Raw genomic sequence first — 46270 nt, 5'->3', positions numbered from 1 at the left:
CGACTTGCCCCCGCCGCGCCGCGCGCCCCACACGCCGCCGCCCTCATCGCGCCGCGCGCCCCACACGCCGCCGCCCGCACCACGCCGCGCGCCCCACACGAGACCGCCCCCATCGCGCCGCGCGCCCCACACGCCGCCGCCCCCGCCGCGCTGCGCACCCCTGCCGCGCGGCTGTCGGCGCCGCCCCGTGCGGTCCCTCGTTTCGCCCGTCATCGCCATGGTGGGCATCGTTGCGCGGGGCGCTGCAACAGATCAGTACGTGTTCGTCACAATTCTGCGGAGTGTCTGCAACAAATCTGCTGGGAACCGCGGTGCCGGTGGATTCCGGGTGGACATTTGCCCCCATCGTGTTGCTCGCACTGGCGATCTACCTGGGGGCCTACATCTGGCGGTGGCGGATCTCGCGGGCCGAGGGCGGGGCGCGGGCGGCGCCGGTGGGCAAGCTCGTGCTGTGGTGCACGGGGATCTTCTGCCTGTTCCTCGCGCTGGTGTCGCCGATCGACGCGTGGGGTGAGCAGCTGGCGTCGATGCACATGGTGCAGCACCTGTTGATCGCCGATCTCGCGCCGATCTGCCTGACGCTGGCGCTGACGAAGCACATCCTGCGCCCGGCCACGCGGCGGATCCAGAGGCTCGAACGGGCGGCCGGGCCGTTCGGCCATCCGGCGTTCGGCGTCATCGCCTACGTCGCGGCGATGTGGATCTGGCACATCCCGGTGATGTACCAGGCCGCGCTCCGGCACTCGTTCATCCATGTGCTCGAGCACTTGTCGTTCGCGGCGGCGGGGCTCCTGTACTGGTGGCATCTGCTGAGCCCGATCCGCTCCCGACTCAGACTCGGCGGCCTCGGCCCGGTGCTCTACATGGCGTCGACGAAGATCCTCGTGGGGTTCCTTGGCGTCCTGCTCGCCTTCTCGCCTGACGTCCTGTACCACTTCTACGAGGTCGGCACGAACAGCACCCGCTGGGGCCTGAGCCCGCTCGACGACCAGCGGGTCGCCGGGCTGATCATGGCCTTGGAGCAGTCGATCGTGATGGGGATCGCGCTCGCGTATCTGTTCGTGCGCATGCTCGTCGAGTCCGAGGAGGAGGATCAGCGCGCGGAGCGCTACGGCACGGTGTAGGGCTCGCGCTCGGCCAGCACGCGCAGATTGCCGAACGCCCGCGCCGCTAGAGCGAGCACCATGACCGCCGCCCCGCCGAGCGCGACGACGTCCAGCAGCGTCAGACCGAACACCGAGACCGACGCGCCACACGCCACCGTCACCAGGAGCGCGATCAGGCCAAGCCGCGCCTCGGTCGGGCCGAGCCGGCCGTAACCAAGCGAGAAGCGCCCCAGTGCCTGGGTCTCCAGGTACGAGTTGATCGAGAGCGCCAGATACGCGACGACGAGCGCCAGCCCCGCGAACAGGTACATCTGCGAGGACAGCCCGAGGCCGAGACCGACCAGCGCGGTCGCGAACGCGTCGGCGAGATGGTCCAGGTAGTAGCCGTAGCGCGGCCGCTCGGCCCGGCGGACGCGGGCCAGGGTCCCGTCGAGCGAGTCGCCGAACCAGTGCACCACGAGCAGCCCCGCGGCGACGAAGAACGCGCCCGACGCCGCGGCCACGGCGAACCCGACGGCGGCGAGCAGCGCCAGCGCGGTCAGATGATCGGGCCGCACGAACGTGGGCAGCCGCCGGGCGATCGCCTCGAGCAACCGCTGTTCAGGCCGCGCGAGGAGAAAGGTCTTCTCGCGCGGAGCTTCGACACCGGACATCGCAACCTCCTTGTTGACCATCGTTCAACAGAACCATACACGCTTGTTGACCGACGGTTACCAAGACGTGCGGGCAGCCGTATCGAAGCGCCCCACCGCCACTGTCACCATCGCCGCCATGACCTCCCCAGCGATCCTGCGCTACACGGCGTTCACCGACTCGCCCGAGGGCGGGAACCCCGCCGGCGTCGTGCTCGATGCGACAGCGCTCAGTGACGCCGAGATGCAGCAGATCACGAAGGACCTCGCGTACAGCGAGTCCGCGTTCGTGACCACCCGCGCCGACGGCAGCTACGACGTGCGCTACTTCAGCCCCGCGATGGAGGTCCCGTTCTGCGGCCACGCGACGATCGCCACCGCGGTCGCGCTCGCCGACCGAGACGGCGCCGGCCCGCTCACGTTCCACACGCAGGCGGGCGAGATCCCGATCTCGACCCAGGGCGAGAATGGCAACATCACCGCCACCCTCACGAGCGTCGCGCCCCACGTCGAACCCGTGCCCGAGACCCTGCTCCAAGAAGCACTCGAGGCGCTCGGCTGGACCCGCGAAGAGCTCGACCCGCTCCTCCCGCCCCGCGTGTCATACGCCGGCGCCCGCCACCTGATCCTGGCGGCCAAGACCCGCGCCCGCCTCGCCGACCTCGACTACGACTTCGAGAAGCTCAAGGCGACGATGCACGCCCACGAACTCGTCACGACCGATCTCGTCTACCGCGAAGACGAAACGACCTTCCACGCCCGCAATCCCTTCCCGGTCGGCGGCGTCGTCGAGGACCCGGCCACCGGCGCGGCGGCGGCCGCGTTCGGGGCTTACCTCCGAGACCAACAACTCATCACCCCGCCCGCCACGATCACCGTCCACCAGGGCGTCGACATGGGCCGCCCGAGCCTGCTGACCATCGACATCGAGGCAAATCGCCCCGAGATCCGCGTCAGCGGCCGCGCGGTGGCGATGTGAGCGAGAGGTAGTCCGCCTGGGCGTCGGTCAGCACGTCGATGTCGACGTCCAGCGCGGCCAGCTTCAACGCCGCGACCTCACGCTCGATCGCGTCGGGCACGGCATGCACCCCCGGCGCCCAAGCACCGACGACCAGCGCCTCGCACGCCAAAGCCTGCAACGCGAAGGACACGTCCATCACCGCGGCCGGATGCCCTTCCGCGGCCGCCAGATTCACGACGCGGCCGCCGGCGAGCAGATACAACGCCCGGTCGCCGAACTCGAAGCGCTCGACCAGCGGCAGGACCTCGCGCACCGACGAAGCCGATGACCGCAGATCCGCCAATGAGATCTCGACGTCGAACTGCCCCGCGTTGGCCAGCACCGCACCGTCCTTCATGCGGTAGAAGTGCTCGCCGCGCAGCACGTCCGGCACGCCGGTGACGGTGATGAACACGTCACCGCGCGCGGCCGCCTCCAAAGCGGGCATCACCGCGAAGCCCTCCATCCGCGCCTCCAAAGCACGCAACGGATCGACCTCGCAGACGATCACGGAGGCCCCGAACCCGGCCGCCCGCAGGGCGACCCCGCGCCCCGTCCACCCGTAACCGAGCACGACCACGGTCTGCCCGGCCAGCAGCAGGTTCGTCGCCCGCACGATCCCGTCGAGCACCGACTGCCCGGCCCCGAAGCGGTCATTGAACGCCCGCTCCGCCCGCGCCTCGTTGACCGCGATCACCGGAACCGCCAGCGCGCCCTCGGCCTCCAACGCGCGCAACCGCAGCAGGCCGGTGGTCGTCTCCTCGGTCCCGCCGTGCATCCCGGCCAGCAGATCCGGCCGAGCCGAGTGCAACGCGCCCAGCAGGTCGGCGCCGTCGTCCAACGTCACCCGCGGCGCCAAAGTCAGCACGGACGCGACGTCATCCGCCCACGCGTCCGGACCGCCCGCGAACACGGTCGACTCAGCCGAAAGCGCCACCGCCACGTCCTCCTGGATCGCGAACGGGTTCGACGCGCACAGCGACACCGACGCGCCCCCCGCCTGCAACGTGCGCACCAGCACCGCCGTCTCCGACGTCACATGCAGGCACGCGCCAACGCCAACGCCCGCGAGCGGCTGCTCGCGGGCGAAGCGCTCCCGGATCGAGCGCAGGACGGGCATCTGCCCGTCCGCCCACTCGATACGGGCAAGTCCCCGATCGGAACTAGTAGCGATAGTGATCTGGCTTGTAGGGGCCCTCGACCGGCACGTCGATGTACGACGCCTGCTCCGGCGTGAGCTCCGTCAGGCGGACGCCCAGCGCGTCGAGGTGCAGGCGCGCGACCTTCTCGTCGAGGTGCTTCGGGAGGACGTAGACCTTCTTGTCGTAGTCCGACGTCTTCGTGAAGAGCTCGATCTGGGCGATCGTCTGGTTCGTGAAGGAGTTCGACATCACGAAGGACGGGTGCCCGGTCGCGTTGCCGAGGTTCAGCAGGCGGCCCTCGGAGAGCACGATGATCGTGTGGCCGTCCTTGAAGCGCCACTCGTGGACCTGCGGCTTGACCTCGACGCGCTCGACGCCGTCGAGCTTGGCCAGGCCGGCCATGTCGATCTCGTTGTCGAAGTGGCCGATGTTGCCGACGATCGCCTGGTGCTTCATCCGCTCCATCTGGGCGGCGGAGATGACGTCCTTGTTGCCGGTGCAGGTGATGAAGATGTCGGCGGTCTCGACGACGTCCTCGAGCGTGGCGACCTGGTAGCCCTCCATCGCGGCCTGCAGCGCGCAGATCGGGTCGACCTCGGTGACGATCACGCGGCCGCCCTGGCCACGCAGGGAGTCGGCGCAGCCCTTGCCGACGTCGCCGTAGCCGAGGACGACGCACACCTTGCCGCCGATCATGACGTCGGTGCCGCGGTTGATGCCGTCGATCAGCGAGTGACGGCAGCCATAGAGGTTGTCGAACTTCGACTTGGTGACCGAGTCGTTGACGTTGATCGCCGGGAAGAGCAGCTTGCCCTGGGAGGCGAACTGGTAGAGGCGATGAACGCCGGTCGTGGTCTCCTCGGTCACGCCCTTGATCGCGGCCGCCGTGCGGGTCCACTTCTGCGGATCCTCGGCGAGCGTGCGGGTGAGCGTCTCGAGGATGATCCGGTGCTCGTCGCTGTCGGCGTTCGCGGGGTCCGGCACCGCGCCGGCCGCTTCGTACTCGACGCCGAGGTGGACGAGCAGCGTGGCGTCGCCACCGTCGTCGAGGATCATGTTCGGGCCCTCGCCGTCCGGCCACGTGAGCGCCTGCTCGGTGCACCACCAGTACTCCTCGAGCGTCTCGCCCTTCCAGGCGAAGACCGGGATGCCGGCCTCGGCGATGGCCGCCGCGGCGTGATCCTGCGTCGAGAAGATGTTGCAGGAGACCCAGCGGACCTCGGCACCGAGCGCGACGAGCGTCTCGATCAGCACGGCCGTCTGGATCGTCATGTGCAGCGAGCCCGTGATGCGCGCGCCCTTGAGCGGCTGCGCGTCGGCGAACTCGGCGCGCGTGGACATCAGGCCGGGCATCTCGTGCTCGGCGAGCTGAATCTCCTTGCGGCCATAAGCGGCGAGGCCGATGTCAGCGACCTTGTAGTCGGGCGTCGTGCTAACTGCAGTCATGCGGTCTCCAGGGTGGGGGTGGGTGTGCGTTGCGCCAGCGCGGCGAGCAGCCGCTGGTGCTTCTCGCGCTCGAAGCGCAGCCAGTCGGACGCCGGAACGTCGGCGGGCGGCTGTGCCTCGGCCTCGAGCCAGGCATCGGTGGCCTCGCGCAGATCGGTCTCGCGGCGCAGCCGGAGAGCGAAGGCGAGGTCGGACAGTCCGATGTCGTACTCGTCCAGCAGTTCGCGCAAGGTGCGCAGGCGCTGCAGCTCGGCTGGTCCATACAGGCGGTAGCCGGCGGCCGAGCGGGCGGGCTCGACGAGCCCGACGCGCTCCACGTACCGCAACATACGAGGGCTCCAGCCCGTCGTGGCAGCGGCCTCGTGGATCGTCAACGCGTCCATCTGACGCCAGTGTAGCGCGACCCTGACACAGTTGTGTCAAGGTTGGCCTTTGTGAGTTATTGATGCGGCTTGGGCATGCTGTGCGCCATGTCCCCGCTGATGAACACCTTGATGAAGTTCGCCCGCTCACGCCGGGGGCGCAAGCTTGCCGCCTCCGCTATTGCGTACGCGCAGACCCCGCAAGGGAAGAAGCAGATCGCCCAGGCGCGCGAGCAGCTCGCGAAGCGCAAACGGCCTCGCTGAGCAGCGGGTCGTCGGCGCCCGCGCAGGCGCCGATGATGCGCGCGGCGAGCGGGATCTGCTCGCCCTTGAGGCCGTCGGGGAAGCCCGTGCCGTCGTAGCGCTCGTGCGCCGCGCGCACGATCCGCGCGACCGGACGCATGCTCTCCGCCGCGGCCAGGATGCGCTCCCCGATCACCGGGTGGAGCTTGGCCAGCGCGTCGGCGCCGTACGGAACGGCGATCATGCCGACGTCGCGCAACTCGGCGGCGCGCACGAGCACGTCGATCTCCTCGCCGGTCAGCCCGAGCCGGCGGGCGACATCGGCCGCGAGTTGCGGCACCTCGTCGTCGCGGGAGCCGCGCTCGGCCAGCACCTGGATCAGCACGTCGCGCGCCTGCCCCGCCTGGCCGCCGCGGCGGCGGCGCTTGCGCGCGTACATGCGCTCGTCGGCGCGCTTGAGGGCGTCGGCGGCGTCGGCGGCCTCGTCGGGGAGCACCACGAGCCCGAAGGAGGCGGTGATGCTGAACCCGTCGCCGCGCTCGCTGAGGGCCTCAACCGCGCGCCGGATCGCGGGCGCGTCCTCCGCGAGCGAGCCGGGGAGCAGCAGGCAGAACTCGTCCCCGCCCAGCCGGTAGCCGCCGAGCGCGGGCGCGAGCCGCTGCAGGAGCGCGTCCCCCGCCCCGTGGCCGAAGGCGTCGTTGTACTCCTTGAAGCCGTCGAGGTCGAAGAACGCGAGCGTGTGGGCCGCGCGGGTCGCGAACGCGCGGTCGAGGTCGCGTTCGAGCGCCCGGCGATTGGGCAGGCCGGTGAGCTTGTCGGTCGTCGCGTCGAGCTGGTTCTGACGCAGCAGCTTGTGGTTGTCGGCGATCAGCAGCGTCCCGCGGATCAGACCCGCGACGAGCGCGCCGCCGGCGAGCCAGACGGTGAGCGGTCGACCGCCGGTCAGGGCCGCGTGCATCAGGAGGACCACGGCGATCGCTCCGCCCACGACCGGCACCCCGGCGGAAGCGATGCCGTGGCCCGGCCGCACCCGCGCGGTCGACGGGTGAAAGACGGCGTAGCTGGTGACGAGGAAGGCGACGACCCACGCGACGAGCATCGCTCGGGTCGGAACGACGACGCTGACCGTCGTGAGGTCGAGCGTGACGAGGATGACCTCGCCCGCCGCGATCACCCACCACGCGCGTGCGGGCCGCCACCCGCTGAGCACGAACGCGAAGACGATCGTGGTGACGAGCGTCGCGTCACCCGCGAGCGCGGTGGCGGGGACGCGGACGCCGTTGCCCTCGAGCGCGGTGCTGACGAAGCTGGTGAGCACGGTCGCGGCCGCGAGCCCGGCGATGACGCCGTCGAGCGCGAGCGCGGTGCGCCAGCGCACGCGGGCCTGCGCGGCGACGAGCATGACCAGACCGGCGTGCGCGAACACGTAGGACGCGAGGTAGAACGCGTTGAGCTTGAACGGGTCGAAGTCGCCGATCGCCCACGTCACGTTGGAGATCGCGAGCAGGCCCCAGCCGACGCGGGTGCCCTTGCGGCAGCGGCCGGCCTGCACCGCCATCGCGAGCACCGCGGTGACCTGGATCGCGTTGCGGACGGCGGGCTCGCCGGTAGCCGCGAACACCGCGGTCGCGCACAGCAGCCCGGCGAACAGGGCGTGCGGAAGCAGAGCGGTGCGACGGATCACGTCCCCCGCAGTCGGCCTGTCCGCGCCGTTCTTGAGCGAGATCGTCAGATAGCGTGCGTTGCCTATGTCCACGGGAGCGCAGGTCATCGTCGAGGAGCTCGAGCACGCCGGAGTGGAGGTGTGCTTCGGGCTGCCCGGGGTCCACAACCTCGCGTTGTGGGAGGCGCTGCGCTCGTCTTCCATCCGCCTCGTGGGCGTGCGGCACGAGCAGGCCGCGGCGTACGCGGCGGATGGCTACGCGCGGGCGACCGGGCGTCTCGGCGTCGCGCTCACGACGACCGGGCCGGGCGCGGCGAACACGTTGGGCGCCGTGGGTGAGGCGTGGGCGTCGCGCTCGCCGATCCTGGTGATCGCGACCGACATCCCGTCGAGCTTGCGGCGACCCGGTGAGTACCGGGGCATCCTGCACGAGACCTCCGGCCAGTCGGACATGTTCGCGCCGGTGGTGAAGTCGGTGCACCTGGGCCTGACGGCTGACGCGGTCGCGAACGCCGCGGCTCTGGCGGTCGCCGACGCCGTCGCGGCGCCCACCCGTCCGGTCTACCTCGAGATCGCGACCGACCTGCTGGCGGCCGAGCTCCCACCGTCGCCTCCCGACCGCGCGGCGACCGTCACCACGGTGAGCTTCTCGCCTCGGTCGTCCGATCTCGCGGCGGCGGTCGCGGCTTTGGACGGCGCCGAGCGCCCGCTGCTGTGGGTGGGTGGAGGCGCGCGGGACGCGCCGGCGGAGGTCGCCGCGCTGGCCGAGCGCCTCGCCGCGCCGGTCCTCACCACCTACGGCGCCGCGGGCGTGCTCCCGCCCGGCCATCCTTCGGCGGTCGGACTGCCGCCGCACGCGCCGGCCGCGGGAGCCTTGTGGGACGAGGCGGACGTCGTGCTGGCGATCGGGTCCGACCTCGACGGCGTTCAGACCCAGAACTTCGCCCAGCCGCAGCCGCCGACGCTGATCGCGGTCTCGCTCGAGCCGATCGTCAACTACCGCAGCGACATCCACCTGGCGGGTGAGGCGGGTGAGGTCACGGCGGCCCTCGCGGCCGGCGTCCGCGCGCCGCGCGACGGGAGCCTCGACGCGCTGGCCGAGCGCCTCTCGAACGCCCGAGCCGACGCGTGCGGCTCGCTCGACGCGACCGCGTTGCGTTTCCTCGACGCCATCCGGTTCGCGGTCCCCGCCGACGGCGTCCTCGTCGTCGACATGTGCATCCCGGGCTACTGGCTCGCCGGCTTCCACACCCCCGCCGCCCCGCGCCGCATCCAGGTCCCGCTCGGCTGGGGCACACTCGGCTACGCCTTCCCCGCCGCGCTCGGCGCCGCCCTCGCCGGCACCGACGGCCCGGTCGTCTCGATCTCCGGCGACGGCGGCTTCCTCTTCGCCGCCGGCGAACTCGCCACCATGGCGCAGGAGCAGATCCCCCTGACCGCGGTCATCGTCGATGACGGCGGCTACGGCATGCTCCGCTACGACCAGCAGAAAGCGGGCGCCGAGACCTACGGCGTGGACCTCCACACCCCCGACTTCGCCGCCCTCGCCGCCGCCTTCGGCCTGGAGTCCGAAACCGTCGACGGCCTCGACGACGCCTTCGGCGAAGCCCTCGCCCGCCACACCGCCGACCCCACCCCCTCGGTCCTCGTCGCCCGCACCCCGGTCCCGCTCGTCCCGCCGCCCAACACCTCGCCGAACTGGTACCGCCGCCGCCACTGAACTTAAAGGGACAGTCCCTTTAGGTTCGCGTACGCCTCTGTGAAGTCGGCGTAGCGCTTCAGCGGATCGCCGCCGGTGTCCGCGAAATACTCGAGGAGCCGGTTCCGGTCGAGCCACGGTGGCCCGGTCTCGTCGAGGATCGCGGCATGGCTGCTCCACGGCCAGGCGGCTGCGACGCGCACGAGGCCGGCCTCGACGGGATTGCTCGCGATGTAGGCCGCGGTGACCCAGAGCTGCGCGTCACTCTCGATACGCGTCGCCCAGTACCGACCTTGGAACAGGTGTCCGACCTGATCGTGATGGCTGTTGAAGGACTGGGCGTACGTCCCTTGCAGCCGCTGCATGCCGAACCCGAGATTCGGCGTTCGCGTCTCGATCAAGAGGTGGACGTGATTGCTCATCAGGCAATAGGTCAGGCACCGCCACCGGTTCCAGATCGTCACGCGGCCAACGAGCGCGAGATACCGCCGCCAATCGGTGTCGTGAACAAAGATCGCCTCGCGGCGGTTGCCGCGAGCCGTGACGTGGTAAAGGCCGCTTTCGTATTCGGCGCGTGGTTTACGAGGCACACGTTCTCTAGCCCGTCGCGGCCCGGTCTCGCCCCCCGTCGGAACATAAAGGGACAGTCCCTTTAAGTCGTAGGTTGGAGACGCCGCCGGCGGGCGGGTATTCACGGGCCGGAAGGGTTGGCGGTCGGCCGCCAGGGCGGGTGGTGGGTAGCGCGGTGTCGGGGCTCGTGGGGCGGCCGTAGGTTCGGACGCGACCTTCGAACCTTCAGGAGTGACCGTGATCAAGAAGCATTTCCGGCGGCGGACGGTGGCGTTGATGGTGCCGGTGGTGGTGGCCGTGGGGGCGGGCTCGGCGATTGCCGCGACGGCGAACGACGGTGCCGTGATCCGGGCGTGCGCGGCCAAGAGCGGGAAGTCGCTGCACCTCGCGAACGCGGATGGGAAGTGCGGGAAGGGCGAGACGGTGCTGGCGTGGAACCAGACGGGTCCCGCTGGGGCAGCCGGCGCTCCGGGACCCGTGGGTCCTGCCGGTGCGGCGGGTCCCGCCGGGCCGGCGGGTGCGGCCGGCGACGGGACGAACGTCGTGGGTGGCGAGACGCTGGTCGGCGGGCAGGCGGATGGGTTCCTGAAGATCGACGGCATCGCCGGGGAGAGCGCCGACCCGGCGCACGCCGGCGAGATCGACGTCAAGGCGTTCGGCTTCGGGGGCAAGAACTCGGCCGGCGGCGGCGCGAGCGGCGGCGGCGGCGCGGGCAAGGTCGCGTTCTCCGACGTGACGTTCTCCAAGCTCTACGACGCGTCCTCGCCGAAGCTGTTCCAGCGCCTGGCCACGGGTCAGCACATCCCGTCGGTGACGTTCAGCTTCCGCCGCCCGGGCGGCGCAAACGGCGCGCAGTTCCTCACGTACAAGCTCAGCGACGTCATCGTCAGCAGCTACGACCAGGGCGGTTCGAAGGAGCGCCCGCTGCTCGAGCGCGTCGAGCTGAACTTCGCCAAGGTCGAGATCAGCTACACGCCCGCGGGTGGGGCGCCGATCACGGCCGGCTTCGACGTGAAGGCGAACAAGAGCCTCTAGCCGAACAAACCGCCGCAAGTGGTCGCTCGTCCCCCCACAGCGGGGACGAGCGACCACGAGGCGCAAGGTCTAGAGGCGGAAGTCCGGGTCGGCCGGAAGCTCGACGTTGTCCATCTGGGCCTTTTGGAGCTTGCCCGCGTAGTCCCAGTTCATCGACTGCCAGCGGGTGAACTGGTCGAGCACCCAGATGCCGGACTGGCGGGAGCCGTTGCCGGACTTGCCGTTGCCGCCGAACGGCAGGTGGGCCTCGGCGCCGCTGGTCGAGTTGTTGACGGAGACCATGCCCGCGGTGATGCGCTCGCGGAACCTGAAGGCGTTCTCGCCCGAGCGGGTGTAGATCGCCGACGAGAGCCCGTAGCCGTGGCCGTTGGCCAGCTCCATCGCCTCGTCGAACGTCGAGAAGCGCGCCACACCGACGATCGGCCCGAACGTCTCGGTCGAATAGATCTCATCGGAAGCCGTCACACCCACGACCAGGGTCGGGTGGTAGAAGATGCCGGCGTCCGCGTCACCCACGAAGCCGGCACGCGGGTTCGACGACGTGATCCGCCCACGCGAGGACGAGCCGTACACGACGTGGTGATCCTGGACGAGCCCGAGCCAGTCCTCGAACCGCTCGGCGAAGCGCTCGTGGATCATCGGCCCGTACAGCACGTCGCCGAACGGATCGCCGATCGGCGAGGACTCCAGACGCGCGGACAGCTTCGTCACGAACTCGTCGAACACGGACTCGTGCACGATCGCCGTTCCCAGAGACGTGCACCGCTGACCCGCCGTGCCGAACCCGCCGAACAGCGCGCCCTCCACGGCCAGATCGACGTCGGCATCGTCCATCACGACCATCGGGTTCTTGCCGCCGAGCTCCAGGCACGGCGACTGCAGGTTGCGCCCGCACAGCTCGCCGATCCGAGAACCGACCGCGCTCGACCCCGTGAAACCGACCTTGTCGATCAGCCCCTCCGACATCGCCGCCGAAAGCCCTTCGAACGTCGACTCCCCCGACGCCTGCACGACGTTCAAAACGCCCCCGGGCACCCCACCCGCCAGGAACAGCCGCGCCAGCGCGTCGCCCAACGCGGCCGAGTACTCCGCCGGCTTCCACACGACCGAGTTGCCGCACAGGATCGCCGGCACCAGGTACCAGGCCGGAACCGCGACCGGGAAGTTGCCCGCGGTGATGATCGCCGCCACACCCACCGGCATCCGGAACGTGAAGAGCTGCTTGTCCGGCATCTCCGACGGCACGGTCTGCCCGTAGAGCCGCCGCCCCTCGCCGAGGAAGAAGTCGCAGGTGTCGATGATCTCCTGCACCTCGCCCAGCGCCTCGGGATAGGGCTTGCCGATCTCGCGCGTGACCAGAGAAGCGAGCGCTTCCTTGTTGGCCTCGACCAGCCGCCCCACCTGCGCGATCACCCGCCCGCGCGCCGGAGCGGGAACCGCGGCCCACGCCTTCTGCGCGGCCCGCGCGGCACGCGCGGCGTCGACGAATGTGGCCGCGTCTCCCAGCGCAACTGAGGCGACGACTTCCGAAGTCACGGCGGGATTCGTGGAAGTCAGGGTGCCGCCGGGAGCGTCGGTGCGCGCTTCGCCGTCCACGATGGAGGCGACCTGAAGCACGCCCGCGGCCCCGGAAGTGGGCTCGGAGGCGATGGAGGACATGGCCAGGCACGGTAGCTGGCCAGCACCCGTCCTCCGGTACGGAGAACTCCCCTAGGACACAGGAGCGGCCGACAACGCGGCCTTGACCGCGTCGATGCCCGGGATGTCGACCGGGTCGGCCCCGCGCAGCACCGCGGCGTAGATCGTCACGAGATCCCCGAGCAGGACGAGCGAGACGAGGCGCTCCACGGGGGTCGAGCCGCGCGCCGTCACCCGCACCACGGGGTCCGCGCCGGCCGACGCGACCTCCGCCGTCAGCTCCGCCCGCAGCACGTTGCGCGGGTGCGCCTCCGGGTCCTCCAAGGACACGTACGAGAAGCGGCCCAACTCCGCCGCCGCCTCCCACCCGACGACCTCGTTGTGGTCGGCCTCAGGCAAGGACGCGGCGAACGCCGGCAGCTCGGCGTTCTCGTTGAACTGGCACTTCCAGCGGTACGCGGCGGCGGACGCGAGCTCGGCGCCGACGATCACCGGGACGGTCCCGTGCAACGAGCGGGCGATCGACTTCGCCTCGCTGTCCTCAGGCGCGTCGGGCCCCCACTCCAGCACGAGCGAGTCGACCAGCGCCGCGGCCGCCTCGATCTCCGAGCGCACGGAGGGCGCCGCTCCCGCCAGGAACGCCGCCTCCAAAGCACTGACCAGCGCGTAGCCGATCGCCGCTCGCGGCTGGAAGCCGCCGGGGATCGGCACGACCGGCGCGCCGTCCGCCCGCGCGCGCGCCACCAAAGCCCCGCCCGTCGAGGCGACGAGCCGCGGCGCCCCGCGATCCACGGCGTCGTCGTAGGCGGACAACGTCTCTTCCGTGTTGCCGGAGTAGCTGGAGGCGAAGACGAGCGTCGACGGCCCCGCCCACCCGGGCAGCAGATAGTCGTCGGAGATGTACATCGGCCGCGTCAGCCGCGAGCCGAGCACGCCCCGCGCCAGCCGCGCACCCGACGCCGACCCGCCCATCCCGGCCACGATCAGCCCGCCGGGCGTGTCGAACGGCCGCGCGCCGGAGGAGTCCACCCGCCACAGGGCGTCCGTCAGGTGCTCGGAGAGCTCGAGCACCTCGTCGATCTGCCCGGTCGAGTCGACCGCGGCGATGGCTTCGCGTGTAAGTGATCCCATCAGAACTTGAGCGCCCCGTCGGGCAGCGTCACGCCCGGGAAGATCCGCGCGCCGTTGGAGACGACGTTGTCCGCCCCGAGCACCACGCCCGCGCCGATGACGCTCATCCCGTCGATGACGCAATGATCGCCGATCGACGCGCCGGCGGCGACGATGCACCCGCGCAGGGTGCAGTGGGCGCCGATCGTCGCGCCCGCCATCACGACGGAGCTCTCGATCGTCGTCCCCTCACCCACCACGACGCCGTGTTCGAGCACCGCGCGCCCGCCGATCCGCGCGCCCGCGCCGATCCGGCAATCGCCCTCGACCAGCGCCGACGGGACGATTCGACCCTGCGAAGACACCCCGTCCTCGACGCACACGAACGACGAACCCATGCGCGCCCCCACGGACGTCGAGACGGAGCCCTCGAGGATGTCGAACGTCGCTTCCAAATAGCGCTCGGGCGTCCCGATGTCCTTCCAATATCCGGGGCAGACGTGCCCGAACAGCCCCTCACCCACAAGCGAAGGGAAGACGTCGCGCTCGATCGAGGCCGGCGCACCCGCCTGCAACAAGTCCAGCACCGACTTCTCCAGCACATACACGCCCGCGGAGATGTTGTTGGTGTCGATCTGGTCGGGCGCCGGCTTCTCGACGAACTCCGTCACGGACCCGTCGGCGGCCAGCCGGACGAGCCCGTAGGCCGACGGATCCTCGACCGGGTACAGGGCCAGGGTCGCCCGCGCCCCGGAAGCCAGGTGCGCAGCGACCTGCGACGACACGTCGATGTCGGTCAGCACGTCCCCGTTGAGCATCAGAAAGCGGTCATCCAGGAGATCTTCGGCGAACTTCAGCGCTCCACCGGTCCCCAACGGGCGGGGCTCCTCCAAGTAGCGAAGACGGACGCCCAGCGACGAGCCGTCTCCGAGCACGGAGCGCACCCCGTCGGCCAGATGCCCGCAGGACATCACGACGTCATCGACGCCGTGACCGCGCAGCCAGTCGAGCATGAACACGATGAACGGCCGGTCGACGAGCGGGACGACGGGCTTGGGCACCGTGGATGTGAGCGGCCGCAGCCGTGTTCCCTCGCCCCCCGCGAGGATCAACGCCTGCATCAGCTGTTTCCGCCCCGCCCGATCCCCTCGTACACGAGTCCGGCGGCCCGTACCGCGGCGGGGTCGTACAGGTTGCGGCCGTCGACCAGCAGGTCGCCGCGCATCGCGCCGGCCAGCGCCGCCAGGTCGAGCTCGGCGAACTCAGGCCATTCCGTGACGAGCACGACGGCGTCGGCGCCGTCGACGGCGTCGGCGGCGCTCTCGGCGAAGCGCACGCCGCGGATGAGCTTGCGGGCCTCGCCCTCGGCGACCGGGTCGTACGCGCGCACGTGCGCGCCCGCGGCCTGCAGCCGCGACGACAGCACGAGCGAGGACGCTTCGCGCATGTCGTCGGTGTTGGGCTTGAACGCCAGACCGAGCAGAGCGATCTGCTTGTCGACGAGGCGCCCGAGATGCTTCTCGAGCTTGGCGATCACACGCCGCTTCTGCAGCTCATTGACTTCGATGACCGAATTCAACAGCTGGAAGTGGTAGCCCGAGTTACCGGCGAGTTGCTTGAGCGCGGTGACGTCCTTGGGGAAGCACGACCCGCCGAAGCCGATCCCGGCCTGGAGGAACTTCGGGCCGATGCGGTTGTCCAACCCCATCCCGCGGGCGACCTCGACCACGTCGGCGCCGGTCTCCTCGCACACGTTGGCGATCTCGTTGATGAAGGAGATCTTGGTCGCCAGGAACGCGTTGGAGGCGAGCTTGACCATCTCGGCGCTCTTGATGTCGGTGCGCACGAGCGGCGCGTCCAGCGGCGCGTAGAGCTCGACGACCGCGTCGCCGGCCCAGTCGCCCTCGTCGCCCACGACGACGCGGTCGGGCTCGAGGAAGTCCTTGATCGCCGAGCCCTCCTTGAGGAACTCGGGGCACGACACGTACCGGAAGCCCTTGGCCTGCTCGGCGAAGGCGCGCTGGATCGTCTCCCCCGTGCCGACCGGCACGGTCGACTTCATCACGAGCGCGTGATGATCGGAAGCCGGCATCGACTCGACGACGGCATGGACCGCGGAGAGATCCGCGTCGCCGGAGTAGGTGGGCGGCGTGCCGACGGCGACGAAGAGCAGGCGCGCGTGCTCGAGCGCGTCCGCGAGATCGGTGGAGAAGTGCAGCCGCGAGCGATGGCGCTCGACGAGCTCGGACAGCCCCGGCTCCCAGATCGGCATCTTGCCCTGCTTGAGGCCTTCGATCTTGGCCTCGTCGATGTCGATGCAGTAGACGTCGTTGCCCAGCTCGGCGAACCCGGCCGCGGTTACGAGGCCGACGTATCCCGTGCCGATCACGCCGATCGGCTCTCGATTCGTGGTCATGAGGGCGATCAGGGTAGCTCTTGGGCCAGTTACGGATTCGAGGCGCCCGGCCGATCATCAGGCCATGACCCCCCGCCTGCCCGCCATCTTGGTCGCGACGTTCGTGGCTGCTCTCGCCCCGGCCGTGACGGCAATGGCGAAGTCCGTCAGCGGCTCCAACGCCGCTGAGGCCCTTACCGGTACAGAGGGCCCGGACAAGATCACGGGCAACGGCGGCGCGGACCGGATCCGCGGCCTCGGCGGCGACGATCGCATCACCGGCGACACCGGTCCCGACGACATCGCCGGCGGCGCGGGCAACGACTGGATCGACGGCGGATCGGGCGACGAGCTGCTCAGCGGCGACGACGGCAACGACACGCTGATCGGCGGCTTCGGCCACGACACGCTGGTCGGCGGGACCGGCGACGACAACCTGGACGGCGGCGCCGCTCCTGACCGCCTCGAGGGCGGCGACGGCAACGACACGGTGCACGGCGGCTCCGGCGCGGACGACATCTACGGCGGGCCCGGCAACGACACGCTCTACCAGGACACCGGCCCGGATCACCTGTTCGGCGACGACGGCGACGACGCGATCTACGTCAACAGCGGCAGCGCGGCCGAGACGGTCGACTGCGGCGCGGGCAACGACACGCTCTACATCAATCCGCGCGACTCCGACGGCGGGCGCTCGAACGAGAAGTCCCTGCTCGAGGGCATGTTCGTCAACTGCGAGAACGTCATCCCGCAGGCGGCGGCGGTCGACCCTACCAAGGGCATCAGCGCCTCCATCAGCATGGCGGGCGGCACCCTGCAGGGCTCAGACCTCAACGACAACCTGCGCGGACAGGGCGGCTCGGACTCGATCTCCGGCGGCGCCGGCGACGACATCCTCTGGGGCGACCAGAACCACGACGCCCACGTGGGCGCCAAGCAGCAGAACGACAACCTCGACGGCGGCGCCGGCAACGACACGATCTACGGCGGGCGCGGCTACAACACGATCCTCGGCGGCGAGGGCAACGACTACCTGCAGGGCGGCGGTGTGCGCAGCACGATCGACGGCGGCGTCGGCGACGACACGATCAAGGCCACCTCGGGCTCCGTCTCCACCGTCAACGGCGGCGACGGCAACGACACGATCACCGCCATCATCGCTCGCGGCAAGGCGGCCGTGACCTGCGGCCCCGGCATCGACACCGTGGTCGAATCGGCGTACGCGGGCAACCGCAAGCTCGTGAAGATCGCGGGCGACTGCGAGAACCGCAAGCGCGGTTGAGGAACTAAGACTTCAAGCGCCGCAACGAGCCCGCGATCGCGATCAGGCGCGAGTTCGGGATCGACATCGTCAGCGTGTTCGTGACCCAGTAGACGGCCTTGGGCGTGCGCCACGCGACGAGCCGCAGGTGGCTGCCGTCGTAGTAGAGCATCAGCTTGCGGCCGTTCTCGTCGCGCGTGCGGTCGGGGTCATCGAGGATCGGCGGGAAGCGCCAGCTCATCCCCTGGACCCCGTAGTACTCGCCGTACGCGCCCGCGTAGAGCGTGAGCCGGTAGGCGCGATGGAGCTTGTTCTGGCCGTCGCGGATGCTGTACACGCGCGGCTTGGTGTCGGCGTAGCGCGAGCCGGTCTTGCGCAGCGACGGGAAGTAGAACGGGAAGCCGAGCGTGTTCTGGCTCTCGACGATCACCGCCATGTTCTCGCCCTCGGTCTGGGCCTGCTCGAGGCCCTCGATCGAGGACGGCTTGTTGCGCTTGGCCTTGGGCTTGGCGGTGGTCGGGGCCTTGCCGGCCTGCGCGGCGTCGACCCGGCGCGGGTTCGAGGAACCCTTGCCGGTCATGAACTCGTCGACCGCCTGGCGCAGCGAGGAGTCCTTGACGTAGAGCGAGCTGTCGATCGCCGGGTCCTTGGCCTCGTAGGCCGGGAAGCGCACCTCGTTGACCGGCGCCTTCTGGCCGGTCAGGAACAGCCCGGTCTTCGCCAGGCCGATCAGGTTCGAGGCCGAGACGAAGGACTTGTCGACCTCGAAGTAGCGGCCGAAGATGTGCGCGAGGTCCTTGCGCTTGCTGACGTCGAGCAGCTCGCGGACCGCGTCCTGATGGGAGATCTGGCGAAGGAAGTCCTGCTGGCGGGTGGCGCGGAAGAAGTCGTTGTCGCCGTGGCGGTAGCGGACGTAGTCCAGCGCGTCCTGGCCCATCAGCTTCTGGTAGCCGGGCTGCACGTCGATCGCGGCGTACTGCTCGCCGGGGGCCGCCGTGGAATTGTCGTTGTAGTAGCGGCGGTCCACGTCCACGTAGACGCCGCCGACGTAGTTGACCGCGCGCCGGAAGCCGCCGAAGTTGACGCTGATGACGTTGTTGATCGGGAAGTCCTGGCCGGTGGCGTCCTCGAACAGGCGCTTGATCGTGGAGACGGTCTTGCGCGGGCCGCCGATCTCGTAGGCCGAGTTGATCTTGCCCGTGCCGGCGCCGGGGATCGCGACCTTCAGGTCGCGCGGGATCGACATCACCGCGATCCGCTTGGCGTCGGGGTCGATGCGGGCGAGCATGATCGTGTCCGAGCGCGGCTTGATCTTCAGCGAGCGGTCGCTGTAGCGCGCGTCGGAGCCGAGGATCAGGAACGTCCGCGGATCGCCCGCGTCGGCGCGCGTGACCTCCGGGATGTCGATCGCCGTGCGGCCCTGCTCGGGGCCGACGAACTCGTGGACGACGTCATTGATCTCGAGCAGGACGGTCGACGCCACCGCGGTCGCCGACAGCGCGATCGTCAGCACGCCGGCGATCAGCGCGCGCAGCAGGACGGACCGCCCGGGGTGCGGTACACCGTCCTTGCTCACGCGAGCCCGCCCTCCACCGGCAGTTCGACGAACTGCCGCGGGACGCTGCGCGCGAAGTCGACCAGCGCGCGCCGGTAGACCGCGAGCGAGTCGATCGAGACCCACTCGTCCGGCCCGTGGTGGCCGCCGCCGGAGGGGCCGAACTCGACCGCCGGCACACCCGCCTTCTGGAAGGCCACGGCGTCGGACGCGCCGTCGCGGCCGACGCTCATCGACTCCCCGTCGGTCAGCCGCGAGGCCGCCGAGCAGAGCGCGAGCACGTACGGGTTGGTGGGCGAGACGCGTGCGGGCGGCCAGATGAACGATCGCGCGACGTGCACGTCGGGCAACGCGCGGATCTGGGCCAGCAGCTCGCCCGGGTCCTGCTCAGGGAGATAGCGGATGTCGACGTCCATGGCGCATTCCTCGGGCACCTTGTTCGGCGCGTCACCCCCGATGATCCGGCCCAGGTTGACCGACGGGCGGTCGAAGAGCTCGGAGGACTCGAGGGTAAAGGGCATCGACTCGATTCGGCGAAACACGTCGATCGCCTTCAGGACCGCGTTGTCGCCCAGCCACGGCGTCGAGCCGTGGGCGGAGGTGCCGTAGACCATGATCCGCAGCGCGAGCACGCCCTTGGCCTGCACGCCGACGTGCAGGTTGGTGGGCTCGCCGGTGATCGCGAAGTCGCCGATGTAGCCGGCCTTCACGAGCAGGTCCGACGTGCGCTGGTCGATCTCCTCGGACTCCTCGTCGGGCACGCAGACGAACCGCACGCGCACGTCGCTCTGGTCGCGGAGGTCGTGCAGGGCGCACATCATCGCCGCCAGGCCGCCCTTCATGTCGTAGGCGCCGCGGCCCTCGAGCCGGTCGCCGTGAATGCGTGGCGTGAACTGCTCCGGGCGGGCGGGAACGACGTCGTAGTGCCCGTGGAAGACGAGCGTCGGGCCCTCCGACGGGCCGACCTCGGCGGTCAGTCCGAACACCTCGCCGTACTTGTGATCTGAGACCGCGATCTCACGCGCCTCGAGCCAGCCCTTGATGAATCCGGCGGCCGCGCGCAAGCCTTCGACATTGGAGGTGTCGTAGGTGATCAGACGCTCGGCGAGCACGCGTTCGTCCATCCGGCGCAGGGTAGCGGCGGGTGTTGAGTCATCTCACCCACATCCAAGTTGCAATTACCGCCCGTAGTTGCTCATCTCCCGCTCGCAGAGGGTCCCAATGAGAGGGGGAATGGCTGTGAAGCCATGGCTGGGAGTGGCCGCGATTGCGGCTGCCATTTTGCTGGTCCCGAGCTCGGCATTCGCCGGGAACGACGATCCGGCGCTACTGAAGTTCCACGTCCCGAGTGCGGACCAGTACGACGACTTCGAGAACCTCGGTCTCGACATGAATCACGAGGTCGACAAGAACGCCGACGGGTCCATCACCGTCCAGGCGTGGGTCACCGACCAGCAGCTCGCCTGGGTTCGCGCCCACGGCTACGAGAACGTCGGCGTCGTCCACGACAAGTACAACATCGACCACATCCGCGCCGAGCGCGACGCGGACATCGCGTCCGAGGTCGCCGCGAAGGCGGCGCTGAAGACCAACGCCGCCGGCAAGGCCGGCCCGAGCGCGGCGCCCGGCACGGTGCGCGCGCAGCGTGGCGACTTCTACGAGAACAACGTCGGCCGCTTCATCTCGATCGAGGCCAACACGACGCAGGCGTCGGTGACCTGCACGAACCCCGACACGGGCTCGGGCTGCCAGTACACCGGCCCGGTGCTGCAGGCGGCCGCGTACGACGCGAACAACAAGCTGATCGTCCAGGGCGCGCTGACGACCTACATCGATCCGGACCCGTCAGCTTCGCCTGACTACTACCAGTACCACTACCAGATCTTCCGGATCGGCAACAAGGGCGACGGCGGCCCGGATCCGGCCTACGTGAAGGTCTCCGCGCCCAACGGCGACGTCGACACCATCCCCGCGAAGGAGTGGCTGCCGAAGAGCCCGCCCAGCTACGCGGCGAACTTCCAGCACGACTTCAACACGCGCTACTACACGGCCCAGGAGGGCTACCAGCGCGTCCACGACCTGGCCGCCCAGTACCCGAACATCGCCAAGGAGCTCAAGGCTCCGGAGCAGACCTGGGGCTACGAGCGCCGCTCGGCGACCATGGTCGGCTACCAGCAGGCGTCCTACGTCACGTTCGCCCCGCTCGTCGATCCCCAGACCGGCCTGACGTACCAGGCGCCGAACGGCAGCACCTCGACCCTCAGCACGGCCAACGCCGCCAAGACGGTCGTCCTGCGCACGAAGGCGTGGGGTCAGGACGGCGGCAACGACTACAGCGCCCAGCTCGTCGACCCGAAGACCAACAACGCGCCGCTCACCGTCGCGCTGGCCGACAAGAAGCTCACGGTCGCCCTGGCCACCAACGCCACCGGCGCGATCACCAGCACCGCGGCCCAGGTCATCGCGGCCGTCAACGCCTCGCCCGCCGCCTCCGCGGTCATCGAGGCGAGCAAGTACCGCACCAGCGCCGCCGACGGCGTCCTCGTGCCGAGTGACGTCTCGCCGCTCAGCGACCTGCTGAAGGCGCCGCCGACGATCAAGCGCGGCCCGCAGGACCAGTGGATCCTCCGGATCGGCAATGACAAGGGCAAGCCGCAGGACCAGAAGGTCGGCGTCTACCTGTACTGCCAGGAGCATGGCGGCGAGATCGCCACCTCCGGCGTCTGCCTGGAGACGATGTCGCGCCTCGTGAAGAACTACGGGACGGACCCGGTTACGACGTCCTACGTCGACAACCTGGACATCTTCATCCTCCCGTTCATCAACGCCGACGGCGCGACGCACTCGATCTACGACTCGCCGCGGCGCACCAACATGGCGCGCTGGTGCGAGGACACCACGAAGTACCCCGAGAACCTGACGGACCCGACCTACCGCAACAGCTACGGCGTCAACATCAACCGGAACTTCTCGGTCGGCTCGGGCTTCGACGGCTTCCAGGGCGCTTCGATCACGGGCTGTGCCGGCTCGAACTTCGCCGGTCCGGCGGAGCTCTCCGAGCCCGAGACCCGCAACGAGATCTGGATCCAGAACACGTTCAAGAACATCAAGTTCTCGAACAACATCCACTCGTCCGGCGGCCTCTTCATGTGGGTCCCGGGCGCCTACACGCCGAAGCGCGAGACGCTGCCGTACCCCGACTACGGCACGCTGAACTTCTTCGACCAGACCGCCTCCCACGTCGTCGCGGGCATCAAGTCCCATCGCGGCACGGCGATCCTGCCGCAGAAGACCGGCCCGGTGATCGACGTCCTCTACTCCGCCGCCGGCAACAGCGCCGACCAGGCGTGGTACGTCAACGGCATCGTCGGTTACGACTTCGAGATCGGCGACACGCACTACAACGACACGGGCTCCGGCCCAGCGACCTGCAGCCCGGGTCAGCAGCCGCCGTTCGGCGCCAACCCCACCAACACCTGCCTCTCCGGTGAGGGCAACGCCGAGGGCCAGGAGTTCTCGTCGGGCAACTACGGCCTCCTGCAGTCGGCGCTCGACTACGGGAACGACACCGTCGCTCCGGTCGTCGGCACGGACGTGACGTCCGACGGCAAGGGCACCTACACGGTCAAGTTCACCTCCAACGAGGCGGCCTCGATCTACTACACGACCGACGGCTCGACCCCGACCACCGCGTCGACCGAGTGGAAGCCGCCGCGCGCCCGCGCGCTGCCGCTCCCGCTCGACCTCGCGCCCGGGACGAAGCTCGCGTGGATCGCGAAGGACTTCAAGGGCAACGTCTCAGGCGTGAAGTCCCAGGTGCTCGGCCGGACCGACACCCCCGGCACGGTCGGCGGCAGCGTGCCGGCCACGCTCGCGCTGACGCTGGGCGCACCGGCGACGTTCGGCGCGTTCACGCCGGGCCTCGCCAAGAGCTACACGGCCTCCACCACGGCGACCGTGATCTCCTCCGCCGGTGACGCGACGCTCAGCGTCGCCGACCCGAGCCCGACGGCCACCGGCCGCCTGGTCAACGGCACGTTCGCACTGGCGAGCCCGCTGGGCGGCCTCGGCACCATCAAGACGTGGGCCGCACCGACCTCCAACGAGTCGGTCCCGGTCACGTTCACGCAGTCGATCGCGGCCAACGAGCCGCTGCGCACGGGCGCGTACAGCAAGACGCTGACGTTCACCCTGAGCACGACGACGCCGTAAATCCGTCCTTACGGGGCGCCGGTTCGCCGGCGCCCCGTTGAGGAACCTCTCTCATCAAACGCTTGCATTGCTGCTCAGGTTGGCCTCAGAATCGCGCCCGAGGGGGTCTCAACCTAAGAGGAGAGGTGGCCTATGCGGCCATGGACGGGAGCAGTCGCGATCGCGGCTGCACTGCTGATAGCGCCGTCAGCGGCGTTCGCGGGTGACGACGACCCCGCGCTGATCCAGTTCCAGCTCCCGAGCTCCGCGGCCTACGCGGACTTCGAGTCGCTCGGTCTGAACATGGACCACGCGGTCGAGAACGCCGGCGACGGCGAAGGGATCATCGTCAGCGCCTGGGTCAACGACCAGGAGAAGGCGCTCGCCGAGGCGCGCGGCTATCGGGCCGTCGCCGTCGTGCACGACAAGAACAACATCGACCGCATCCGCGCGGAGCGCGACCAGTCGATCGCCGACGAGGCCGCCGCCAAGCTTGCGCTGAAGGTCAACGCCGCCGGCGTGAAGGGCAAGAGCGCCGCCCCGGGCACCGTCCGGGCGCAACGCGGCGACTTCTACGAGAACAACGTCGGCCGCTTCATCTCGATCGAGGCGAACACGACGCAGGCACAGATCACCTGCACGAACCCGACGGCCGGCACCGGCTGCTCGTACACCGGCCCGGTCCTGACCGCGGAGTGGTACGACGCCGCGGGCAACCGCATGGGCGGCGGCAACCTGACGGTCTACATCGACCCCGACGTCAACCCCGACTACTACCAGTACCACTACCAGGTGTTCCGGATCGGGAACAAGGGCGACGGCGGCGTCGACCCGGCGACGGTCAAGATCGCGGCGCCCAACGGCGACGTCGACACGATCCCCGCGAAGGAATGGCTGGCCAAGAACCCGCCGAGCTACGCCGCGACCTTCAAGCACGACTTCAACACCCGCTACTACGACGGGCCCGAGGTCTACAAGAAGATGCGCGACCTCGCCGCCGAGTTCCCGAACATCTCCCAGGTCTACGACCTGCCGGAGAAGACCACGGGCTACCAGCGCAAGGCGCAGACGATGCTCGGCTACCAGACCGCGTCGTACGTCACGTTCGACGCCACCAACCTGCCTGTGGGCAGCACGGCCGCCCTCTCGACCGCCAACGCGGACCGGGCGATCGTCCTGACCTCGAAGGCCTGGGGCCACGAGGGCGGCAACGCGATCACCGCCCAGCTCAAGGACCCGGCGGCGAACAACGCGCCGCTCAGCGTCAGCGTCACCGGCAACGCGATCACCGTCAACCTCGCCACCGGCGCCACCGGCGGCCTGACGAGCACCGCGACGCAGGTCATCGACGCGATCAACGCCAACCCGGCGGCGTCGGCGCTCGTGACCGCGAGCAAGTACCGCACCAACGCGGCGGCCGGCATCCCGATCGCCGGCGCGGTCTCCCCGCTCAGCGACCTGCTGCGCGCTCCCGCCACGGTCCCGCGCGGACCGCAGACGCAGAACATGCTCCGGATCGGCAAGGTCCGCGACAAGTCCAAGGTCGGCGTCTTCTTCTACTGCCAGGAGCACGGCAACGAGATCGCGACGTCGGGCGTGTGCACCGAGACCGCCGAGCGGCTCGTGCGCAACTACGGCACCGATCCCGAGACCACGCAGCTCGTCGACAACCTCGACATCTTCATCGTCCCGCAGATCAACGGCGACGGCTCGATCCACTCGCTGTATGACTCCAACCGGCGCAAGAACATGTCGAACTACTGCACGACGATGCCGGGCAGCGCCACCGATCCTGCGGCGCGCAACAGCTGGGGCGTCGACATGAACCGCAACTTCTCGATCGGCTCGATCCACGACGGCTTCCAGGGCGCGACGTTCACGGACTGCCTGAGCGGCAACTACTCCGGTCCGTTCGAGCTCTCCGAGCCCGAGGTCCGCAACGAGGTGTGGGTCCAGAGCACGTTCACGAACATCAAGTTCATCAACAACATCCACTCCTCCGGCGGCCTGTTCATGTGGCCGCCCGGCGCCTACACCCCGGCGCGCGTCCCGCTGCCGTACCCGCCCTACGGCACGCTGAACTTCTTCGACCAGAACGCCAAGCAGGTGCTCGACGGGATCAAGTCCCACCGTGGCACGGCGATCCTGCCGCAACAGACCGGCCCCGTCATCGACGTGCTCTACTCGGCCGCCGGCAACTCCGCGGACGAGGCGTACTACGCGCACGGGATCATCGGCTACGACTTCGAGATCGGCGCCACCCACTACAACGACACCGGCACCGGCGCGGCGACCTGCGGCCCCGGCCAGCAGCCGCCGTTCGGCACCAACACGACGAACCCGTGCCTGCTCAACGAGGGCAAGCACGAGGGCGAGGAGTTCGCGAGCGGCAACTACGGGCTCCTGCGCTCGGCGCTGCAGTACTCCAACGACACCACCGCGCCGGTCGTCAACACGCTCGTGACGGCGGACGGGATCACGCCGGTGTACTCGGTCAAGTTCACGAGCAACGAGGCGAGCTCGATCTACTACACGACCGACGGCTCGACCCCGACCACGGCCTCGACGGAATGGAAGCCGCCGCGCGCCCGCGCGCTGCCGCTCCCGCTCCAGCTGGCGCCCAAGACCACGCTGAAGTGGATCGCCCACGACTTCAAGGGCAACACCTCCGCGGTCAAGAGCCAGGTGCTCGGCCAGACCGACGCCACCGGCACGGCCGGCGGCACCGTGCCGGCGACGCTGGCACTGACGCTGGGCGCTCCGGTGACGTTCGGAGCGTTCACCCCGGGCATCGCCAAGACGTACACCGCGGGCACCACCGCCAACGTGATCTCCACCGCGGGTGACGCGACGCTCAGCGTCGCCGACCCGAGCACGACGGCCAATGGCCGGCTCGTCAACGGGACGTTCTCGCTCGCCCAGCCGCTGAAGGCCGGCGGCGCGGTCCTCCCGGCGGTCGTCAAGACCTATGCCGGGCCGGTCTCGAACGACTCCGCGGCGATCTCGTTCAGCCAGGACATCGGTGCCAACGAGGCGCTCCGCACCGGCGCGTACTCCAAGACGCTGACGTTCACGCTCAGCACGACCTCACCGTAAACCGCTCTGGGGCGCCGGTTTTCCGCCGGCGCCCCCATCGGTTTCTCATCGTCCTCTAATTGGACTAGAACGTCCGTTTAGATCCTTGCGCTGACCTTGTCTCTTCCCGTACAAGAGCGTCCGCAGCACTAGGGTCTATTGAAGGAGGGAGGCCTATGAGGCCTTGGATGGGAGCGATCGCAACCGCGGTCGCGATCGCCGTGATGCCGGCGTCCGCGCTGGCAGATGACGGGGAGTCCGTCATCGAGTTCAAGCTGCCGAACAAGGCAGCGGGTGACCAACTGGCCAATCTGGGCTACGACATCGGCGACGGTTACGACCAGTCGGTGCCGGGACAGATCAAGGCGACGATCGTCGTGACGCCCGAGCAGAAGGCGCAGCTCGAGGCGATGGGGTATCCGGCGGTCGACACGATCCAGACGCAGGCCGACGTCGACGCGTTGCGCGCCGCACGTCAGGCGACGATCGACGCCGAGGCCGCCGCCAAGGCCGCGCTGACCAGCGCCGCCGCCAACAAGAGCAAGAGCGCTGCGGCCGGCACCGTCCGCGCGCAGCACGCCGACTATTGGGAGGACGCCGGCGGACGCTGGCTCTCGATCGAAGGCACCACCACGCAGGCATCGGTGACCGGAACCAGCTACAGCGGCCCACAGCTCGTCGCCTCCTGGACCGACGCCCAGGGGCAGCAGATCGGCTCGGGCAACCTGTCCGCGCTGCTTGACCCCGACGTCACGCCGCGGGCGTACCTGTACCACGTCACCAAGTTCCGTCTGGGCGACGCCTCGACGATCGGCACGCCGATGCCGGCGTTCGTCCGCATCGCGGCGCCGAACGGCGACGTCGCGACGCTCGCGGTCAAGAAGTGGGTCGGGAACGGCGCGCCGCAGTACGCCGCCGGGTTCCAGAAGGACTTCATCACGCACTACGTCGATCCGCAGGAGGGCTACGCGAAGATCACGGCGCTGGCCGGCGAGTTCTCCAACATCGCGAAGGTCTCCGACCTGCCGAACAAGACGACCGGCTACCAGCGCAAGTCCCAGACCGTGCTCGGCATCGCCACGCCGTACACGGGCTCCACGTCCACCCCGGCCACGGCCGACCAGGCCCGCGCGGTCGTCCTGACGGCCCTCGCGTGGGGCCAGGAGGGCGGCAACGACATCACCGCCCAGATCGTCAACCCGGGCGCCAACAACGCGCCGCTGAGCGTGTCCGTCACGGGCAAGGCGATCACGGTCAACGCCGCCACCGGCGCCACCGGCGCCGTCACCAGCACGGCCGCACAGGTCGTCGCGGCGATCAACGCCAACACGGACGCGGCCAAGCTCGTGACCGCCGCGCTGTATCGCACCAACGCGGGCGCCGGCGTGGTCACGGCCCAGCCCGCCCCGTCGAAGCTGAGCGACTGGCTCAACGCTCCGGCGACGTACCCGCGCGGTCCGCAGACGGTGAAGATGCTCCGCATCGGCAACGACGTCGGCAAGCCGCAGGGCCAGAAGACCGGCGTGTTCATCTACTGCCAGGAGCACGCCCGCGAGTGGGGCACCCCGCTCGTCTGCCTCGAGACCGCCGAGCGGCTCGTGCGCAACTACGCGACCGATCCGGAGACGAAGTCCCTCGTCGACGGCCTGGACATCTTCATCGTCCCGACGATCAACGCCGACGGCGCCGCGTACTCGATGTACGACTACAACTCGCAGCGCAAGAACATGGTCAACTACTGCGCGTCGAACCCGACGGGCAACAACGACCCGTACGCCCGCAACACCTGGGGCGTCGACCTCAACCGCAACTTCTCGGTCGGCTCCGGCTTCGACGGCTACGTCGGCGGCGGGACCAACTGCACCGGCGAGACGTTCCAGGGCCCGTCTGAGATGTCCGAGCCCGAGGTCCGCAACGAGCAGTACATCCAGTCCACCTACTCGAACATCAAGTTCGCGATGAACGTGCACTCCTCCGGCGGCTACTTCATGTGGCCCCCGGGCGCCTACACGCCGTCGCGCACCACGCTGCCCTACCCGCCGTACGGGACGCTGAATTACTTCGACCAGACCGCCTCCGCGGTCCTGGATCGGATCTACAACTACCGCAAGACGGCGATCCTGCCGCAGCAGACCGGCCCCGTGGCCGACGTCCTCTACTCGGCCGCCGGCAACTCGGCGGATGAGGCGTATTACAACCACGGCATCATCGGCTACGACTTCGAGATCGGTGCGAGCAAGGTGCTCGCGACGGGCCAGTCCCAGGGCACCGGCTTCCAGCCGTGCTACAGCACGTCGACCCCGAACACGGGCGGCGGCACGGGCACCTGCAACGCCAACCTCGTCAACGAGGGCCACGACGAGGGCATGGAGTTCGCCAACGGCAACTACGCGCTCCTCGCCTCCGCCCTGCAGTACGCCAACGACACCACGGCGCCGAACATCGGCACCACCGTGACCGCCGACGGCAAGACGCCCACCTACTCGGTCAAGTTCACGAGCAACGAGGCGTCCTCGATCTACTACACCACCGACGGCTCCACGCCGACGACGGCCTCCACCGAGTGGAAGCCGAACCGGCCGCGCGAGCTGCCGGATGCGCTCGACCTCGCGCCGAAGACGACGCTGAAGTGGATCGGCGTCGACTTCAAGGGCAACACGTCCGCGGTCAAGTCGCAGATCCTCGGCCAGACCGACGTGACCGGCACGGCCGGCGGAGACGTCCCGGCGACGCTGGCGCTGACGCTGGGCGCCCCGGCCACGTTCGGCGCGTTCACGCCCGGCGTCGCCAAGAGCTACACGGCCACCACCACGGCGACCGTGATCTCCACGGCGGGTGACGCGACGCTCAGCGTCGCCGACCCGAGCACCACGGCGCCCGGGCGCCTCGTCAACGGCACCTTCGCCCTGACGAGCCCGCTCGGCGGCCTCGGCACCATCAAGACGTGGGCCGCACCGACCTCCAACGAGTCGGTCCCGGTCACGTTCACGCAGGCCATCGCGGCCAATGAGGCGCTGCGCACGGGGACGTACAGCAAGACGCTGACGTTCACGCTCAGCACCACCACGCCGTAAACCCAAGCATCACCGCTCCACACGCCGGCCGGGTTGATCCCGGCCGGCTGTGCGTGGAGCCATCTAAGCGTCAAATGGACTCGAACGTCCGTCTACGGGGTTGCTTATCGCCTCACGGATCCCTAAGAATTGGTGCCCCGTTCGGAGGGGTTCCGAGGGTCTTAAGACGGAGGGAGTGGCTTTGAAGCCATGGATGGGTGCAGCCGCGGTCGCGGCTGTTATGGCCGTACTGCCAAGTACGGCACTCGCGGACAATGGTGAGTCGGTCGTGCAGTTCAAGTTGCCGAGCAAGGCGACGATGGAACAGCTCGAGTCCCAAGGGACCGACTTCGACCATGGCTTTATCGACGCTCCCGGCGGTGGGATCCTGGCCAGCGCAGTGGTCACCGACGAGGAGAAGGCGCTCCTCGAGGCGCAGGGCTACGCCGCCGTCAAGGTTCTCCAGACGCAGGCCGACGTCGATGCGCTGCGCGCTTCGCGCGACGCGACGATCGCCGAGGAAGCGGCCGCCAAGTCCGCACTGACCTCCTCCGCCGCCGAGAAGAGCAAGCAGGCGATCGCGGGCACCGTCCGTGCACAGCGCGCCGACTACTGGGAGGACGTCTCCGGGCGCTACCTCTCGATCGAGGGCACCACGACGGAGGCCGCGATCACCGGGGGTAGCTACACCGGTCCGGCGCTCCAGGCGGCCTGGTTCGCCGCCGACGGCACGCAGCTCGGCTCCGGCCAGCTGTCGGCGATCCTCGACCCCGACGTCTCGCCCGCCGCGTACCTGTACCACGGGTCGCGCTTCCGGATCGGCAACGTGGGCGACGGCGGCATGCCGGCCTACGTGCGGATCGCGGCGCCCAACGGCGACGTCGCCACGCTCGACGCCAAGAAGTGGCTCGGCAACGGCGGCACGACCAGCCCGGGCGGCTTCATCCAGGACTTCAACACCCACTACGTGACGCCGCGCGAGAGCTACGCCAAGATGCGCGAGCTCACCGGCGAGTTCACGAACATCACGACGCTGATGAACCTGCCGTACAAGACCAACGGCTACCAGCGCAAGGCTCAGACGATCATCGGCCAGGCCGCGGCCTACGCCGGTGCCACGTCGGTGCCCGCCGCCGACCAGCCGCGATCCGTCGTCCTGACCTCCCTGGCCTGGGGCCAGGAGGGCGGCAACAACCTGTCCGCCGCGATCGTCAACGACGGCGCCTCCAAGGACCTCCTGGTCACCGTCTCCGGCAACGCGATCACGGTCCACGCCGCGACCGACGCCGCCGGCGTCATCACGAGCACGGCCGCCCAGGTCGTCGCCGCGATCAACGCCAACACGGACGCCGCGAAGCTCGTCACCGCCGCGCTCTACCGCACCAACACGGGCGCCGCCCCGGTGCTCGCGACGCCGTCGGCGAACCTCAGCGACTGGCTGAAGGCCCCGACGAGCCAGCCGCGCGGCCCGATCCAGGTCCAGGGCATGCGGATCGGCAACAACGTCGGCAAGCCGCAGGACCAGAAGGTCGGCGTCTTCATCTACTGCCAGGAGCACGCCCGCGAGTGGGGCACCCCGCTCGTCTGCCTCGAGACCGCCGAGCGGCTCGTGCGCAACTACGGCGTCGATCCTGAGACGACGAAGCTGATCGACGGCCTCGACATCTACGTGATCCCGTCGATCAACGCCGACGGCGCCACGTACTCGATGTTCGACAACTCGGGCCAGCGCCGCAACATGGTCAACTACTGCGCGTCGAACCCGACGGGCAACAACGACCCGGCGGCCCGCAACAGCTGGGGCGTCGACCTCAACCGCAACTTCTCGGTCGGCTCATTCTTCGACGGCTACGTCGGAGCGTCCGCGAGCTGCACCAGCGACACGTTCGCCGGCCCGTTCGAGCTCTCCGAGCCCGAGGTGCGCAACGAGACGTTCATCCAGACGACGCATCCGAACATCAAGTTCGCGATGAACGTGCACTCCTCCGGCGGCTACTTCATGTGGCCCCCGGGCGCCTACAAGGCCGACCGCACGACGCTGCCGTACCCGCCGTACGGGACGCTGAACTACTTCGACCAGACCGCTTCGTCGGTCCTGGAGCGGATTTACAGCTACCGCAAGACGGCGATCCTCCCGGCCCAGACCGGCCCGGTCACGGACGTCCTCTACTCGGCCGCCGGCAACTCCGCCGACGAGGCGTACTACAACCACGGCATCATCGGCTACGACTTCGAGATCGGCGCGACGAAGCGCCTGGCGGACGGCACGACCGCGTCCCCCGGCTTCCAGCCCCCGTTCGGCGCGGTGCCGATCGGCGGCAACGCCAACCTCGCGAACGAGGGCCACGACGAGGGCATGGAGTTCTCCAACGGCAACTACGCCCTCCTGCAGTCCGCGCTCGACTACTCCAACGACACGACGGCTCCGTCGTCGGCCGCGACCGGCGCGACGCTGTCCAACGCACCGGTGGGCGTGAAGTTCACGACCTCCGAGGCCGCGTCGATCTACTACACGACGGACGGCTCGACGCCGACCGCCGCGTCGACGGAGTGGAAGCCCCGCCGGCCGCGTGAGCTGCCGGACCCGGTGGCGCTGAATAGCAACACCACGCTGAAGTGGATCGCGGTGGACTTCAAGGGCAACACGTCCGCGGTCCAGTCGAAGGCCTACGTCGTCGACCTGGTCAAGCCGACGGTGACGTTCACCAACCCCGCCCTCGACGGCGCGGTGTTCACGCAGGGCCGCCCGGTCCCGCTGACGTTCACCTGTGCCGACGAGAACTCCGGCGTCGCCAGCTGCACCGGCAACCCGGCGCTCGGCACGAACCTCAACACCTCGACGCCCGGGACGTTCACCTACTCGGTGACCGCGAAGGACAACGCCGGCAACGAGAACGTCGTGACGCGCAGCTACACCGTCATCGACGCGACCAACGCCGACGGCACCATCAACGGCAGCGTGCCGGCCACGCTGAGCCTCGTGCTCGGCAGCCCGGCGACGTTCGGCGCCTTCACGCCCGGTCTGGGCAAGGACTACACGGCCTCCACGACGGCGACCGTGACCTCCTCCGCCGGTAACGCGACGCTCAGCATCGCGGACCCGAGCGCGGACCACACGGGCCACCTGGTGAACGGGACGTTCTTCCTGCAGCAGGCGATGCAGGCCAAGGCGACCAACTCCGCCACGACGAACACCACGTTCGCCGACGTCGGGTCCAGCGCCGCGCCGCTGAACCTGCTCAGCTACAGCGCCCCGGTCAGTGCTGACCCGGTTACGCTGAACTTCAAGCAGACGATCGCGGCGAGCGAGGGTCTCCGTACTGGGTCGTACGGTAAGACGCTGACGTTCACGCTCAGCACCACCACACCGTAAGACTGCAGTTTCCCCGGGGACCGGCATCTGCCGGTCTCCGGGGCGTAGCACTTCCGTCCGTTGTCCAGGCCGGAAGGTTGACTTAAGTGGCCCTGGCTAAGAAAGTTCTGGTCGGGTCCGGGGAGTTCTTCGATTTTCAGAGGGTGTTCATGTTCAGGCCATGGAAGGGTGTTTTGACGGTTGGGTTGGTACTGGCTGCGCTGCCGGCGGGTCCCGCCATGGCTCAAGGCCCGGACGTGACCCCGCCGACCATCACGATCGTGACGCCCGTGGAAGGAGCGTCGTACGAGCAAGGGACACCGGTCACCGCGTCCTACTCGTGCGCTGACGAGAGCAGCGGCGTCCCGTCCTGCGACGGCCCGGTCGCCAGCGGCAGTGCGATCAGCACGAGCACGATCGGCAACTTCACGTTCACGGTCTTGGCCAAGGACGCCGCGGGCAACACGCAGACGGCGACCCGCCACTACTCGGTGGTGGGGGCGAGCGGCGAAGTCGGTGGCGGGACCGCGGCGACTTTGAACCTCACGCTCGGCACGCCCGCCGCGTTCTCGCCCTTCATCCCGGGCATCGGCAAGGACTACACGACGTCGATGACGGCGACGCTGACGTCGACCGCCGCGGACGCGACACTGTGGGTCGCCGACCCGAGCGCGACCGCCACGGGCCGCCTGATGAACGGCACCTTCGCGCTCGCCGCTCCGCTGCAGGTCGGCGCCACGAGCCCGAACGGCGTCTCCTCGCCGATGGCGGACGTCGGCGGCTCAGCCGCGCCGACCAAGCTCCTCACCTACGCGGGCCCGCTCGGCGCCGAGGCGGCCACGCTGAACTTCAAGCAGTCCATCGCCGCCACCGAGGCCCTGCGCACCGGCGGCTACGCCAAGACGCTCACCTTCACGCTCTCGACCACCACGCCGTAGTCGAAGCGCACTCCCTCTGAAACGACGAAGGGCCGCCCACTGGGCGGCCCTTCGTCGTTAAGGGGTGAAGACCCGCCGCAGCCCGGAGTTCGCGGCGCTGTGCCGTCGTCCGCCGCTCGGCTCGGCTGTGTTGCCCGAAATCTCGTGCCGGGATATCCCAGCACGGCGATTCGAGCCGACAGAGCCGCGCGCCGAGCGAGCACACGGCAGCCCGGGACGGGTGGCACTGCCACTCCCCTCCCCCTCACCGGCGCACTTGACTTTCGTCCCTATTTGGGCGAAGTCCGGCTGCGCGGCCCGGTCGTCGCGGCCGCGCAGCTCGAGCGACGCGGACTAGTGGGAGTCGCCGCCGCCCTGGGCGAGCTTGAGGAAGGCCTCGTAGCGGCGCTTGTCGCGCTTGGCGGCCGCTTGCTCCTCTGAGCCGTCCTCGGCGGCGGAGAGCTCGTCCTCGGCGCGCCGCAAACGATCCTGGAGGTCGGCGGCGTTGAGGTCGTCGACGCCGAAGACCTCGTCCACGAGGACGAGGGCGCGGTCGCCGGTCATCTGCAGGAAGCCCTCGCCCTGCGCGTAGCGGACGACCTCGGACTCCGACTTGTAGAGCCGCAGCTCCGTCGGGTCCAGCATCGCCAGCAGCGGCTGGTGGTTGGCCAGGATGCCGATCGAGCCCACGCTGGTGCGCGTGGACACCATCTCCACCTCGGCGTTGAAGACCTCACCTTCGGGGGTGAGGACTTCAACGGTGAAGGGGGTGCGGGGCACTAGCGGTCCTTCTTGGCGGCCTCGACGACGTCCTCGATCTTGCCCTTGAGCAGGAACGCGGACTCCGGCAGGTCGTCGTGATCGCCGTTGAGGATCTCGCGGAACGAGCGGACGGTGTCACCGATCGAGACGTAGGCGCCGGGGGTGCCCGTGAACTGCTCGGCGACGTGGAACGGCTGCGACAGGAAGCGCTCGATCTTGCGGGCGCGCTGCACGAGCACGCGGTCCTCGTCGGAGAGCTCGTCGATGCCGAGGATCGCGATGATGTCCTGCAGCTCGCGGTAGCGCTGGAGGACGTTCTTGACCTCGTTGGCGACGTTGTAGTGCTCCTCGCCGACGATCTCGGGCTTGAGGATCGTCGACGTCGAGTCGAGCGGATCGACGGCCGGGTAGATGCCCTTCTCGGAGATCGAGCGCGAGAGCACCGTCGTGGCGTTGAGGTGGGCGAACACCGAGGCCGGCGCCGGGTCGGTGAGGTCGTCGGCGGGCACGTAGATGGCCTGCACGGACGTCACCGAGCCGTTGCGGGTGGAGGTGATGCGCTCCTGCAACTGCCCCATCTCGGACTCCAGCGTCGGCTGGTAGCCCACCTGCGACGGCATGCGGCCCAGAAGCGCGGAGACCTCGGAGCCCGCCTGCACGAAGCGGAAGATGTTGTCGATGAACAGCAGCACGTCCTGGCCGCGCTCGTCGCGGAAGTACTCGGCCATCGTGAGGCCGGTCAGCGCGACGCGCATGCGCGCCCCGGGGGGCTCGTTCATCTGGCCGAAGACGAGCATGGTCTTGTCGATCACGCCCGACTCGGTCATCTCGAGCCAGAGGTCGTTGCCCTCGCGGGAGCGCTCACCCACGCCGCAGAAGGCCGACAGGCCGCCGTGCTCCTGGGCGAGGTTGTTGATGAGCTCCTGGATGAGCACCGTCTTGCCCACGCCGGCGCCGCCGAACAGGCCGACCTTGCCGCCCTGGGCGTAGGGCGCGAGCAGGTCGACGACCTTGATGCCGGTCTCGAACATCTCCGTCGTCGGGGTCAGGTCCTCGACGGTCGGAGCGGACCGGTGGATCGGCCAGCGCTCCTTGACCTCGAGCTTCTCGCCCTGATCGATCGTCTCGCCGAGCAGGTTGAAGATCCGCCCGAGCGTGATGTCGCCGACCGGCACGGTGATCGGGCCCCCGGTGTCGAGGACCTCCATGCCGCGCGAGAGACCATCGGTCGAGTCCATGGCGACGGCGCGGACGCGGTCGTCGCCGAGGTGCTGCTGCACCTCGCAGACCAGGTCGGAGCTGGTGTCGCCGGCGAGCTTCTCGTCCTCGTTGGGGTTCGACTCCCGCTTGATGACGATCGCCGAGTTGATCTCGGGGAGCTTGTCGGGGAAGACGGCCTCGATGACGACGCCCTGGATCTCCTCGATCCGGCCGACGTTGCGCGTCTCGGTGTCAGCGGTCGCAGCCACAATTTCTCCTTAGACGAGCGACTCCGCGCCCGCGACGACTTCCATGATCTCCTGGGTGATCGCGGCTTGCCGCTCGCGATTGAACTCCAGCGTGAGGTCCTTGATGATGTCCCCGGCGTTCTCCGAGGCGTTGCGCATGGCGGTCATGCGCGCGCCGTGCTCGGACGCGGTGGACTCGAGCAATGCCCGGTAGATCGAGATCTCGACGTAGGCCGGGATCAGCCGCTCGAGGATCTCCTCGGGATCGGGCTCGTACTCGACGAGCGCGTGCTTGCCCGAGTCCTGATCGTCGGTCTCTTCCCCGCCGGCGCGGCCGCCGAGGCCTTCGCCGCCTTCGAGGATGGTCGCGTGCTGCAGCGGCAGCAACGTCTCGCGCGTGACCTCCTGGGTCAGCGGCGACACGTAGCGGTTGTAGACGATCTCGACGCGGTCGACCTCGCCGTCCACGTAGGCGGCGATCAGGTCGGACGCGATCTCGCGCGCGTTGGCGTAGGCCGGGCGGTCGGTGAAGCCCGTGTAGGCGCCCTTGGCCTCGCGGCCGCGGAACGTCAGCGACGACACGCCGCGACGCCCGGACGCGTACCAGACGGTGGACTTGCCGCCGTTCTCGTACTCGACGCCCGCGCGGATGCCCGCGCGGACGATCTGGGAGTTGAACGCCCCCGCCAACCCGCGGTCACCCGTGACGAGCAGGAGCCCGATCTTGTCCTCGGACGCGTGCTCGTTGAGGATCGGCAGGTTGGGGACGTTGCCGGCGGCCTCGGCGGCCTGCCGGGTCATCCGCCGGATCGCGCCCGCGTACGGCCGCAGCGCCTCGATGCGCTGCTCGGCCCGCCGCAGGCGCGCGGCGGCGACCATCTCCATCGCGCGCGTGATCTTCTGGATGTTCTTGACCGACGCGATGCGCTGCTTGACGTCCTTGAGGGCCATGGCGGGTGGCTAGGCCTCCGCCCCGACCGGCTGCTTGCGACCCTCGTCGGCGCGCAGCTCGTCCTCGGCGGAGAGCGGGTGACCGTCCTCGTCGAGGTCGTAGCCGAAGTCGTCGACGAACTGCTCGATCGACGAGCGCAGCGCGCCCTGGGTGTCGTCGGACCAGTCGCCGCCCTTGACCTTCGCCAGCGTCTCAGCCGCGTCGGCGTGCAGGCGCTCGACGAGCGCGACGTTGAACTCGGCGACGCGGTCGGAGTTGATCCGGTCCAGGAAGCCGTTGGTCGCGGCGTACACGACCGCCACCTGATCCTCGACGGCCAGCGGGTCGCGCTCGTTCTGGTTGAGCATCTTCACGAGCCGCTCGCCGCGGGCCAGCGTGCGCTGGGTGTCCGGGTCGAGGTCGGAGCCGAACTGGGCGAAGGCCTCGAGGTCGCGGAACTGCGAGAGCTCGATCTTCAGGCGGCCGGCGACCTTCTTCATCGGGCTGATCTGCGCGTTGCCGCCCACGCGCGACACCGAGATGCCGACGTTGATGGCCGGGCGCACGCCCGAGTTGAAGAGGTTCGGCTCGAGGAAGATCTGGCCGTCGGTGATCGAGATCACGTTCGTCGGGATGTAGGCCGACACGTCGCCGGCCTGCGTCTCGATGATCGGCAGGGCGGTCATCGAGCCGCCGCCCAGCTCGTCGTTGAGCTTGACCGCGCGCTCGAGCAGGCGGCTGTGCAGGTAGAAGACGTCGCCCGGGTAGGCCTCGCGCCCCGGCGGGCGGCGCAGCAGCAGCGACATCTGGCGGTAGGCGTACGCGTGCTTGGTGAGATCGTCGTAGACGACCAGCGTATGGCCACCGTTGTAGAGGAAGTGCTCGGCCATGGCGCAACCGGCGTACGGCGCCATGAACTTGATCGGCGCGGCCTCGTCGGCCGGCGCGGCGACGATGATCGTGGAGTCCAGCGCGCCCGCGTCCTCGAGCGTCTTGGCCAGGCCGACGACCGTGGACATGCGCTGCCCGATCGCGACGTAGACCGAGATGACGCCGGAGTCCTTGTTGTTGATGATCGTGTCGATCGCGATCGCCGTCTTGCCCGTCTGGCGGTCGCCGATGATCAGCTCGCGCTGGCCGCGGCCGATCGGGATCATCGCGTCGACGGCCTTCAGGCCGGTCTGCATCGGCTCCTTGACCGGCTGGCGCTGGACGACGCCCGGGGCCTTGAACTCGGCCGGACGGGTCTGCTCCGTGTTGATCTCGCCCTTGCCGTCCAGCGGCTGGCCGAGGGGGGAGACGATGCGCCCCAGCAGCGCGTCGCCGACCGGGATCTCGAGCAGGCGGTTCGTGCGCTTGACGGTGTCGCCCTCGGAGATGTGCTCCCAGGGGCCGAACAGCACGGCGCCGACGTTGTCGGACTCGAGGTTCAGCGCGAGGCCGACCACGTCATGCGGCAGTTCCAGCATCTCGAAGGCCATGCAGTTCTCGAGGCCGTGGATGCGGGCGATGCCGTCGCCGACCGAGAGGACGGTGCCGACCTCGGTCAGGTCGGCCTGGCCGGCATCCAGGTTCTCGATGCGGGACTTCAGGATGCTGGTGATCTCGTCGGGCTTGATCTGCACGAAGGTTCTCCTTAGAGGCCGGCGCGACTACGCGCGGGCCACCTGCTTGCGAAGTTGTTCGAGGCGGTTGCGGATCGAGGCGTCCAGGATGGAGTTGCCCACCCGGACGACCAGCCCGCCGAGGATGTCGGGCTCCACGATCGCCGACAGCTCGACCTTGCGGCCGGTCTGCTCGGCGATGCGATCGCCGATCTGGCTGACGGTGGCCTGGTCCAGCGCCACGGCCGAGGTGACCGTGACCGGCAGGAGCTTGTTCTCCTGCTGCCAGAGCTCGTCGACCACGCGGCGGACGCGGAAGATCACCGGCGTACGGTGATTCTCGATCAGCAACTTGAGGAAGTTGACGAGGATCGGTTCAGCGTCGGAGACCGCGCGATCGAGTCCGTCCTCCTTCTCGGTGGTCGAGAAGTAGGGCGAGAAGAAGAACACCTGCAGCTCGCGGTTGTCGCTGAGCGCGTCGGCAAACTGGCCGAGTTGCTCGCGGATCGTGTCGAGCTTGTTCTGCTCTTGTGCGACTTCGAAGAGCGAACGGGCGTAGACCGCGGCGATCTCCTCCATGACTAGCGGCGCTCCTCGTGGGCGAGGGCGGCGAAGTCCAGTTCGGCGAGCGCCTCATCGACGAGCCGCTTCTGATCGGCGGTGTCGAGCGACTTACGCGTGACCTTCTCGGTCGCGAGCACCGTCAGGTCGGCGACCTCGGCGCGGATCTGCTGGATCGCGCGACGCGTCTCGGCCTCGATGTCGCGGCGGGTCTGATCCATCATCTCCTCGCGCTTGGCGCGCGCCTCGGCGATGGTCTCGTTCTCGGCCGCTTCCGCCGTGCGGCGGGCGCGGGCGACGATCTCGTCCGCCTGGCCACGCGCGTCGGACAGCCGCTCGCGGTACTCCCGCAGCAGCTCGTCGGCGTCGCGCTTGACCTTCTCGGCCGAGTCGATCGAGTCCTCGATCATTTTCTGGCGCTTGTCCAGCGCCTCGGCGATCCGCGGGAAGGCGACCTTCCAGAGGATGACCAGGGTGATGCCGAAGATGATCAGCGTCCAGATCATCACGCCCACGACGGGGCTGACGAGCTGGTTGCCGCTCTCCTCCTCGGCTGCGAGCAGGAAGTTCATCGCGTTCCTAGAGGAAGAAGGCGATCAGGCCCGCCACGAGGCCGTAGAAGAAGCAGGCTTCGGTGAGGGCGAAGCCGAGCCACTGGATAGAGGTGATCTCGTCACGCATCTCGGGCTGGCGAGTAACGGACTCGATGACCTTGCCGAAGATGATGCCGATGCCCACACCGGCACCAACCGCGCCGAGGCCGCCGCCGACGCCCAGGGCGATGGCACGGCCTGCAGCCTGACCATCGTCCACAGCGGCGAAGATGAAGCTCAGGATCATGCTGAACACTGGGATGCTCTCCTTCTAGTGGGATTCGGCGACCGCGCCGCCGAGATAAATCGCGGACAGGGTCGCGAAGATGAACGCCTGAAGCGTCGCCACGAGACCGACTTCGAACAGGTAGAGGATCAAGCCGAGCGGGAGCAGGAAGACCCCGATGCCGGCGAGTCCGAGCAGGACTGCGAGACCGCCGGACATGAACAAGATGATCAGGTGCCCGGCGAGCATGTTGGCGAACAGACGTACGGAGAGCGAGATGATCCGCATGAAGTTCGACAGCAGTTCGAGGACGAAGATGAAGCCCGCCATGGCGCCGGTGACGCCCGCCGGGATGAGGCTCTTGAGGTAGCCGCCGAGGCCCTTGGCGCGAATGCCCTCACCCGTGTACGCGATGAACACGATCAGGGCGAGCACCAGCGGCACCGACACGTTGGCCGTCGCCGCATAGAGGGCGAACGTCGGGATTTCCAGGCCGAAGAGCGAGAACTTCTCGTGCGAGGTCGGCAGCGGGATGAAGCCGATCAGGTTCGAGAACCAGATGAAGAGGAAGAGCGTCCCGATGAACGGGAACCACTTCGCCGCCATCTTGTCGTCCATGTTCCCGCGCGTGATGTTGTCGCGCATCACGCCGAAGAGGAACTCCACGGCCGTCTGGATCCGGTTCGGCCGCGTCTGCATCCGGCGCGCGACGTAGACCATCGTGAAGCACGTCAGGATCGCCGCGAGGAACAGGTAGAGGATCGCCTTGTTGATGTCCAACGACCCCGGAAGGTTGATCCAGGTGTCGAGGTTGAACTCGTTCTGCGGCTTGAACTCCTCGTTCTTGCCGGCCGAGCCGAAGACGATGAACGCGAGTACGGTCAGCAGCAGGTAGCCGCCGAACGCCCACAAGAGGATCTTCCGGGATTGGCTCATGAGCTGGGCGTGTTCCTCTCCGGGCGGGGCAGGATCAAGGTGGTGGCCAGGTAGACCGTGAACGCGACGAGCGCGAGCAGCGCCGCCATAAGACCGTCTTCCCGTTCGCCGGCCAAGCCGACCACGAGGATGGCGATTCCGAGGACCCAGGCGCGCCCCATCAGCGCACCGAAGTTCCAGCCGACCTGCGCCTTGGCACTGTGACCGCGGGCCTGACGCTCGATGACGGCGCCCAGGATGCGGGTCACGATCCACGCGCCCCCGCCAACCAGATACCCCAGCACCGGCCCGCCCATGAGGATCACGAACGGCGCCGCGAGGACGACGAGAATCACATCCATGTAGCGGACGAAGATCAGGGGATCGGAAGTGGGCATCGTGGTAGAGCTCATGGCAGGCTGACGCGCCGTACCAGACCATCCCCGCGCGGAATCGCGCGGCGGGAGGGACAGAAAACTCCCCGGCCGGTGCGGCGGGCGCCAGTGTAGCGGCTTTCGCGACTTTGTAACAACTTTGTGACACCCGCGACTAGCGGACGCCGCTGAACGGCAGATGAGTGCCGCCGTCGTGTCCTCGGCACGACGTCGCGCGAACCCTAGCCATACAGTGCGCAGGACGTAGTCCGACCCCTGGGAGGAACCGATGCCGACACGCACCGCGAAGGCCGACTGGCAAGGCGATTTCAAGCGAGGCGGCGGGACCGTCTCGACCGAGACGGGCGTGCTGGACTCGCCCTACAACTTCTCCGGCCGCTTCGAGAGCGGGACCGGAACGAACCCCGAGGAACTGCTCGGCGCCGCACACGCGTCCTGCTTCACGATGGCGCTGTCGGTGGGCCTGACGCAGGCGGGCACGCCGCCGGAGTCGCTCGCCACCGAGGCGCACGTGACCGTCGCGCAGGTCGAGGGTGGCTTCGGGATCACGAAGATCGCGCTCTCGGTGACCGGCAAGGTCCCGGGCCTGGACGCGGACGGCTTCGCCGCCGCCGCCCAGGGCGCGAAGGAGGGTTGCCCGCTCTCGAAGGCCCTCGCCGCCGTCCCCGAGATCACCCTCGAGACGACCTTCGAATCCTAAAGCGAACCTAAGGGGCCAGACCCCTTAGGTGGTCTTTATGTGCCGAAGCACGGCGTAGAGCCGGTTACTGCGCCGATCCGTACCTAAGCGGAAGATAAGGGGCCAGACCCCTTAGGTGGGGTTTAGGTTGCGAAGTAGGCGTCGATGACGCGGTTGCGGTCGTTGCCGGCCGCACCCGCGTCGCCGATCGCCTTCAGCACGCGCTGCATCGCCGTGTAGCCGGCCTCGGCCGAGGGCGCCGGGTCGCGGCCGAACTCGGCGCGGAAACGCGCCTTGAACGTGGGCGAGTCGGCGGTTGGCGCCAGCGCGTCGCCGGTGCGCTTGCCGGACGGGAGCGCCTGCGGGTCGCGCATCAGCGCCGCCTCGCCGGCCGGGGCGACCTGGAGGATGCCCGCGGCGTTGAAGAGCGGGACGGTCACGGTCGTGGCGTCGACGATCGCGGCGATGATCTGCGGGTCGCTGATCGCGCGGCGGGCGGCCTGGGCCTGCAGTTTGTCGTCCGCGCCGCCGAGATCGAGCGAGGTGAAGTTCACCGCGAGCGACCCGGCGCGCCCGCCCGCCTCCTGGAGCGCCAGCTTCTCGGCGTCGACGTAGGAGCGGCCCGCTCCACCCGGGTCGTTGGTCAGCGAGTAGACCGTGACGGTCCGGCCGATGACCTTGCCGCCGCCCGAGATGCCCTCGTCCTTGCTCGCGCCGCAACCCGCGAGTGCGAGCGCCAGCGCGCCGAGAACGGCGACTAGCGCGCGATGCCGTGCTTGACCAGCCATGTGTAGAGCACCTCGTAGGCGGGACGGGGACGGTCGTGCTTGTCCACGAGCGCGGAATCCCAGGTGGGGTTGGGCGTCGGCGCCGGGGACCAGTGGTAGAAGTACACCCGCTTGATGCGCGGCGAGAGCGCGGCGAGCTTGAAGACGTAGCTCGTGGCCTGCGCCGCGTGGCGGGTCGACTCCGGGAGCTTGACCTTGTTCTCGTTGACGCGCTTGACGATCCCGCCGGTCTCGGTGAACCAGATGTCCCCCTTGACCGTCCGCAGCAGCGCTTTCGTGCCGCGCGTGCGGAACCGGTTCGCGTCGATGTAGTTGTGCAGGCCCCAGAGGACGCGGCGATGCCCGACGGCCTTCTGGAACGCCTTGGCCCACTGCGTGAGCTTGGACCCGTCGAGCAGGTCGGCGGCGACGATCCGGCAGCCGCTGCAGTGCTTGCGCAGCGCGAGGTAGTACTGCGCCGCGCGCTTGGGGTTGTTGCAGATCGGCTGGCTGCAGTGGTTGGCCTCGTTCCACGTCACGTAGTCGCGGATCCACGGATAGCGCGCGCGGAACTTGATCACCTCGCGTTCGAAGCGCTTGACCGAGGGGGCGGTGTGGGCCTTCAGCGGGTCGCGCGAGTGACCGAAGCTGAGCAGCACGCGGACGTTCGCGGCGCGCGCGTCGAGCAGGTAGGTGTCGAGCTCGGCCCGGTCGGCGTCGGATTCGAGCGCGTCATAGGAGGCGACAAAGCGGGTGTCCTTGATGCCGAGCGGCTCGAAGGCCTCGTCACCGAAGATCTGCGGGTGCTGCTCGCCGATGCCGATCAGCGGACCGGTGTCCTTGGCCTGCGCCGTCGCCGTGAAACACAGCGACAGCAGCAGCGCCGCGATGACCGCCCTCACAGGAGGACGGTGTCCTCGTCGGAATACGGAGGCGAGCAGCAGCAGAGCAGGACGAGCGGCTCCGCACCGGGGTTGAAGAGCTTGTGCGCCAGGCCCGGGGCGATCACGACCGTGTCGCCCGCGCGCACGTCGTCCTCCTGCGCGCCGAGCCGCATGCGCCCGGCACCGGCGACGAAGTAGTAGATCTCCTCCGAGGTGCGGTGGAAGTGCTCGACCGTCTCACCGCCCGGGGGGACCGTCGCCTCGGCCAGCGACTGGTTGATCGCGTTGCCGCTCGGGATGCCCGCCAGCTCGCGGATCGACGATCCGTCGGCGGTGATGAACGACTCACGGTCCTCGAGACGCACTTTTTGCACGCGCACGAGGGTATCGGCGGGGTCGGCGATCCGACCCCGCCGAAGCTCAGGTTCCTCAGATGACGGCGCGGCGGGCCATCTCGTGGTCCAGGCGCCGCGCCAGGCGGCCGGTCGCGAAGGCGATCCGGCCCCGGAACGGGGTATTGGGCGGGCGCTCGGGGCGCCCCGGCTTTATCGCACGGGTCATCGGGCGGCCGGCGCGCTCAGTCGCGACGGTGTGGCCCAGAATGGCGTGGTTCAACGAATGCATTGTGGCTCCTGTGGTGATGGTGTTGAGGAGCCGCCCACGAATCATCGCGAGGGGAAAAGACGGACTCTTTGTGCTCGAAAGGGTCGCGGGCGGCAGTTAGGACTGCCCGCGACCAGCCTTAGTTACTAGGGCGCGAGCAGGTAGGCGTGACGGGCACGCCGAGCGTGGGCAGGAAACCCACCGAGTGCATCGCGTTCGTCTTCACTTTCCTGCTCACCTCCTCGGCAAAATGGCCGTCGTAATTTCAGTGCGCGAGAAAGGTACCAGTCACACCGGCGCCCGCGCTAGTGCGGCTAGCACCACTACGCGGTTTGAATCCTCTTACTTCGCGACCGACCGGAACTCGCCGGTCTCGAGCTCGCGCTGGACTTGCGCGTCGATCTCGTGCTCGGACGTGTCCGGGTCCTCGCGGCGCAACTGCCAGGCGCGCAGCCGCCGGAGCTTGAGGATCTCGAGCACGTATACGAGGTAGAAGCTGGCCGCCACGCCCAGCAGCAGCAGCAGGCCCATCAGCGTCGCCCAGCCCGCGTTGAGATGGCCGGAGCGCTCGGAGTACGGGATGAAGCGCAGCGCGACGGCGTCGCCGGCCATGATCAGCGTCCACGCGTAGAGGTAGAGCACGGCGCGACGCTGCGAGAAGCCGATCCGGTGGAAGCGGTGGTGGAAGTGGTTCGAGTCACCCTGCCACGGGACGCGGCGGTACTTCAGGCGTTTGGCCACGACGAAGCCCGTGTCCAGGAACGGCACGGCCAGCACGACCAGCGGCCCGACGAGCGCGATCAACGCGTTGGTCTTCAGGGAGCCCTCGATGATCACCGCGCCGAGTAACAGCCCGAGCAGATTGGACCCGCAGTCGCCCATGAAGATCGAGGCCGGGTTGAAGTTGAAGAGCAGGAACCCGAGCGAGGCGCCGCAGACGATCGCGGCGAGGATCCCGGCCGTGTTACGGCCCAGATCGAAGGCGATGATCGAGAAGGCCACCGCCGAGATCGCGCACACGCCCGCGGCCAAGCCGTCGATGCCGTCGGAGAAGTTGACGACGTTCATCAGCAGCACGAGCGCGAACACGGTCAGCGGGCCGCCGAGGTCGCCGAGGTCGACGCGATGCACGAACGGGAACGTGAACGCGTCCACCTGGACGCCGCTAGTGACGAGGACCACCGCCGCCGCGATCTGGCCCGCCAGCTTGTACGCCGGGTTGAGCTCGTAGATATCGTCGAGCGCGCCCACGATCGTGATCAGCGCCGCCGCGGCCAGGATGCCCTCGGTGCGCTGGTTGTCGGGCAGGAAGATCAGGCCCGCGACGAGCGCGCCCGCGAAGATCGCCAGGCCACCGAGCAACGGGATGCCCCCTTTGCCCAGCCCGCGCTCCTTGTTCCCGTCGACCGCGCCGATGTGCTCCGCGAACTTGGCCACGAGCGGCGTGAGCGCTGCTGCCACGGCGAACGCGACCAGCGCGGCGAGGACGGCCTTGGTCACCATGACTGGCCGGACAGGATCGCAGGACGAGCCGACAACTCGACGTCAAGAGGTGTTGGCGGCGCTACGAGCCGTCGCGGTCGAGGACCTCGCGCACCTTGTGCGCGAGCGCGCGCTCGGTGAACGGCTTCTCGAGGAACGCGGCGGCTTCGCTCAGCTCGCCGTGGCGGACCACGGCCTCGTCCGAGTAGCCGGACATGAAGAGGATGCGCATATCGGGCGCGAGCGCGGCGAGGCGCTTGGCGAGGGCGCTGCCGCTCACCTCCGGCATCACGACGTCGGTCAGCAGCAGATCGATCGCGCGTGAGTTGCACAGGTGCTCGGCCTCGGCGGCACTGCCGACGGTCAGCACCTCGTAGCCGTTGGCCTCGAGCATCAGGCGAACCAGCTCGCGCACGCCGTCGTCGTCCTCGACGACCATGATCGTCTCCGAGCCCCGGCCCGCGTCGCGGTCGGCGCTGGGCGCGACCGGCTCGGGCACCGCGGTCGCCGCCGGGAGGTAGATCTTGAAGGTGCTGCCGCGGCCGGGCTCGCTGTAGACGTAGATGCCGCCGCCGCTTTGCTTGACCACGCCGAAGACGGTCGCCAGCCCCAGGCCCGTGCCGGCGCCGGGCTCCTTGGTGGTGAAGAACGGCTCGAACAGGTGCTTGGCGACGTCCTCGTCCATCCCCTCGCCGGTGTCGGAGACCGCGAGCAGGACGTGTGGGCCCTGCGAGCCGTCGCCGTGGGTGATGACCTGCGCCTCGTCGATGTCGACGTTGGCGGTCTCGATCGTCAGGACGCCGCCGTCGGGCATCGCGTCGCGGGCGTTGGCGGCGAGGTTGAGGATCACGCGCTCGATCTGCGCGCGATCGGCCTCGACCGGCTTGAGGTCGGGGGCCAGCCGGATGCCGACGCTGACGTCGTCGCCGATGATCCGGTGCAGCATCGACTCCATCCCGGCGACGATCCCGTTGA

General features: G+C 69.1%; 38 protein-coding genes and 1 pseudogene (1 of these 39 only partly in view). 11 read left to right on the top strand and 28 right to left on the bottom strand.

Translation table 11 applies throughout. The annotated features are described in order from the left end of the window. Positions 1-213: pseudogene (locus tag OM076_RS30240) on the bottom strand (hypothetical protein); the annotation flags it as partial. 134 nt (positions 214-347) lie between these two features. Here OM076_RS30240 and OM076_RS30235 point away from each other — a divergent pair. Further along, positions 348-1124, top strand: coding sequence for a cytochrome c oxidase assembly protein (locus tag OM076_RS30235; RefSeq protein ID WP_270043860.1), 777 nt, complete (start codon positions 348-350; stop codon positions 1122-1124). Here OM076_RS30235 and OM076_RS30230 read toward each other — a convergent pair. Beyond that, positions 1109-1759 (bottom strand): CDP-alcohol phosphatidyltransferase family protein, encoded by a 651-nt coding sequence (locus OM076_RS30230; RefSeq protein WP_270043859.1) that lies wholly within the window; start codon positions 1757-1759, stop codon positions 1109-1111. The two genes, OM076_RS30235 and OM076_RS30230, sit on opposite strands and share 16 nt — an antisense overlap. Before the next feature lie 118 nt (positions 1760-1877). Here OM076_RS30230 and OM076_RS30225 point away from each other — a divergent pair, with 118 nt between their 5' ends. Beyond that, complete coding sequence (locus tag OM076_RS30225; RefSeq protein ID WP_270043858.1) at positions 1878-2717, top strand: PhzF family phenazine biosynthesis protein; 840 nt, start codon at positions 1878-1880, stop codon at positions 2715-2717. On the opposite strand, the gene OM076_RS30220 is transcribed toward OM076_RS30225, so the two are convergent. The 4 genes from OM076_RS30220 to OM076_RS46385 form a co-directional block, all read right to left on the bottom strand. Further along, positions 2692-3912 (bottom strand): adenosylhomocysteinase, encoded by a 1221-nt coding sequence (locus OM076_RS30220; RefSeq protein WP_270043862.1) that lies wholly within the window; start codon positions 3910-3912, stop codon positions 2692-2694. The two genes, OM076_RS30225 and OM076_RS30220, sit on opposite strands and share 26 nt — an antisense overlap. After that, positions 3902-5326 (bottom strand): adenosylhomocysteinase, encoded by a 1425-nt coding sequence (ahcY, locus tag OM076_RS30215; protein WP_270043857.1) that lies wholly within the window; start codon positions 5324-5326, stop codon positions 3902-3904. Before ahcY ends, OM076_RS30220 begins: the two co-directional genes overlap by 11 nt. Then, complete coding sequence (locus tag OM076_RS30210) at positions 5323-5709, bottom strand: MerR family transcriptional regulator (RefSeq protein WP_270043856.1); 387 nt, start codon at positions 5707-5709, stop codon at positions 5323-5325. The genes ahcY and OM076_RS30210 overlap by 4 nt, the downstream gene beginning before the upstream one ends. Positions 5710-5866: 157 nt before the next feature. Continuing rightward, the gene (locus tag OM076_RS46385) at positions 5867-7687 is read right to left on the bottom strand and encodes a bifunctional diguanylate cyclase/phosphohydrolase (protein ID WP_270043855.1); all 1821 of its coding nucleotides are present in this window, start codon (positions 7685-7687) and stop codon (positions 5867-5869) included. On the opposite strand from OM076_RS46385, the gene OM076_RS30200 reads away from it, so the two are divergent. Further along, positions 7680-9314 (top strand): thiamine pyrophosphate-binding protein, encoded by a 1635-nt coding sequence (locus OM076_RS30200; protein ID WP_270043854.1) that lies wholly within the window; start codon positions 7680-7682, stop codon positions 9312-9314. The genes OM076_RS46385 and OM076_RS30200 overlap by 8 nt on opposite strands. 2 nt (positions 9315-9316) lie before the next feature. Here OM076_RS30200 and OM076_RS30195 read toward each other — a convergent pair whose 3' ends face one another. Next, the gene (locus OM076_RS30195; protein WP_270043853.1) at positions 9317-9883 is read right to left on the bottom strand and encodes a transposase; all 567 of its coding nucleotides are present in this window, start codon (positions 9881-9883) and stop codon (positions 9317-9319) included. A gap of 211 nt (positions 9884-10094) precedes the next feature. Between OM076_RS30195 and OM076_RS30190 the strand changes: the two genes are divergently transcribed. Then, positions 10095-10898 carry an Hcp family type VI secretion system effector gene (locus OM076_RS30190; RefSeq protein WP_270043852.1) on the top strand — a complete coding sequence of 268 codons (804 nt, stop codon included), beginning with the start codon at positions 10095-10097 and terminating at the stop codon, positions 10896-10898. Between the two features lie 69 nt (positions 10899-10967). On the opposite strand, the gene OM076_RS30185 is transcribed toward OM076_RS30190, so the two are convergent. From OM076_RS30185 to OM076_RS30170, 4 genes are read right to left on the bottom strand one after another with little or no spacing between them, the layout of a single operon-like run. Continuing rightward, positions 10968-12557, bottom strand: a complete 1590-nt coding sequence (locus OM076_RS30185; protein WP_270043851.1) for an aldehyde dehydrogenase family protein — start codon at positions 12555-12557, stop codon at positions 10968-10970. A gap of 51 nt (positions 12558-12608) precedes the next feature. Continuing rightward, positions 12609-13667, bottom strand: a complete 1059-nt coding sequence (locus tag OM076_RS30180) for a bifunctional phosphoglucose/phosphomannose isomerase (RefSeq protein WP_270043850.1) — start codon at positions 13665-13667, stop codon at positions 12609-12611. After that, the gene (locus OM076_RS30175; protein WP_270043849.1) at positions 13667-14767 is read right to left on the bottom strand and encodes a sugar phosphate nucleotidyltransferase; all 1101 of its coding nucleotides are present in this window, start codon (positions 14765-14767) and stop codon (positions 13667-13669) included. Before OM076_RS30175 ends, OM076_RS30180 begins: the two co-directional genes overlap by 1 nt. Then, positions 14767-16062 (bottom strand): UDP-glucose dehydrogenase family protein, encoded by a 1296-nt coding sequence (locus OM076_RS30170; protein WP_270043848.1) that lies wholly within the window; start codon positions 16060-16062, stop codon positions 14767-14769. The genes OM076_RS30175 and OM076_RS30170 overlap by 1 nt, the downstream gene beginning before the upstream one ends. A gap of 64 nt (positions 16063-16126) precedes the next feature. On the opposite strand from OM076_RS30170, the gene OM076_RS30165 reads away from it, so the two are divergent. Beyond that, positions 16127-17323 (top strand): calcium-binding protein, encoded by a 1197-nt coding sequence (locus OM076_RS30165; RefSeq protein ID WP_270043847.1) that lies wholly within the window; start codon positions 16127-16129, stop codon positions 17321-17323. A gap of 4 nt (positions 17324-17327) precedes the next feature. Here OM076_RS30165 and OM076_RS30160 read toward each other — a convergent pair whose 3' ends face one another. Beyond that, on the bottom strand, positions 17328-18878 hold the full coding sequence (locus OM076_RS30160; RefSeq protein ID WP_270043846.1) for an LCP family protein: 1551 nt from the start codon (positions 18876-18878) through the stop codon (positions 17328-17330). Beyond that, positions 18875-19981: a M20 family metallopeptidase gene (locus OM076_RS30155; protein ID WP_270043845.1), complete on the bottom strand. Its 1107-nt coding sequence runs from the start codon at positions 19979-19981 to the stop codon at positions 18875-18877. The genes OM076_RS30160 and OM076_RS30155 overlap by 4 nt, the downstream gene beginning before the upstream one ends. A 109-nt stretch (positions 19982-20090) precedes the next feature. On the opposite strand from OM076_RS30155, the gene OM076_RS30150 reads away from it, so the two are divergent. From OM076_RS30150 to OM076_RS30130, 5 genes are all read left to right on the top strand, one after another. Then, entirely contained in the window at positions 20091-23069 is a 2979-nt protein-coding gene (locus OM076_RS30150; RefSeq protein WP_270043844.1) for a M14 family zinc carboxypeptidase, read from the top strand. 132 nt (positions 23070-23201) lie between these two features. Then, on the top strand, positions 23202-26144 hold the full coding sequence (locus OM076_RS30145; protein WP_270043843.1) for a M14 family zinc carboxypeptidase: 2943 nt from the start codon (positions 23202-23204) through the stop codon (positions 26142-26144). Positions 26145-26311: 167 nt separating this feature from the next. Continuing rightward, complete coding sequence (locus OM076_RS30140) at positions 26312-29197, top strand: M14 family metallopeptidase (RefSeq protein ID WP_270043842.1); 2886 nt, start codon at positions 26312-26314, stop codon at positions 29195-29197. A gap of 268 nt (positions 29198-29465) precedes the next feature. Beyond that, the gene (locus OM076_RS46380; RefSeq protein ID WP_270043841.1) at positions 29466-32549 is read left to right on the top strand and encodes a M14 family zinc carboxypeptidase; all 3084 of its coding nucleotides are present in this window, start codon (positions 29466-29468) and stop codon (positions 32547-32549) included. 218 nt (positions 32550-32767) lie between these two features. Next, complete coding sequence (locus OM076_RS30130) at positions 32768-33466, top strand: hypothetical protein (protein WP_270043840.1); 699 nt, start codon at positions 32768-32770, stop codon at positions 33464-33466. A gap of 333 nt (positions 33467-33799) precedes the next feature. Here OM076_RS30130 and atpC read toward each other — a convergent pair whose 3' ends face one another. From atpC to OM076_RS30085, 9 genes are read right to left on the bottom strand one after another with little or no spacing between them, the layout of a single operon-like run. Further along, a complete protein-coding gene (gene atpC, locus OM076_RS30125) occupies positions 33800-34225 on the bottom strand; it encodes an ATP synthase F1 subunit epsilon (RefSeq protein WP_270043839.1) in 426 nt (141 codons plus the stop codon). After that, positions 34225-35676 carry a F0F1 ATP synthase subunit beta gene (atpD, locus tag OM076_RS30120; protein ID WP_270043838.1) on the bottom strand — a complete coding sequence of 484 codons (1452 nt, stop codon included), beginning with the start codon at positions 35674-35676 and terminating at the stop codon, positions 34225-34227. The genes atpC and atpD overlap by 1 nt, the downstream gene beginning before the upstream one ends. A 9-nt stretch (positions 35677-35685) precedes the next feature. Then, the gene (gene atpG / locus OM076_RS30115) at positions 35686-36606 is read right to left on the bottom strand and encodes an ATP synthase F1 subunit gamma (RefSeq protein WP_270043837.1); all 921 of its coding nucleotides are present in this window, start codon (positions 36604-36606) and stop codon (positions 35686-35688) included. Between the two features lie 9 nt (positions 36607-36615). Then, on the bottom strand, positions 36616-38211 hold the full coding sequence (gene atpA / locus OM076_RS30110; RefSeq protein WP_270043836.1) for a F0F1 ATP synthase subunit alpha: 1596 nt from the start codon (positions 38209-38211) through the stop codon (positions 36616-36618). Positions 38212-38238: 27 nt separating this feature from the next. Next, positions 38239-38769, bottom strand: coding sequence for an ATP synthase F1 subunit delta (gene atpH, locus OM076_RS30105; protein WP_270043835.1), 531 nt, complete (start codon positions 38767-38769; stop codon positions 38239-38241). 2 nt (positions 38770-38771) lie between these two features. Then, a complete protein-coding gene (gene atpF / locus OM076_RS30100) occupies positions 38772-39323 on the bottom strand; it encodes a F0F1 ATP synthase subunit B (protein WP_270043834.1) in 552 nt (183 codons plus the stop codon). Positions 39324-39330: 7 nt separating this feature from the next. Continuing rightward, complete coding sequence (gene atpE / locus OM076_RS30095) at positions 39331-39591, bottom strand: ATP synthase F0 subunit C (protein WP_270043861.1); 261 nt, start codon at positions 39589-39591, stop codon at positions 39331-39333. 24 nt (positions 39592-39615) lie between these two features. Further along, entirely contained in the window at positions 39616-40506 is an 891-nt protein-coding gene (gene atpB, locus OM076_RS30090) for a F0F1 ATP synthase subunit A (protein ID WP_270043833.1), read from the bottom strand. Continuing rightward, the gene (locus OM076_RS30085) at positions 40503-40883 is read right to left on the bottom strand and encodes a hypothetical protein (protein WP_270043832.1); all 381 of its coding nucleotides are present in this window, start codon (positions 40881-40883) and stop codon (positions 40503-40505) included. The genes atpB and OM076_RS30085 overlap by 4 nt, the downstream gene beginning before the upstream one ends. Before the next feature lie 265 nt (positions 40884-41148). On the opposite strand from OM076_RS30085, the gene OM076_RS30080 reads away from it, so the two are divergent. Then, entirely contained in the window at positions 41149-41580 is a 432-nt protein-coding gene (locus OM076_RS30080; RefSeq protein WP_270043831.1) for an OsmC family protein, read from the top strand. A 122-nt stretch (positions 41581-41702) separates the two neighbouring features. Here the strand turns inward: OM076_RS30080 and OM076_RS30075 are convergent, their stop codons facing one another. The 6 genes from OM076_RS30075 to OM076_RS30050 all read right to left on the bottom strand — a co-directional run. Further along, complete coding sequence (locus OM076_RS30075) at positions 41703-42347, bottom strand: type 1 periplasmic-binding domain-containing protein (protein ID WP_270043830.1); 645 nt, start codon at positions 42345-42347, stop codon at positions 41703-41705. Beyond that, positions 42317-43228 carry a hypothetical protein gene (locus OM076_RS30070; protein ID WP_270043829.1) on the bottom strand — a complete coding sequence of 304 codons (912 nt, stop codon included), beginning with the start codon at positions 43226-43228 and terminating at the stop codon, positions 42317-42319. Before OM076_RS30070 ends, OM076_RS30075 begins: the two co-directional genes overlap by 31 nt. After that, positions 43225-43584: a cupin domain-containing protein gene (locus tag OM076_RS30065; RefSeq protein ID WP_270043828.1), complete on the bottom strand. Its 360-nt coding sequence runs from the start codon at positions 43582-43584 to the stop codon at positions 43225-43227. Before OM076_RS30065 ends, OM076_RS30070 begins: the two co-directional genes overlap by 4 nt. A 55-nt stretch (positions 43585-43639) precedes the next feature. Then, on the bottom strand, positions 43640-43825 hold the full coding sequence (locus OM076_RS30060; RefSeq protein ID WP_270043827.1) for a hypothetical protein: 186 nt from the start codon (positions 43823-43825) through the stop codon (positions 43640-43642). Positions 43826-44155: 330 nt separating this feature from the next. After that, on the bottom strand, positions 44156-45316 hold the full coding sequence (locus OM076_RS30055; protein ID WP_270043826.1) for an MraY family glycosyltransferase: 1161 nt from the start codon (positions 45314-45316) through the stop codon (positions 44156-44158). Positions 45317-45377: 61 nt separating this feature from the next. Beyond that, positions 45378-46270: the 3' end of a response regulator gene (locus tag OM076_RS30050; RefSeq protein ID WP_270043825.1), read on the bottom strand. 1048 nt of this gene lie beyond the right edge of the window; only the last 893 of its 1941 coding nucleotides appear in the window; its start codon lies off the right edge, out of view; the stop codon is at positions 45378-45380.

The organism is Solirubrobacter ginsenosidimutans (assembly GCF_027587205.1).
Note: the sequence above shows the minus strand (reverse complement) of the source record. Positions and strands in the feature narration are given on the sequence as shown.

Bases quoted from the DNA above. Each gene is read 5' to 3' on its own strand.
- OM076_RS30150 (WP_270043844.1), top strand. From the start codon at position 20,091: ATGGCTGTGAAGCCATGGCTGGGAGTGGCCGCGATTGCGGCTGCCATT.
- OM076_RS30145 (WP_270043843.1), top strand. From the start codon at position 23,202: ATGCGGCCATGGACGGGAGCAGTCGCGATCGCGGCTGCACTGCTGATA.
- OM076_RS30080 (WP_270043831.1), top strand. From the start codon at position 41,149: ATGCCGACACGCACCGCGAAGGCCGACTGGCAAGGCGATTTCAAGCGA.
- OM076_RS30140 (WP_270043842.1), top strand. From the start codon at position 26,312: ATGGGAGCGATCGCAACCGCGGTCGCGATCGCCGTGATGCCGGCGTCC.
- OM076_RS30185 (WP_270043851.1), bottom strand. From the start codon at position 12,557: ATGTCCTCCATCGCCTCCGAGCCCACTTCCGGGGCCGCGGGCGTGCTT.
- OM076_RS30175 (WP_270043849.1), bottom strand. From the start codon at position 14,767: ATGCAGGCGTTGATCCTCGCGGGGGGCGAGGGAACACGGCTGCGGCCG.
- OM076_RS30180 (WP_270043850.1), bottom strand. From the start codon at position 13,667: ATGGGATCACTTACACGCGAAGCCATCGCCGCGGTCGACTCGACCGGG.
- OM076_RS30170 (WP_270043848.1), bottom strand. From the start codon at position 16,062: ATGACCACGAATCGAGAGCCGATCGGCGTGATCGGCACGGGATACGTC.
- OM076_RS30055 (WP_270043826.1), bottom strand. From the start codon at position 45,316: ATGGTGACCAAGGCCGTCCTCGCCGCGCTGGTCGCGTTCGCCGTGGCA.
- OM076_RS30230 (WP_270043859.1), bottom strand. From the start codon at position 1,759: ATGTCCGGTGTCGAAGCTCCGCGCGAGAAGACCTTTCTCCTCGCGCGG.
- ahcY (WP_270043857.1), bottom strand. From the start codon at position 5,326: ATGACTGCAGTTAGCACGACGCCCGACTACAAGGTCGCTGACATCGGC.
- atpE (WP_270043861.1), bottom strand. From the start codon at position 39,591: ATGATCCTGAGCTTCATCTTCGCCGCTGTGGACGATGGTCAGGCTGCA.
- atpF (WP_270043834.1), bottom strand. From the start codon at position 39,323: ATGAACTTCCTGCTCGCAGCCGAGGAGGAGAGCGGCAACCAGCTCGTC.
- OM076_RS30225 (WP_270043858.1), top strand. From the start codon at position 1,878: ATGACCTCCCCAGCGATCCTGCGCTACACGGCGTTCACCGACTCGCCC.
- OM076_RS30200 (WP_270043854.1), top strand. From the start codon at position 7,680: ATGTCCACGGGAGCGCAGGTCATCGTCGAGGAGCTCGAGCACGCCGGA.
- OM076_RS30085 (WP_270043832.1), bottom strand. From the start codon at position 40,883: ATGCCCACTTCCGATCCCCTGATCTTCGTCCGCTACATGGATGTGATT.
- OM076_RS30075 (WP_270043830.1), bottom strand. From the start codon at position 42,347: ATGGCTGGTCAAGCACGGCATCGCGCGCTAGTCGCCGTTCTCGGCGCG.
- atpB (WP_270043833.1), bottom strand. From the start codon at position 40,506: ATGAGCCAATCCCGGAAGATCCTCTTGTGGGCGTTCGGCGGCTACCTG.
- OM076_RS30130 (WP_270043840.1), top strand. From the start codon at position 32,768: ATGGCTCAAGGCCCGGACGTGACCCCGCCGACCATCACGATCGTGACG.
- OM076_RS30165 (WP_270043847.1), top strand. From the start codon at position 16,127: ATGACCCCCCGCCTGCCCGCCATCTTGGTCGCGACGTTCGTGGCTGCT.
- atpH (WP_270043835.1), bottom strand. From the start codon at position 38,769: ATGGAGGAGATCGCCGCGGTCTACGCCCGTTCGCTCTTCGAAGTCGCA.
- atpG (WP_270043837.1), bottom strand. From the start codon at position 36,606: ATGGCCCTCAAGGACGTCAAGCAGCGCATCGCGTCGGTCAAGAACATC.
- OM076_RS30210 (WP_270043856.1), bottom strand. From the start codon at position 5,709: ATGGACGCGTTGACGATCCACGAGGCCGCTGCCACGACGGGCTGGAGC.
- OM076_RS30155 (WP_270043845.1), bottom strand. From the start codon at position 19,981: ATGGACGAACGCGTGCTCGCCGAGCGTCTGATCACCTACGACACCTCC.